The organism is Agrobacterium sp. Azo12 (assembly GCF_029193765.2).
GTDB lineage: Bacteria > Pseudomonadota > Alphaproteobacteria > Rhizobiales > Rhizobiaceae > Agrobacterium.
Genome location: NZ_JARFYO020000002.1, coordinates 516952 through 574622 on the forward strand (window position 1 = coordinate 516952; position 57671 = coordinate 574622).

Genomic DNA, 57671 nt, shown 5'->3' on the forward strand with positions numbered 1-57671 from the left:
CAATGCCACCTGCCCCCGCATTGCCTACATGCCGCAGGGACTGGGCAAAAACCTATACCCAACACTTTCTGTTTTCGAGAATGTCGATTTTTTTGGCCGCCTGTTCGGCCAGGACAAACAGGAGCGTGAAACCCGTATTCGCGAACTGCTTGATAGTACCGGTCTTGGCCCTTTTGCTGACCGGCCGGCAGCCAAGCTTTCCGGTGGTATGAAACAGAAACTCGGCCTTTGTTGCGCGCTGATCCACGATCCGGATTTGCTGATCCTCGATGAACCCACGACTGGTGTCGATCCGCTGTCACGGCGGCAGTTCTGGGAACTGATTGACGCGATCCGTGTCGGACGGCCGGGCATGAGCGTTATCGTCGCGACAGCCTATATGGAAGAAGCCGCAGGCTTCGATTGGCTTGTTGCCATGAATGCCGGCAAGGTTCTCGACACTGGCACACCTTCAGAACTGCTTGAACGCACAGGGGCCGCCAATCTTGATGCCGCCTTCATTGCCATGCTGCCAGAGACGGAACGCCGTAATCATGTCGATGTCGTTATTCCGCCTCGAGAAACCGGCGGCACGCAGGAATATGCCATCGAGGCCAGCCATCTGAGCATGCGCTTTGGCAGTTTTACCGCCGTGGACAATGTCAGTTTCCAGATTCCACGCGGCGAAATCTTCGGCTTTCTCGGCTCCAATGGCTGCGGCAAATCAACAACCATGAAAATGTTGACCGGCCTTCTGGCCGCCAGCGAAGGCGAGGCAAAGCTTTTCGGCAACAAGGTCGATGCGAGTGACATGGCGGTGCGCCGCCGTGTCGGTTACATGAGCCAGGCTTTTTCGCTCTACAGCGAATTGACCGTTCGCCAAAACCTTGATTTGCACGCTCGCCTGTTCAAACTGCCTGACGAAACCATTCCGACACGCATTGATGAAATGGCGCAACGGTTCACCTTGCAAGACGTGATGGATACGTTGCCGGACGGGCTGCCGCTTGGCATACGCCAGCGCCTGTCGCTGGCCGTTGCCATGATCCATTCACCAGATGTGCTGATCCTTGACGAACCCACCTCGGGTGTTGATCCAATCGCGCGTGATGCATTCTGGCAAATCCTTGCCGATCTCTCCCGCAAAGACAATGTAACGATCTTCATCTCCACGCATTTCATGAATGAAGCGGAGCGTTGCGACCGCATTTCATTAATGCATGCAGGCAAGGTGTTGATAAGCGACACGCCAGCCGCCATTGCCAAAAGCCGCAATTCTCCCACGCTGGAAGATGCATTCATCGCCTATCTGGAGGAAGCCTCGGGCATCACGGCTTCGGACAAGACCGATAAGGCAAAAACCTCTCAGACGGCTGATATAACCAAACTTGCCGCTGCCAGCCATCCGCAGGCGATGAGCAAGAAACGCTTCTTCGATATCAGGCGCATGTTCAGCTACACGCGGCGCGAAGCACTTGAACTTCAGCGCGATCCCATTCGTGCCACGCTTGCGGTGCTGGGCAGCGTCATCCTGATGTTTGTCATCGGTTACGGCATAAATATGGATGTCGAAGACCTGACATTCGCTGTACTAGACCGGGACGATACCACCATAAGCAGGGATTATGTCCTCGACATTGCCGGATCCCGCTACTTCATCGAAAAAGAGCCCATTCGCGATTATGCCGACATGGACAAGCGGATGCGTGATGGCGAGATAAGTCTGGCCATTGAAATTCCGCCGGGTTTCGGGCGCAAGGTGCAGCGTGGCGATGACGTCGAAATCGGCGCCTGGATCGACGGCGCCATGCCGCAACGGGCGGAAACTGTGAGCGGCTACGTCCAAGGCATGCATGCTGATTGGCTCACCCGAAAGGCAAGACAACTTTACGGCACGGAGGCAACCCGCGGCACATTTTCCATCGAGACACGCTTTCGCTACAACCCTGATGTCAAAAGTCTGGTTGCTATGGTGCCAGCAGTCATTCCGCTTCTGTTGATGCTCATCCCGGCCATGTTGGCAGCCCTCAGCGTGGTGCGAGAAAAGGAACTCGGATCCATCATCAACCTCTATGTGACCCCCGTCACACGGCTGGAATTCCTGTTCGGCAAACAGATCCCCTACGTTGTTCTAGGCGTGATGAATTTCCTGCTGCTGGTTGCCTTTGCGACGCTAGTCTTGCGCGTTCCCTTCACAGGCAGCTTTATTGCCTACGCGGCAGCGGCCCTTCTTTATGTGATCATTGCGACCTCGATCGGCATTTTCATGTCGACATTCATGTCTAGTCAGATCGCAGCAATCTTCGGAACTGCACTGCTGACACTTATTCCAGCCACGCAATATTCCGGTATGACCGACCCGGTCTCATCCCTTCAGGGTGCGGGTGCCTTCATCGGCGAAATTTACCCCACCACCTATTTTATGACCATCTCACGCGGCGCCTTTTCCAAGGCGCTTGATTTTGCAGGCCTTGCCGGTTCCTTCATTCCCCTGCTGATCGCCATACCAATCCTTGCGACACTCGGTGCCGTGCTTCTTAAAAAGCAGGAGAGCTGAGCTTTGTTTTCATCCAACATCTTTCAGCTAGGTTTAAAGGAATTGCGTGGACTGGCACGCGATCCGATGCTGGTGCTGCTGATCCTCTACGCATTCAGTCTGCAAATCTATACCGGATCAAGCGCCCTGCCCGAAACGCTCAACAATGCCGCAATTGCAATTGTCGATGAGGACCAATCGCCTCTTTCCGGCCGCATCAGCACGGCATTCACGCCGCCCTATTTCGTGCCGCCGAAGCTGATCGACATCAGTGAGATGGATCGCAGAATGGATGCGGGGCTTGATACATTCGCCCTCAACATTCCCCCGGATTTCCAGCGCCATGTGCTGGCAAACCAGCATCCGGCAATCCAGCTGAATGTTGACGCAACACGTATGAGCCAGGCGTTCAGTGGCAGCAGCTACATCCAGTCGATCGTGACGAGTGAGGTCAATGAGTTTCTGGAGCGGTATCGCGGCCACACCAATGTTCCCGTGGACCTGACGCTGCGGGCACGTTTCAACCCGTCACTCGACAAATCGTGGTTCGGCTCCATCAACAACATCATTACTTCCATCACCATGTTGTCGATTATCCTGACGGGCGCTGCACTGATCCGTGAGCGTGAGCACGGCACCGTCGAACATCTACTGGTCATGCCGGTAACACCCACGGAAATCATGCTCAGCAAAATCTGGTCGATGGGCCTGGTGGTGCTGGTTGCTGCAGGTTTTGCCCTGTTCGGGGTGGTCAAAGGGTTGCTTGGCGTACCGATTGAGGGCTCTCCTTTCATCTTCCTGCTGGGAACGGCACTGTTTCTGTTTGCAACGACATCCATGGGGATATTCCTTGCGACCGTCGCGGGCTCGATGCCGCAATTCGGTCTGCTGCTTATTCTGGTACTGTTGCCGCTTCAGGTGCTTTCAGGTGCAATGACACCGCGTGAAAGCATGCCTGACATCATCCAGCACATCATGCTGCTTGCACCCAACACCCATTTCGTCATCCTCGCACAGGCGGTGCTGTTCAGGGGTGCCGGCCTTGATGTTGTGTGGCCGCAGTTGCTTGCCCTGCTGGTTATTGCCGTCATTCTCTTCACTTTGGCATTGCGCCGGTTCCGCAACTTCCTGCGATAAACCAGGCACGTTTTTGAGTGCTTTATCTGGCGTGAAACCCTTGTGAATCAGGGGATCGAGCAAAGCCGCCGCACGTTGACAGTTAAGACTTCATTAACCATGCTTGGTTACGAGTCGTTATCTGCCCGCCGATGGTTGTCGGCGCTCGTTAGCATCGGTCGCTAAATGACACATCAACTGCTTCCGGTATTGGCTCGACGTCTCGGGCTTTTCACAGCATTAGCCTCACTGGCCTTTGTCGTGCCGTCGTTTGCGCAGTCGGTGTGGACCGGTAATACGGACAATGAATTCAGCAACGGAACGAACTGGACACCTGCTCTGCCGGGCGCAAATGATGCAGCGGCTGTCAACACTGGTTCCCCGCAGGTCACCAATAACGTCACCGTCAATCAGCTTGGTGTAAATGGCGGCGATGTTACCATCACCAATACCGGGACACTTACGGTGACCAGTGGCAGCACGATCAACTCCGGCAGCCTCGGCATCAATGCTGGTGGCGTCGTGAATTCCGATATCGACCTGAATGGCGGCAACCTGTTTATTGATGGAACGCTCAACGGCAAACTGCAATTGAATGCAGGCAACGTTGCGGTAAATGGCAGCCTAGGTAGTGCTGTGGTGGAAGCGACCACTGCACTTTCCAACAGCGGAACTGTGGGCGATGTTTCTGTGTCCTCCGGCGGGACCTTTACCAATAACACAACTGGCACTGCAGGTGCACTCACCAATGCCGGTACGGCGTCGAATGCCGGCACGCTTGGCTCATTGACAAATACGGCAGGCAACTTCACCAACAACAACCTCGGCGTCATCACCGGAAAGACGATAATCTCCGGCGGAACGGTGACCAACAATTTCCAGATGACAGATGCAGATGTCGCCGCGGCAGCAGATTTCGTCAACAACAACGGCGCAACGGCTGGCAACATCAGAAACTCCGGCACAGTCTCCAATGCCGGTACCATCGCATCCCTGCAAAACGATGCGGGAAGTTTCACCAACAACTTCGGCGGTGCTGTCTCTGGCACAACAACCGTGGCCGGAGGCACTGTCACCAACAATGCAGAGATGAATGCCGTGAGTGTTGGGGCTGGTGGCATCTTTACCAACACAACGGATGGCACGGCCGGTGCCGTTACTAATGCCGGCAACAGTTCAAATGCCGGCGAAATCGCCTCGCTGACCAACACGGCCGGAGACTTCGTCAACAATGCCGGTGGCACAATCACTGGACAGACCACCATTACTGGCGGGACAGTCACCAACAATTTCGAGATAACCGACGCCGACGTTGCAGCCGCTGCAGCCTTCATCAACAACTCGGACGGCATCGCGGGTCATATCAGAAATTCCGGCACGGTGACCAATGCCGGAACCATCGCATCCCTTCAAAATGACGCTGGCTCTTTCACCAACAATAGTGGTGGCGAGGTTACGGGCGCAACTACAATCAATGGCGGCACGGTCGTCAACAATGCAACGCTTGCTTCCGTCGAGATCGGCAATCAGGGCACATTTACCAATAACAGCGGTGCAACGACTGGCGCGGTTACCAATTCCGGCACTGCGTCGAATGACGGTACAGTTGCGTCATTGACCAACAATGGTGGTTCCTTCTCAAACACCGGCATCATCAGTGGTGCGGCGAGCGTCAGCGGCGGTGAATTCATCAATCAAGGAACAGTCACCGGAACGATCGATGTTTTTGACGGCGGCTTGCTGTCCGGCAGCGGTGTCTCCGGCGGATTGGTGATCAATGCCGGTGGCATTCTCTCCCCTGGTCCTAGCCTGCAAACCGTTTCCGTGAATGGTGACCTGACCTTGCGCATTGGATCGACCTACCAGGTGGATATTACCTCAACCGGTTTGTCGGATCAGGTGAACGCCATCGGCACAATCGATATCGAAGGTGGTACGCTCGATATTCGTGCAGCAAGCAACACCTATGGCCCGTCCACGGCCTACACGATCCTGTCGGCTGGCAGCATTACCGGTAGTTTCGACACCATCGCCAGCGACTTTGCGTTTCTTTCCCCGACGCTGACCTACAATCCCACCACAGTGGATCTCAGACTTGATCGCAATACTGTGCGTTTTGCTGATGTTGCCCTGACACAAAATGAACGCGTAACCGCAGCAGCCGTTGAGAGTCTGGGATCGACAAATGCACTGTTCATGGCGGTGTTGCCTCTCAATATAGAAACCGCCGAGACCGCCTTTTCACAGCTTAACGGCGAGGTTCACGCATCTCTCAAAAGCGCATTCCTCTGGGAAAGCCAATTTCCCCGTGACGCGATCATGGATCAGATGAACCCGCTGATCGCCAGACCCTGGGCAGATCAGGAAGAGCTGTCGTTTTGGACAACCGGCATATTTGCCCAAGGTAATTTTTCTGAAAATGGTGTAGCCAGCGGCCTTGATACCCGTGTCGCGGGCTCACTCATCGGCGCTGATTTTTCCATTTCAGAACAATGGCGTCTCGGCGGCATTCTCGGATACAGCTCTCTTTCCGCAGGTTCTGAGGCCACTGCGGACAGTTATCATGCAGGCCTATATGCTGCCGGTGACTTCGGCCCTCTGGATATACTCGGCGGCGCCATCTACTCGCGCAACGATATCTCGACCAAACGTGATATCGCATTCGGCTCCTTTACCGACCGGCTGACGGCCGATTATGGCAGCGATACTCTTCAGGCCTTTGGCGACATTTCCTGGACGCTGCAACTGGATGATGTCAAGTTGCAGCCCTTCGCCAATCTTGCCTATATCAATCTCAATACGGATGATTTCCGTGAAGATGGCGGTGTCGCAGCCTTGTCTGTTGCCGGCGGCTCCAACAACCTGACCGTCTCCACCATAGGCATGCGCTGGGCTGCCAACCTGCCAACTGATATGCCGGTGATAGTATCCGGCATGCTGGGCTGGCGCCACGCAATCGGTGATCTTTCGCCCACCTCATTTTTCGCATTTGAGGGTGGCTCACCTTTCATTCTGGAAGGCGTGACCATGCCGCGGGATTCACTGTTGGTAAAAGCTGGCATTACCGCCAGACTTTCCAAATCCGCACGTTTGACACTGAGTTATGCGGGCGAGTTTGCCAGTGGTTTCCAGTCCAATGCGGCCCATGCCAACCTGCAGGTCAATTTCTAGCGTCGACAATAGTTGTCCGGCAAACATCCGCACAAAAGAACAGTGCCCCGAAGTTCTTCAACTTCAGGGCACTGTGCTTCTGGTCAAATCTTAGTAGTGGACCGACAGGCTATCGATCGGTGTGGTCTTTGGCGGCGCGAACTTGGTCAGGTCGATGCCGTCAACTGCACTGCGGTACTCTTCAATGCTTGGCGTGCGACCAAGAATTGCCGACAGCACCACAACCGGGGTCGACGCCAGAAGCGATTCACCCTTCTTCTCCGAGGTGTCTTCTACAACGCGGCCTTGGAACAGGCGGGTCGAGGTTGCGAGAACCGTGTCACCCTTTTCAGCCTTTTCCTGGTTACCCATGCAAAGGTTGCAGCCTGGACGCTCAAGATAGAGAATGTTCTCGTACTCGGTACGGTTGGCAGTCTTTGGCTTCAGGTCATCAAATTCGAAGCCGGAATACTTCTGCAGGATTTCCCAATCCCCTTCAGCCTTCAACTCGTCAATGATGTTGTAGGTCGGTGCTGCAACCACCAGAGGTGCCTTGAACTCAACCTTGCCTGCAGTTTTTTCGATGTTCTTCAACATCTGGGCAACAATCTTGATGTCGCCCTTATGCACCATGCATGAACCAACGAATCCAAGGTCAACCTTCTTGGTGCCGCCGTAGTAAGAAACCGGGCGGATCGTGTCGTGCGTATAGCGACGGGAAACGTCTGTATTGTTGACGTCAGGGTCAGCGATCATTGGCTCGTTGATGATGTCGAGATCCACGACGACTTCTGCGAAGTACTTTGCGTTGGCATCCGGGCTCAGAGCAGGCTTTTCACCCGAACGGATTTCGGCAATGCGCTGATCCGCCTTGGCAATCAGGCCCTTCAGCGTACCAACAGCATTGTCCATGCCCTTGTCGATCATGATCTGGATACGCGACTTTGCAATTTCCAGCGACTCGATCAGGGTCTCGTCCTGCGAGATACAGATCGACGCCTTGGCCTTCATTTCAGCCGTCCAGTCGGTGAATGTGAAGGCCTGGTCAGCGAGAAGCGTACCGAGGTGAACTTCAATGATGCGGCCCTGGAAGACGTTGTCGCCATGCTGCTTCAGCATCTGCGCCTGGGTCGCGTGAACCACGTCGCGGAAGTCCATGTACGGTTGCATCGTGCCCTTGAAGGTCACCTTGACCGACTGCGGGATTGGCATTGTTGCCTCACCGGTGGCCAGTGCCAGCGCCACGGTGCCAGAGTCTGCACCAAACGCAACGCCCTTGGACATGCGGGTGTGGCTGTCGCCGCCGATGATGATTGCCCAGTCATCCACGGTGATGTCGTTCAACACCTTGTGGATGACGTCGGTCATCGAGTGGTAAGCGCCCTTCGGGTCACGCGCAGTGATAACGCCGAAGTTGTTCATGAAGGACATCAGCTTTGGAATATTGGCCTGTGCCTTTTTGTCCCAAACGGAAGCCGTATGGCAACCGGACTGATAAGCACCGTCAACCAGCGGCGAAATGACGGTCGCCGCCATCGCCTCAAGTTCCTGCGCAGTCATCAGACCGGTGGTATCCTGCGAACCGACAATATTTACAATTACACGGACGTCGGAGCCCGCATGCAATACCTTGCCTGGCGTCACGCCAACCGCGTTGCGGTTGAAGATCTTTTCAACAGCTGTCAGTCCCTGGCCTTCGATTGAAATTTCCTTGTTTGGCGCAAAGACCGGAGTCGGCTCAACGCCGAGGGTCTGGGCGGCAAATGTCTGGAGCTTCTTGCCGAAAACGATAGCGTAGGAGCTACCAGCCTTCATGAACTCCATCTTCTGCGGTGTGAAGGCCGCAGCAACATCAACCAATTCGTTGCCATTTTCATCACGAAGTTTTTTACCCTTCGCGTCGATTTTCAAAACAGTGCCGGTTTCTACCGAAAACTGCTGTTCAAGGATCGGGTTGCCATCATTGTTGAGGATCGGCTTGCCATCGTCACCGGTCTTTTTGGTCCAATTCTTCAGGTTGATACCAATACCACCGGTCACGTCGACAGTGGTCGCGAAGATCGGCGAGATACCGTTGGTGCCCGCAACGATTGGCGCGAAGTTGACAAAAGGCACATAAGGGCTGGCCTGCTTGCCGGTCCACAGCGCAACGTTGTTTACGCCGGACATACGCGACGAACCCACGCCCATCGTACCCTTTTCGGCGATCATCATAACGCGCTTGTCAGGATGCTGCTTCTGCAGCGCAACGATCTCCGCCTGTGCTTCAGGCGTGATCATACACTGACCATGCAACTGGCGGTCGGAACGCGAATGCGCCTGGTTACCCGGCGAAAGAAGGTCAGTCGAAATGTCGCCTTCAGCTGCGATGAAGGTCACAACCTTGATTTCGTCTTCGACGTCAGGAAGCTTGGTGAAGAATTCAGCCTTGGCATAGCTTTCGAGAACGCTCTTCGCGACGGCATTGCCAGCCTTGTAGGCATCACGCAGACGGAACATGTCGGCATCGTAAAGGAAGACCTGGGTCTTCAACACATCACCGGCCTTGGTTGCGATTGCAGCATCGTCACCGAGCGCGATATCGAGCAGAACCTTGACCGAAGGACCACCCTTCATGTGCGACAGGAGTTCGAGAGCAAACGTCGGCGTAATCTCGGGCACGACCGCTTCGCCAAGGATGATTTCCTTCAGGAACGCGGCTTTGACACCTGCAGCACTGGTGGTGCCTGGCAGCGTGTTGTAGATGAAGAATTTGAGGGCATCGGCGCGGTGTTCGCTACCTGTATCCTTGATCAGCGCAATGATCTCACCGACGAGAGCTCCGTCATCAATCGGTTTGGGAGCGAGCCCTTGAGTTTCTCTGCTTTTGATCTCAGCCAGGTAATCCAAATAAAGGTTCATCGTAATCCCAACGTCATAATGTGTATGGCGCTGAAACGCAGCGCCACCAAACGGTATTGTTAATCGGCCCAAGGGTCGTGCAGGTTTCGAGTACGTCAACAAAGGCCGACTTGCAAGATACTGCATTTCAGTAAAAAAATATTACTTCGGTTTCAGCGAAAAGCTTTAAAAAACCGCGCTGCGCAGGGTGGTTAAGCCGCAAACCTCTAAATGCTTAAATTCGTGCCGTTTGATGCCAGCGATATAACGGAAACGGGCACTTATCGAGGCGGGGTCCGAGAACTGTCATCAAGGAAATCCAAACCTGATAACAGTGCCTCTTCAGTTGGCAAATTTGACGCCTGGTAAAGACATAATCGTAAGGGCCGCAAAAACGGTTGGCAGATGTGGCTGGCAGTTGCCGGGCGGCAAATTTCCGAAGAAGCTAATTAATGCATTGATAATAAACAATTTTACCCCGAAAAATCCGCCAAATTCTCGATAAGTAATTGTACTACATATTCAATTTCGCCCGGTAGTTATTCGGGTTCGAAAATTAAGAATTTGTTAACCCAATCTAAGCGAACATTAGCAAGTTCTTATTACTCGTTATTGGAGTATTCGTTCATTGCCAGGCGCCGGCCAAATTGCGGTGCAATGGCACAGGGAGAGAGCATGAAGTTCGCACCAATACGCTATTTTGTTCCGTTTGTTTCACTGATGTTTCTGCCAGCCGTCGCCTTTGCGCAGACGTCTACATCGACGAACTTCACGGTGCAGATCACCATTCAGGCAGCCTGCCAGATTAACTCTGCCGCCAATCTCAATTTTGGCACCAATGGTGTTCTCGCGGCCAATGTAGATGCAACCAGCCAGATTATCGTGCAATGCACGACGGGCACGCCATTTAGTCTAGGTCTAAGTGCGGGCGCTGGGACTGGCGCAACAGTTACGACCCGTTTAATGACCGGCCCCGCCTCGGCCACAATCGCTTACAGCCTCTACAGAGATGCCGCACACTCACTTGTTTGGGGCAACACGGTAGGCACGGACAGGTTAACCGGGACAGGAACCGGCGCGGCACAGCCTTTTACTGTCTATGGGCGTGTTGGGCCCCAAAACACCCCTGCTCCTGGCACTTACACGGATACCGTGACGGCCACACTCACTTATTGATCGCCAAAGGGAGGATCGCATATGCGTCTTTTTACTTTAGCGGCTGCGTTACTTGCCGGTTTGTATGTTTCACCTTCTCACGCAACCTCGTTACGGGTCTCACCCGTTATTTTGGATCTCAGAGCACCAGCAGCGACGTCCAATCTGCGCATCCGCAATGATGCCAAAACAGCCATCAATGTTCAGGTCCGGATTTTCCGCTGGACCCAGCAAAACGGCTCGGATGTCTTAACGGCGGTAGACGATGTTGTTGCAAGCCCACCGATCACACAACTCAAACCCGGAGCGGAAAATCTCGTCCGCATCGTGCGGCTCTCCAAGGCGCCTGTGAAGGCTGAAGAGAGCTACCGCGTCATGGTCGATGAATTGCCAACACAGGGTAAACTTCGATCCGGCACCATCAATCTCGTTGTCCGCCATTCCATCCCGGTCTTTTTCTCGAAAGACGATGCCAGCGAGGCGCAGCCAACATGGTCTGTGACACCCAAGGGCAATGGCTACCAGGTTACCGTCTCCAATAAAGGCTCCAAGCGCCTGCGCATCGCCAACATCAGGCTGCTCAATGGAAGTGGTCAAGCGGTGGCCCAGCAACAGGGACTTGTCGGTTATGTACTCGGAAAATCCGGTGCAACCTGGCTGGTGCCGGCAGCGGGCGGCAAGCGAGGCGGCGGCACACTGAAAATTTCTGCAGATAGCGAAAGCGGCCCTGTCAATGCGACGGCGCGCGTTAAGGGCGGTTAGCCTTGCCGTTTTGACGATTGCAGGTTTGACGATCATTTCATCGCGCAGTTTTTCCCAGGATCAGGATTTACCTCCTGATGCCTCACCCCCCTCTGTTTCCGCCGAGGACGTGAGAGAGTTACAACTTGAAGTCTATATCAACGATGTTTCAACAGAACTGATCGCCACCTTTCGTCAAAACAGCACCGGCTCGCTCCTGATTGAGCCGGTTCAATTGAGAAATGTCGGAATTATCCCGGTTGAAACTGCTGTCGGTGCCGATGGTTGGGTTGATATCGCCAAGCTGCCGGATGTCAGCTGGCGTTACGACGAAAGCAACCAGTCCATCTATTTTTTGCTTTCGACGGAAGCCCGCGCCAGCAAGGTCATCGACGCCTCCGGCCAAACCGATACGCAAGAGGACGAAGAAAAAAAAGAACGGGCCACGAGCGATCTGGGAGGTTTGGTGAATTACACGATCTACGGATCATCCGGCGGTAAAAGCTGGTCGGACATTGTCGAATATAACGGCGTCTCGGCCTTGCTGGAAAGCCGTGTTTTTGGCCCACTCGGTGTCTTGTCATCCTCCCAGGTCCTGAGCACCTCAAAGGTCGAGCAGTTTGACAGCACACGCCTCGACACCACTTGGAGCTATTCCGATGAAGATAATTTGACGACTTATAGAGCAGGCGACCTGATCACAGGCGGGCTGACATGGACACGCCCGATGCGGATGGGTGGAATACAGATACGTCGCAACTTCGATCTGCGTCCGGATATTGTCACGATGCCAATGCCTGATTTTTCCGGCTCTGCTGCGGTGCCTTCTACCGTTGATGTCTATGTCGACAATATCAGACGTATCTCACAGGAGGTGCCCGAAGGCCCATTTTCCATTACAAACCTTCCCGTGGTCAGCGGTGCCGGCAATGCACGGCTGGTGGTGCGCGATGCGCTGGGACGGGAGACCGTGTCGGAAACGCCGTTTTTTGCATCGGCAGATTTGCTGGCACCCGGCCTCATCGACTTTTCCGCCGAACTCGGTTTTGCCCGCAACAATTACGGCATCTCCTCATTTGACTATGACGAGAATTTTCTCGGCTCCGCGACCGTACGGTACGGCTTGACCAACAAGTTGACCGTAGAAGGCCATGCCGAAGGCGGCGAGGAATTTTATAATGTCGGGCTTGGTGGTGTTTTCACACTCGGCGCATTCGGATTGGGCACAGTTTCGGGTGCCACCAGCCACTTCCGGGAAGACAGTGGCTATCAGCTATCGGCAAGCGTCGAAGCAGAATTGTTGGGAATGCAGGTTTTTGCGCGCTCGCAGCGGGCGTTCGGCGATTTTCATGACATGGCATCCGTTGCGGCAACCAGATCAAAGAATGCAACGGCCTTAAACTTGGTCAACGCCCGCCCGGCGCGTTCGCTTGATCAGATTTCCCTCTCCACCCAACTCAGCTTCGATGAAGCAAGTCTCAATTTTTCCTACACGCAGCTGGAAACTTTCGATGAAAGAAAGTCCCGGCTGCTCGGCCTTACTGTCACACGGCCTATCGGCGAAAACGGCAACATCTTTGTCACCGCCTACAAGGATTTGGCGGATAAGAAATCCTACGGAATTTTTGCCGGTCTCTCCTGGACATTTGGCGGTGGCATTTCTACCTCTGCAGGATTCTCGTCCAGCGCCGATGGTTATTCCGTTACGGCAGATGCGGTCAAATCCGAGCAACAAACCGAGGGCAGTTATGGGTGGCGGTTGCGCGGCTCACGCGGCAACAATGATATCATTTCAGGCTCGGCCAGTTATCGCGGCAGCGCTGCACGCGTCGCGGCCGGTGTCGATCAATTCAACGGCAGCACACAAGGTTACGTACAACTGGATGGCTCAGTTGCCTTGGCCGGTGGTGACGTATTCTTTGGCAACCGCATCGATGATGCTTTTGCTGTCGTTGATGCCGGCGCGCCGGGTGTCGAGATTTCGCTGGAAAACCGCCCCATCGGCCAAACCAACCGCCGCGGCAAGATCTTGCTTCCGAACTTGCGGTCTTATGATGCCAACATGATCACGCTCGACCCGGCCAACCTGCCAATCGATGCGCGAATTGACCGAACCAAACAGACGGTGATTCCGACGGAAGGCGGAGGCGCCGTCGTTGATTTCAAAGTAGAGACCGGCGGTCACGTCGCGCTGGTGACATTGAAATCAGAAAGCGGAGATGTCATCGAAACAGGGTCTTCTGGCACCATTGATGGCAATGACGACAGTAGTTTTGTGGTCGGCTACGACGGACAGGCCTATCTCGAAAACGTCTCGAACAAGCACCGACTTCTCATTCATCAACCGACCAAAGGCGACTGCGAGGCGCAGATCGTTATTGGATCGACCACGGAGACCCGTGCAACCCTTGAAGCGACATGCAGGAGCGTTCAATGATGATGCTGACCCGTGCAGGCCTTGCCATCGCAGCTTTTCTTTGCGCCGCACCGGTGCTGGCGCAAACATGCAGCTTCAGTATGACGGATATGAATTTCGGTTTCGTCAATCTGGCAAGCGGTGCGGCCGTGGATACAACGGCCACATTAAATGTGACCTGCACCAACCCGCTGGCACTGGGCCTGTCGGTGCGTATCTGCCCCAATATCAACGCTGGTAGTGGTGGGCAATCCGGCGGCATTCGCCGCATGCTTCAAGGCAGCAACATACTCAATTATCAGCTGTATCAAAATGCCGGAAGAACAACACCTTGGGGTTCCGCCACTCAAACGGCACTGGGTTCGCCACCGCCTATCGACCTGTTGCTACCCATTCTGCCGCCACTGCTTGGCAGCACCAGCCGCACCGTCTACGGCAGAATTTTAGCCAGTCAGGCATCTGCTGCGCGCGGCATCTATCTCTCGAGTTTCGCTGGCGCGCAAACCAGCTTCACCTATACCACCTATACGTTGCTGGCACCGAATTGCTCTGACGTTACTCAGAACCCGACACTGGTCCCTTTTAACGTAACGGCGGCTGTGGAACCGGCATGTCGTGTGTCGGCGCAGTCGATCAACTTCGGCAACCATGGCGTTCTCAATAGTGCAGTCGATGCAAACGGAGCGATCACACTGACCTGTACTGCGAACCTTGCCTACAGCATTGCCCTCAATGGCGGATTGAGCAATAGCCCGCCTGCTGCGCGGCAGATGGTCTTGGGAAGCTCATCGGTTATTTACGGGCTCTACAGGGATGCCGCCCGCTCCAATGTCTGGGGCAGTGCCGCTGGACAGGTGGTCACCGGCACAGGAACCGGGACATCACAGAGCGTAACCGTCTACGGTCGCGTTCCGGCACAAAACACGCCCGCGCCGGGGCAATATAATGACACGGTTGTTGTGACGGTCAGCTATTAGCCGATGGCCACCGCATCAAAGGCATCCTGCCACGCATCAGCGGCAAGAGGCTTCAACTCAACCAGCATCAGACAATCTTGCCACGCGCGGCAACAGGCCATTTCTCAACGCCGGACACACCAGCGCCGGTTACGAAAACAGCATCCACCATGTTCGTTACCACGCAAACGTGGTTCGGCACGATTTGCAGGCGATCACCGACATTCAGGCCGATGGAACCGGTACTGACCAGACGACCATGTTCCTCAGACAACTGATCAATTGTGATGTCATCACGACCGAGCACATGACCATAGCCTGTCAGCCCGAGAAGGTCAGATGTCAGCGTCTTGGAACCAGCATCGATAATCGCACGGTTTGGTGCTGGCACAGAAACAACCGTCGCAAGCACCGTCAGGGCGCAATTGTCCCACGTCGTCACGCCGCGTGATACGAGCGAACGGTCATTATAGATATAGGTTCCCGGACGATACTCTGTCGTGACCGGCGCCTCGGCAGCATGCATCATCGACGGCGTGCCGCCCGATGTGATCACCGGAACAGCGATGCCCTGCGCCTCGATAAGCGACTTCGCTTCGCCCATAAAGCGCTCCACCGATGCCTCCCCACCAGCGGGCGGATAGGTCATCAGACCGCCAAACACGAGCCCCGGTGCCGCATCAATATAGGCTGCAAGCTTCAGAGCCGCATCAGGCGACGGAACACCACAACGGTTGGCACCGGTGTCGCATTCCACCAGAACGGCAATCGGCTGCGCCTCACCAGCGAACGTCGCAGACAGTCCATCCACAATCTCGGCGCTATCAGCAACAACCGATAGTTTTACCTTTCTGGCAAGTGCCTTCAGGTGCTCCAGCTTTTCGCTGCCGATGATGTTGTAGGTGATCAGCACATCGGTGATTGCGTCGCTGCCTGCAACCATCGCCTCTGCTTCCGAGACTTTCTGGCAGGTGATGCCAGTTGCTCCGGCAGCAAGTTGCATCTCTGCCAATGCAGGCAATTTATGCGTCTTGATATGCGGTCTTACCCGCAATCCATTTTTATCAGCATAGCTCTGAAAACGCTCGACATTCGCCTTTGCGATATCAAGGTCAACGAGGATTGCAGGCGTGTTGGCTACGTCAATGTCGCTGGGCGAAAAGGGCATAAATTCCTCTGTCTTGGCAAGTACGGGGCTGCCACAAAATACATCACTTTACGGCGCCGCACCAATTATCACCTATACCTATTGACAATACATCCCCCATGATACTTGATATGTCAATCCAATAAAACAGACACATGTCCAATATATTGGAATACAAGGAAACGTTCAGTTCATAGGGGAACGCCATGACCATTTCTTTCCGTACCGGCATCATGTCTCTGGTCGCCGCCACATTCCTTTCCACCACTCCGGTTCTTGCCGACGGCAGCAAACTCGATGAAGTTCTTGCGCGTGGCCATCTCGTCCTCGGCACAGGCAGCACCAACGCGCCATGGCACTTCAAGAGCGCCGACGACAAGCTGCAGGGTTTTGACGTTGATATGGGCCGCATCGTTGCCAAGGCGCTGTTTGGCGATCCAGACAAGATTGAATACGTCAACCAGTCGTCTGACGCCCGTATTCCAAACATCACCACCAACAAGGTTGACCTGACCTGCCAGTTCATGACGGTAACAGGCGAACGCGCGCAGCAGATCGCCTTCACCATTCCTTATTACCGTGAAGGCGTCGGCCTAATGCTCAAGGCAGACGGCAAATATGCTGATTATGAAGCTCTGAAGGCCGCTGGCTCGTCCGTGACCATCTCGGTTCTGCAGAATGTGTACGCTGAAGCCATGGTTCATGCCGCTCTGCCGGATGCGAAAGTTGACCAGTACGAATCCGTTGACCTGATCTATCAGGCTCTGGAATCCGGCCGTTCCGACGCTGCTGCAACCGACCAGTCGTCGCTTGCCTGGTACATGACCCAGAACCAGGGCCGCTACAAGGATGCCGGTTACGGTTGGAACCCACAGACCTATGCTTGCGGCGTCAAGCGTGGCGACCAGGATTGGCTGAACTTCGTCAACACCGCCCTGCATGAAGCGATGACCGGCGTCGAGTTCGATTTCTATGCGAACTCCTACAAGACATGGTTCGGCAAGGAACTGGCGCCGCCACAGATCGGCTTCCCGGTCGAATACAAATAAGCTCACCGGCTTGTCTCATATGGACGGAGGGCACCACCCTTCGTCCCGCTCACTCTACTATGGCAGGATGACGCCATGGGCTACACGCTCAATTTTGCCGCCGTCTGGCGCAGTTTCGACCAGCTTCTTGAAGGTCTGTTACTCAGTCTTGGCCTTGCTTTTGTTGCCATTCTGATCGGTGCGCTGATCGGTCTTCTTGTCGCTTTCGCGCTGATCTCAAAGAATGTCTGGATCAAGGCTCCGGCTGCGACCTATGTCACAATCATTCGCAACCTGCCGATCCTCGTGCTGGTGTTGTTTGCCTATTTCGCATTGCCGCAGCTTGGCGTGCGGCTTGGCAAAATCGAAAGTTTTGTCGCCGTTCTGGCGATCTATTCCGGTGCCTACCTGGCCGAAGTGTTTCGGGCCGGCCTGTTGTCGATCCCGCGCGGTTTGACGGAAGCAGGTCTCGCCATCGGCCTGACGCCGATGCAGATCCGCACTTCGATCATCGCACCGCTGATGTTCCGCAATGTGTTGCCATCACTGTCCTCTACGATCATTTCGCTGTTCAAGGACACATCACTTGCTGCGGCTATCGCCGTGCCGGAACTGACCTTCGAAGCACGCAAGATCAATGTCGAGACGTTTCGTATCGTCGAAACCTGGATCGTCGCATCGGGTCTCTACGTCACCACCTGTTTTGTGCTCGCCGCGCTGATGCGTTTTGTCGAGCGCCGTCTGGCCGTCCCGAGGTGATGTCATGATGGATTTTTCCGCTTTTTTTGATCAGGTGTGGCTGGCGCGTTACGTCATCCTCAAAGGCCTCGGCGTCACGGTATCGATCTCGCTTCTGTCGATCCTCGCAGGCTCAGTACTCGGTGTGTTCGTTGGCCTGTCGCTGGTCTACGGTAATCGTGTGCTTCGCTTCTTTGTCCGCGCCTACACTGACTTCATCCGCGGCACGCCGGTTCTCGTACTGGTTCTCGCCAGCTATTACGTGCTGTCAGCTGTCGGCATCGAGCTTGGACCTTTTCAAGCGGGCGTGTTTGCCCTCGCCATCTTTTGTTCCTCGCATGTCGGCGAAATCGTCCGTGGTGGCCTGCAGGCCATTCCCAAGGGACAGACCGAAGCTGCCAAGGCAATCGGCCTGACCTTCAGCCAGACCTTCGCCTATGTGCTGTGGCCACAGGCATTGCGGCAGTTCCTGCCGGCCTGGGTCAATACGGCAGCGGAGATGGTCAAGGCATCGACCCTGCTTTCAGTGATTGGCGTTGCCGAGCTTTTGCTGCGCACGCAAGAGATCATCTCCCGCAATTTCATGAGCCTGCAGTTCTATTTCTTCGCCGGGCTTCTCTACTTCGTCATCAACTACAGCATCGAGCGTTTTGGCAAATACGTCGAACGCAAGACGGCTGTCCCGTCCTGAGGCCGCATGTCATGAGCAAGGTACTTCTCGAAATTCAGGGGCTGCGCAAGCAATATGGCCCGCTCGAAGTCTTAAAAGGCGTCGATACCACCATGCACGAAGGCGAGGTTATCTCGATCATCGGCTCTTCCGGCTCCGGCAAGACAACAATGCTTCGTTGCATCAACATGCTGGAAGAGTTCCAGGGCGGACATATCCGCCTAGGCGGTGAAGAGATCGGTTACGAATATTCCGGCAACACTCGCAAACGTAAAAGCGAAAAGGAAATTGCCCGACAGCGCGCCATGACCGGCATGGCCTTCCAGCAATTCAACCTCTTTCCGCACATGACGGCGTTGCAAAACGTCATGCTCGGTCTGGTCAAGGTCAAGAAAATGAGCCGTGACGAAGCCCGCGCCATTGGGGAAAAGTGGCTTGAGCGCGTCGGCCTCGGTTCGCGTGGCGGCCATTTCCCCGGCCAGCTCTCGGGCGGCCAGCAGCAACGTGTTGCCATTGCCCGTGCCATTGCCATGTCACCGCAACTGATGCTGTTCGACGAAGTCACCTCGGCCCTTGACCCCGAACTGGTTGGTGAAGTGCTGCAGGTTATCAAGGGCCTGGCCGCAGACGGCATGAGCATGTTGCTCGTCACCCACGAAATGCGCTTCGCATATGAGGTGTCCAGCCGTGTGATCTTCATGAACCAAGGCGTCATCTGTGAAGAAGGTGATCCCAAGGAAATTTTCATCAAGCCGAAAACCGAGCGGCTTGCCGAATTCCTCAAGACATCCAGTTTCAACTAAAAGAAAAGAGAGAATGCAATGACTATCAAGCGTTACGGTGCGGGTGAAACCGGTGCAGGCGGACAGCCCCTTCCCTTCGCCAGAGCAGTTGAAGCCAATGGATGGCTGCATGTTTCCGGTCAGGTGCCTATGGAAAATGGCGAAATCGTTCGCGGCGGAATTGTCGCCGAGACCCGCAAGGCAATCGAAAATCTGATTGCCATCCTGCATGAGGCCGGTTACGGCGTGGAAGACGTGGTCCGTGTTGGCGTCTGGTTGGACGATCCGCGCGACTTCTGGAGCTTCAACGGCGTTTACGCAGAATACTTCGGCGCCAACCCACCAGCCCGCGCTTGTGTTCAGTCGAGTATGATGGTCGATTGCAAGGTAGAAGTCGACTGCATTGCTTACCGCGCCGACCGCGGCTGACAAGATTTGGAGAACAGCATGACCGAGGCGCCAGCCGATACGGTATCGCGACGCACAAGGGGACTGGATCGCGCATTCGAGATCCTCGAGTTTCTGCGCGTGAAGCGACAACCCATGCGGCCAAACGAGATCGCCTCGGAAATCGGGGCGCCCCGATCGTCAGTCTATGAACTGATCAATCTTTTGTTGCGCCACGGCATGCTCGACTACGAAGGAGGAGACGGCCGCGTTTATCTCGGCCGCCGCCTCTACTTCCTCGGCACAGCCTATGCCGAACAATTCGATCTGATGCGCGAATGCGACCGCATGCTCATCCGGCTTGCGGAAGAGACCCGAGAAACCGCACAGATGTGCTTGCTTGAAGGCCGCAAATATACCGTTGCCATGATGCGCGAAGGCATTCGCCCGTTTCGCATTTCATCCAATATTGGTGAACTGGTTTCCATCGCCTGGACGGCGTCTGGCCGTCTGCTTGTTTCGCATTTAAGCGACCAGCAAATCCTTGATCTTATCCCGGCGGAAGATTTCGTTCTGCCAAACGGCAGACGTATGGAACCGGCTGAATTCATCGCACAGGTGCGTCAGGCCAGCCGCGACGGCTTTTTTACCTTCAACAGTGAAGTCGAGAACTTCACCCATTGTTTTGCCGTGCCGATCTATCAGGCGGATGGCGCGTGCATCGCCACCCTTTGTCTCGTTGCGCCACGAGAAGACGGTTTGCGTAATCGCACCGCCTATCTCGAGAGCTTGATCAAGGCAGCAGACGAGATATCCGAGAAGCTTGGTTTCCATAAAGTGAGAAACCAGGCCACTATCGCCGGATAACCCTCCGCTACACGTTACTTCGCTGCAATCGCAGTCATTTCCACCAGCAGGTCCGGGCGGGCAAGACGTGCCTCTACCGTTGCACGGGTTGGTGCGTGGCCCTTCGACACCCAGGCGTCCCAGGCTTCATTCATTTCATCGAAACCGGACATGTCAGCCAGATAGATATTGACGCTGACCAGATTGTCCTTGGTCACGCCAGCCTTTGAAAGCGTGTCCTCCATATCGAGAAGCACCTCTTCAGTCTGGATTTTGACCGACTGGCCACGGGTCTTTTCAGCGATATGACCGGACAGGAAAATCAGGTTTCCGACAACGACTGCGTCACTCCAGCGATCAGTCAGTCCAATTCTCTCAATCATAACAATCTCCTTTTCGCAGTGACACGTCACTCGCAGAGGGTGACGGCATGAGGCCGGTTTATTCGACTGTCGCCAGTGAAGCCTGCTCCGTTGCAAGGGCTTGCCTGACCGCGATCTCGGCCATGGCCAACGCGGCCTCACGGGTACGGGCGGCGGCAACAAAACGGCCATTGTGGCAGAAGCTTGCGCCTTCCACACCACTTGCGGCTTCCAGATCGCCATTGGTCAGGCCCGCCCATGCGGCAGGCAAATCAGCGCGCACTTCGAAGCCTTCATCGGCGCGACGAATGGTCGTCAGACACCAGTCCTTGTCGCGTGGATGCACCACGAACAGCAAATGATCGGCACCGGCCTTAATGATCGTTGGGCGGAATGGCATGCCCATTGGCAATTCCAGAACGCGCCCTTCCCCTGCGTTGTTGATTGCCTGAAGAACAACCGCCTCCGCACGCATTTTGGAGGCGCTTTGGGCAATTCTAGCTTCGACAAAGCTGCGCGCTACGCCAAGTGCTGCGTGGAAAGCGCGATCGCTTGCATCAGGATCAGTGTCGTCAAACACAGGCTTGAGTGTCTCAAGCAATACAGGGAGTGTTAGCCCGCCCAAAACGCCTGAGGGGCTGAGTGCGCCATTATCGACCAGATCAATCGGCAGCACGAAGTTTTCGTCAAATGATGCGTGAACCTTTTCAACATGTTCCACCGGCAGACCGGAAGCAACCAAGTAGTCGCGACCGTAATGCTTCCACACCAGACCAAAAGAGCTGTAAGGCTGGCCATCCTCGCGCAATGGCGCGCCGCGTTGGTGATGATCGAAAATGTTCTTGTCGGCATCATACGCACCGCCGACATCGTAGATGATGCGATCTTCGCCCGACGCGATCCACTCAGGCGCCCTGCTGCGGACAATACGTGCCTTCGGAAACAGCCGAGTCAGGATCACGCTGGACAGAAGTTCATCGGCATGGAAGCCACCGGAATGGGTGACGAGAAAGTCCGGGATCATACGGGAGACGTACCTTGTATTGTGGAAGATCAGCTTCGGGTGTGCACCAGATAGCCTGTGTTGAGTTTGATCTCAACCCGCCAATCATCTGTCATGCCGTCGCGTGAACGTTTATGCAATTTCGATGATCTCGATTTCCTGATTTCCCGACTGCACCACATCACCGACAGTCTTGCCGATAAGAAGCCGGGCCACAGGAGAGACAAAGGAGATAGAGCCTTTTGTCGGATCAGCCTCATCTTCGCCGACAATCCGATAGGTTTGCACACGTCCGTCATCCCGACTGAAGGTAACGGTGTTGCCGAAGGCAACCTTGTCGGTTGATGACGGCACCTGCATCAACTGAGCCGTATGAACTCTGGCCGAGTAGTAACGCAAATCCCGCAAGGGATTGCCCGCCTGACGTCGGCGTTCGTTGACATCCTCGATGGCATTGGCGACAGCATAGGCTTCACGCGCCTGTTGCAACTGCAATTCAAGCGCCTTCAATCCCGCCTCTGTTACGAGATTGGGATGATGTGAAATAGGGCGATCAGGAAGCAGGGTTTCCGAAGCTGCTTCGGCACTTTCTTCCTTGACAAAGGCAACACTCAATTTCCAACTCCGTCTGACATCAGGCTTATCTTTATCTGTAAGCCATTCTACGCCTTTTAGGTTCCGTAACCACAGCTGTCATTCCCCTTACGGTTTAAGCGCAAGCGCCGCTCAACAACCAAGCCACCGGATAGACAAAATACAAAATTCCATTCATGATTTTGTCGGAGAGACATTTTACACGGAAAATGACGGGACGTAACTCCAGCCGCAGCCTTTCCCATAGTCTGCGCGGGCAGCGTTCACGCAGACAGTTGACACAGCCGCAAAATCTATCGCGCATTTCTATTTTTTATATTGAACACCAAAAAGTGCAGCTCAATCCGTTCGCATTAGGGCCAATTGCTGAGGTTTCGCAGTGGAAGAAGAACTGCGTTTTGCATCCTTTTCGATCGTACCTGCCAGGCGCAGCCTGAAGCGGGATGGAGCGAATGTTGCGTTGGGAAGCCGCGCGATAGACATTTTGCTTTTTCTTATCTCAACCCCCGGCGCACTCAAGACCAACGACGAAATCGTCAAACACGTATGGCCGGACACATATGTTGATGAAGCCAATTTGCGGGTGCATTTGTCTGCACTTCGGAAAGCCCTTGGTGACACCAAATCAGAACCACAGTTCATCGCCAACATTCCCGGCAGAGGTTACACATTTGTTGGCGAGGTGCTCCGGGGTAGGAAGGATACCCAGCGCGAACCGATACGACCACCCACGCCTGACGAGGGTGGTCAAAAGGTCTTTGGTCGTAACCAGATCATCGAGGGAATTCTTGAACAGCTTCCCAAGAGTCGCCTGTTCACAATTACGGGGCCTGGTGGAATTGGAAAATCAACCGTGGCCAAAGCCGTCGTCAGCCAGTTGGCAGGCGAACTTGAAATCATCAAAGTCGAACTTTCGGATATCGTATCCGGCGATTTGGTGCCTGCAGCCGTCGCCTCCAGCCTTGGCATCACATACCGTTCTGACAATGTGTTGGCGACCATCTGTGCCACGCTGGAAACAAGGCCTGTCACAATCTTTCTGGACGGATGTGAGCATCTGATCGACGATGTGACGGACTTCGTAGAGGCTGTGCTACAACGAACGCCAAACACACGTTTTTTGGCAACGAGCCGTGAGCCTCTTCGTGCCAGCGGTGAGAGGGTTCATCGTCTTCTGCCGCTTGATGTCCCAGTATCAACAGTCAAACTCGAAGAAGCACTCGCCTCTCCCGCGGTCCAGCTTTTTGTACAGCGCGCAGATGCCTGTCTCGGTGGATATCAACTGACAGAAATGGACGTGCCTATTGTCATCGACATCTGTGCACGGCTTGACGGAATAGCTTTGGCGATTGAGTTGGCGGCCGGCAGGCTGGAATCGATGAGTATTTTGTCGCTTGCAGCATCGCTCCATGATTGTTTCAGGGTCTTGAGCCGTGGTCGACGCACTGCTTTGCCACGGCACCAAACACTGCGCGCAACACTCGATTGGAGTTACCAGCTGTTAGCCGTGGACGAACAACGGGGTCTGAACGAGCTTTCCATCTTCAGAGGACGTTTTTCCATATCTGCCGCAGCTGCGGTACTGAGTGATGACACTTACGATCTCGTGGCCGCCCTTGTCGCAAAGTCACTCGTGGTGGCGGAAACCTCGGCTTCCACCCAGCTGTACCGTTTGCTTGATACCACGCGCATCTATGCTGCGGAAAAACTGGCTCAAACCCACGGCGTTAGCCCTGCCATGGAAAAGTTCGGCACATATCTCCTGCAATTGTTCGATACATCTTCAGCCAGAATTTACAGCCAAACCACCGAAGAGGCCGTCGAGGAATTTGGCCATATTGTTCTGGGTCTGCGCGCATGTCTCGACTGGGCACTGTCGACGGGTGGCAACAAGCTGTTGGGTGCAAGACTGACCGTTGCGGCATTACCGCTATTTTTCAAGCTTTCGCTTTACGACGAATGCATCTCGGCCGTTACGGCGTCGATCGATTACCTGAACGCAAATCCCGGTATTGACGAGGCGAGCAGGATGAAACTTTATACTGCGATGGGGTGGCCGCAGATCATCACGGCAGCTTCACCCGGCCGGGGTGTGAAAGCGTGGAATGAGTCTGCCGATATCGCAGAAAGACTCGGCGACGTGGACCATCAACTGCGCGCAATATGGGGATTGTGGGTCGATGCCATCAATCGGGCGGAACCCAAGACTGGCCTTCATCTGGCAACGCGGTTTGCCGAACTTGCAATTTCATCGCCCGATCCTGCCGATATAGTCATCGGCAATCGGATCAGAGGTGCGACATTACACTGGCTCGGGCGCCATGCCGAAAGTGAAACATACCTCGAGACCATGTTGCGTGATTATCAGGGTCTGCCATCGACGGGGCACGCTATCCGTTTTCAGTTCGATCAGCGGGTAACTGCTCAGATCATATTGTCGCGCTGCAAATGGTTTTTAGGACGACAACAGGAGGCCATGGCAGATGTTGTATCAACCCTGGAATACGCCCAATCCGTTGGCCACTACGCATCGCTGACCAATGCCCTTGCAGAATCCGCATGCCCACTTGCTCTGATGTCCGGGCAAGACCGTCTGGCCGCTGAGTACATTGCTCTTCTCAAAGAGCACACCAAAGCCACGATGCTTGATGTCTGGCGAACATATGCGGTGTGTTTCGAAGCTGAACTTTTGCGGCGGCAGGGAGACGACAGAACTGCCCTGTCACAAATACAATCCGGTCTGCAATCGCTTCGCAATGCCGGTTTCAACCTGTTTGAAACAATGTTCATCACAACAGAAGCAAGAGCATTGTCCGGGCTTGGTCGCCAGGTCGAGGCCATAAATGTACTCGATACCGCAATGGAAAAATGCGCCGCCGCCGGCGTGGCATGGTGGCAGCCTGAAATGTTGCGGACCAAGGCAGAAATCCAGCTCAAAACATCAGACCTGGGCGAAGCGCGCTCGACCCTGGCACTTGCATATGAGTTTGCTCAGTCGGCTGGTGCCATTCCTCTGCTAAAATCGGTGGAAGATAGCGTGTTTGCGTGTGGTCTCTATGAAAAGCAGCTATCGACTACTCAAAACGCCTCCTAACTGGCCTCGTTACCGACAAGCAGTATCCCGTCCTTCCTTTACACCAATTTACAACTCTCAACTCGTCAACGCCGGTCAGTCGAGCCATCATCTTCTTCCAGGTTGAGGAGATCGCAATGGAAGGCATTCAGCCGACCCGTTTTCTGGTTATCCTTGTAGCGAGCGACAGTGACCAAGCAGCAAATTCCAAGATCACATTGAGCGATTTTGCACCGGTCTATTATCTTTTCAAGGATTTTGGCGCTGACATTGTCCTCACCACGCTGACAGGTGAATACCCAGAATTGTCAGATGTCAGGGAGAAGACATCGCAACACCAAGCAGTGCGTCGATTTATGGATGACAGAGTGGCACGCGAAGAACTTGCGGACACACTTAGTCTCGAGCAGATCGACCTTGAGGATTTCGATGCGATCTTCTGTCTTGGAATGTCGCGACACCTTTGGGATTTTGAAAACAGCAAACCACGGTCTTTCCTTGCGTCGTTCCTCGACAGTGGAAAACCAGTCGCCGTATTCCCAGCCCATCTTGTAACACGTAGCCTTCAAGACGACAGGCATAACAGGCTCATTACTGAGGGTTCCGACGGGTCACCTTTGACGACGGCACTGGCACTCCTCAAGGCCGCATGCGGGCGCTCCCTTGATATTAACACAGATAGAACACCGACATAAAATGACCGTGTCGGGCGTTTGCATCATTTTACGACGCTTTACTCGCCACAGCCCCGTCTTCGGCTCAATCTGTTTTCCGTGAACGATCAATCATCAGGGAGGGCGTTATGAGTGAAATCACTGCCGTAAACGTTGCGCCGAGGCCAACCCGCCGTGAGGTCATTATGGCGAGCGGCATCGCCGTAGCCGCCATGGCTCTGCCCAACCAATCCCACGCCACAACACACTTTTCCACACATCCATCGGAGAACCATGCCATGTCATTTGTAAAAGTAAGCGACGGAACCGAGATTTATTACAAGGATTGGGGTCCAAAAGACGCGCAACCAATTGTCTTCCATCATGGCTGGCCGCTCAGCGCGGATGATTGGGATGCCCAGATGATGTATTTCCTCGACAAGGGCTACCGCGTCATTGCGCATGACAGGCGTGGCCATGGTCGCTCAACACAGACTTGGACCGGAAACGAGATGGACACCTACGCCGCCGACGTTGCAGCGCTGACGGATGCCCTTGATCTCAGGAACGCCATCCACATAGGCCATTCAACCGGCGGCGGTGAAGTTGCCCATTACGTTGCCCGCGCAAAACCTGGCAGAGTGGCAAAGGTGGTGCTGATCGGCGCCGTGCCACCAATCATGGTCAAGTCGGACAAGAACCCGGCCGGACTACCGATTGAGGTGTTTGACAGTTTCCGGGCGGCATTGGTTGCCAACCGTGCTCAATTCTTTCTCGATGTCCCTGCCGGCCCCTTTTACGGTTATAACCGGCCGGGCGCCAAAGTCAGCCAAGGCGTCATCGAAAATTGGTGGCGGCAAGGCATGGCTGGCGGCGCAAAAGCGCACTACGATTGCATCAAGGCTTTTTCCGAAACCGATTTCACGGAAGATCTGAAAGCCATTACCGTCCCAACACTGGTGATGCATGGCGATGATGACCAGATCGTGCCTTATGCGGATTCTGCGCCACTTTCCGTCAAGCTGCTCAAGAACGGTACTCTCAAGACCTATGCTGGTCTGCCTCACGGCCTGTGCACCACCCATCCTGAAATCGTCAATCCCGATCTGCTTGCCTTCATCAAGGGCTGATCTGCGTGGTCGGGAGCAATGTATGTGCGTTGCTTCCGGCACCAAAACGAACGGATCATTTACGTTTTATCGTCTCAGGGAAGGACAGAACATGACAAGGAAAACTGCTCTTGTTACCGGTGCGTCATCGGGCATTGGCGCCGTATATGCCGAAAAGCTCGCTGAGCGAGGTTTTAATCTCGTCGTCGTCGCCAGAGATATCGACCGGCTTAATCAATTGGCCGACACACTCTCAGAAAAACATGGTGTCTCGATTACGCCACTTCCCGCAGACCTTTCCAAATCCAATGACATCAAGCGCGTGTTGTCAGCCATATCTGATAACACCTCGTTGGAGTTGCTGGTTAATTGTGCAGGGATAGGGCCGAAAGGCTCGGTCCTTTCATCTGATGCCGAGGATCTCTTTGGCATGGTCTATCTCAATGTTGACATTTTGCACACGCTGACGGTGACCGCTGCCAAGACATTCGCAGATCGTGGCAAGGGTGGTATCATCAACATCGCTTCCGTAGTGGCTTTGATGCCGGAACGCTTCAACCCGACCTACGTTGCCAGCAAGGCATTTGTTCTTGCACTGACGCAAGCCCTCGCCGTTGAACTTGAACCTCGCGGGGTTCAGATCCAGGCTGTCCTTCCCGGCTTCACCCGCACGGAAATCTTTGATCGTGCAGGTATCGATATCAACGTCATCCCACCAGACATGATGATGGATGCCGACGAAATGGTAACGGCAGCACTTGCAGGGTTTGACCGTGGTGAGACGGTCACGATCCCCTCCCTGGAGGACGCCAGCCTCTGGCAAAAAATGGAAGAGGCGCGACTTGGCCTGGCGCCATTTTTATCACGGAAACATTCAGCCACACGTTACGGGGTAGGACAGAAAACCTGAGATCAGGTTTGAAGGGGGGCATGACCATGGTATGGACATTGGGAAGAGGTGCCATTTTCACGGGCGCGCTGCTGTTTGCCAGCACATCTGCACAGGCGCATGTCAAATGGTTCGCACCCTATATCGTGGGTGCCCCACCACAATCATTGTCCATTGTTCTCAAGGATACATGGTTCTGGATCGGCATTGCACTTGTCGTCGTGTTTTTTGTGCTGACGCGCCTTGTTGAAATCAGTCCGCTCGGCAACAGGGTTCATGACGCGCTGGACCGCAGTACTGATGTTTTGTGGAAAAGGCTCGACGACTATGTACGCGTTACGGTCGGGGCATTTTTTGTCGCTATATTTTCGGTGGGCGGCGTATATTTGACACCCGACCTGCGGACGCCGGCGGAGTGGGTTTCATGGCTGCAACTGGCCATCGCCGCCTGTATTTTTTTTCGAAAAACAATGCCGTTGGCGGGTATCGGAATTCTGGCCTTATGGCTTTTGGCTATCCGCGACTACGACCTATTCCATCTCTTCGATTATCTGGCGCTTGGCGCTGGCGTTGCCGCCTATCTCATCTTGGAGCCATCAAAAAACGAAAACCTCCGCTCACATCGGTTCGAGGCATTGCGATGGGGGCTCGCGATCGCTCTGATGTGGTCCAGCCTTGAGAAATTCGCCTATCCCGACTGGTTTTATCCCCTCATCATGGAAAGCCGTTCCTGACGTTCGGACTGCCGCGCGACGTCTTTATTCCGATGGCTGGCGTTGCGGAATTCACTATGGGTTTTGGTCTTTTGTGGACCCCTCTGATCCGACGTCTTTCGGCCATTGCCCTCATCATCATCTTCACTGCTGCCGTCTGGCCATTCGGACGCGTTGACTTGATTGGACACGGTCTCATCATGGCCATTCTGGTTGCCGTGGCCTGTGATCAATGCCGGGTGACCCGCTTTCTGCCATCGTTGAAAATCCATTTGCCTGCCATACCCGGCGGTATTGCTGCGGTACTTGTGGTGTTTGCCACGGGTTATTGGGGGCTTCATTTCGCCTTCTATGGTGCGAGCGGCTTCACAGCACCGGCAATGATTGAGAGGGCCACGCATTCCCATAATCCCGAACAGCCACATGGCCCGATCTCCGACACCGGTATCGGTGCGCCGCCAACGAAGTAAATAAAAATGGCTCTTGAATAAAATAGGAGTCCTATATATATTCGCTTCATGGAAACAACGAAGAACCCAGGATCAGTCAATCATCGCATTCGGGAAGGCCTTGCCCGTATCGCTTCTGTCATGCGCAACGAAGACTGGAGCCGAGCGAAAATATCAGGACTGAACCCGACCCAACTCGCAATTCTTGAATTGCTGGAAGGGCGCACGGATGGGCTGTCTGTGAAGGATATTGCCGCCAATCTCGGTGTATCACAACCGACGGCGACGGATTCCATCGCCGCACTTGAACGTAAAGACCTGGTCGCGAAAAACAGTGACGGCATCGACAAGCGCTCGGTAAAGGTCGACATCACAACGACCGGGCGTTCGGTTCTTGACTTAGCAAAACCTGATTCAGGGGCAGCCAGGGATGCGGTTGATGCCCTGGCATCTCATGAACAGGAAGACCTGCTGATCACGCTTGTTAAAATGATCAGCCATTTACAACAGAATGATGCGATCCCCATCCAGCGCATGTGTGTCAGCTGTCGATATTTCGCACCATTCGTACATTCCGATGCGGCTCGCCCGCATCACTGTCATTTCGTAGACGCAGCATTCGGCCAACGGGAAATCCGTGTCGATTGCCGCGAACATGAGATCGCCGATCCGGCGGTCCGGGCTGCCACCTGGACCGCTTTTAACAAAGGATAGGTGAAAACCCTCCAGGCAACGGAAAAAAGGAGACTATCGATGTTTGGTAAAATCGCAGCCGGCGCACTCATCGCCGGAACGGCATCGCTATGGCTGGCAACAGCATCCGCCCATTCGGTCACGGCAAAGCCAACCGAGGCGGTGCAGGCATCTTTCGACATTATTGAAACAACGATCACAGCCAAGGGCGACACTGCACTCTTTTCAACCCGCGTGCGCGGAGAGGCAGGCAAGGACAAACCCGATACGACAGGCAAGTTCGAAGGGTCAAGCGTCTACGCCTATGTCTGGCCAACCAGCCTCGATAGTGGCGAAATCGGCTTTGAGAGCAAGCAGGGAATTGTCGCACTCGCGGTAACCTTCCATCCCGACTTCGACGACGCAGCCAATGGCGGCAAGAACCGTCATATCTGGCATCCGCACTGGGTGGTTCTGGCGCAGGACAAAGCCTGTGGCGGTGGCTTGAAAGTGATCGACATCCCCGAAGGTACGAAACCAAAGGTTCCTGCAACCTGGCCCGGCGTGCCATTGCTGATTGACAGCCCGGAGTATCCTACAAATTTCAAGGGCGATCGGGTCGACGTCGAAATCCCGCTATCCCTGATCAATGGCATTGTCGGCGCGTCTTTTGATGGTGTGACAGCCGGCCTGAAGGTGAACGGCAATCTGCACGCCCCACTCTTATGCGTCAGCAACGTCTTCAAGGTTGCATCTGGCGATCTCAGTCTGCCCGGCAAGGTCATGCCTGCCGAATAAAACAAGCGCCGGTTCAGTGACTGCCATCACCAAACCGGCAATCCCTCCCCTCCAGGCATTGAAAGGAAAGAACATGACAAGAATTACTCTCATTGAACCATCCAGCGCAACAGGCACGACGGCTGAAAAGCTCTCCGAGATAAAGGCGGCCTTCGGCATAGTGCCAAATATGTTCAAAGCGGCGGCAAATTCGCCGGCAGCGCTTTCCAGCATGTGGGGCTCGTTTGCCGCACTCGGCGGCGGGCGACTGGGTGCCAAGCTCGGTGAACAGATTGCGGTTGCTATAGCCGATCGCAACAACTGCAACTATTGCCTTGCCGCACATACAGGTCTCGGCCGTAAAGCTGGTGCAACCACGATTGAGATGTCTGAAGCACAGGCAGGTAGATCGCCAGATCCCAGAACGCAGGCCGCGCTCGATTTCTCGATCAAGGTTGTCGAGAACCGGGCGGACATCACCGGGGACGATGTCGCAAGCCTTCGCAATGCTGGTTTCGATGATGAAGAAATCGTCGAAATCCTTGCACACATCGCACTCAACCTCTTCACCAACTACCTCAATGTGGCGCTGGATGTTCCGGTCGATTTCCCGGGTGTGAAGCTTACGCGAGCCGCCGCGTAATACCCATCCGGCGGGCGGGTCGTTCCCTCACGGCCCGCCTTCCCTGAAAGGATCAAACTTATGGCTACTCCCAATCTGATTTACGCCCCGGAACTGGCAATCAGCGAATGGTTCAACGTTTCCCATCCTCTGACATTGTCCGAATTGCGTGGGCGCCCGGTGCTGTTGCACAGCTTTCAGCTTCTTTGCCCTGGCTGCGTCAGCCAATCGATACCGCAGGTTCAGAAGATAGAACGTATCTTTGCCGATACCGATCTCCAGGTCATTGGTATCCACACCGTGTTCGAACACCATGCCGCAATGTCCCCGGTTACCCTGAAAGCATTTCTTCACGAATACCGCATCAAACACCCGGTCGGGGTAGACTTGCCCGACGAACGAACCGGTACGCCCATCACCATGCAGCGCTTTGGCCTGCGTGGCACGCCCTCCTCAATCCTGATCGGAAGAGATGGCGCGATCAAGCATCATATCTTTGGGGTTGAGGACGATATGGCTGCAGGCGCCCGAATTGCCATGGCGCTCGCGGAAAAAGTGCCTGCCCTGTCGCCAGTCTTTAAAGCAGATGACACTGTTGGCTGCGCCGAGGGGCGCTGTGAAACTCCCACGCAAATCGCATCCTGAAAGAGAGCCCTCTCAGGCTTTGTAAAGCTTTCGGCGGTAACGCCGAAAGCCGCTGCTTCAGCCCTCAGAAGACGCCCGGATAACCGGCACCATCGCTCAAGATGTGTTGGCCAGTCAGGAAGCCCGAATGCGCCGAACACAGGAACACGCAAAGGGACGCAAATTCCTCAGGCGTAGCAAACCGATTGGCTGAATTGGTTGAAGAACGCTCCGCCCATATCTGATCAAAACTCTTGCCCGCCGCTTCCGCCAGATCACGGCCGTGCTGAAACTGCGTTTCCGTGGCAATGATGCCCGGCAGGGCAGTGTTGAGGGTTACGTTGTGAGCCGCATACTTCCGTGCAACCCCGGTGATAAACCCCGACAAGCCAAGACGCGGGCTGGTCGATAGAGCCAACTCCGCACTGGGTTCTTTCACGAAGCGTGAGGTCACAGCAACAATCCGCCCAAACTTGCGCTCTGCCATGCCATCAATCACGCCGGTGATAAGTTCAATCGGCGACAGCATCATCAGGTCGAGTGCGCGCAGCCAGTCGTCATTGCTCCACTTGCGGAAGTCGCGCTCGGTGCGCGGCCAGCCGCCATTGTGGATGAGAATATCAGGATCGCTGCAATAGGAGAGCACTTTGGCGCGCTCTTCCTTATGACCGAGATCTGCCGCCACATAATCAACATTGACGGCATGAAGGTCTTTCAATGCCGCCGCTGCCCCTTCCAGCTTTTCTTCATTGCGCGCTACGAGAACCAAATTAACGCCTTCCGACGCGAGGAGTTTTGCAGCGGCATAGCCGATACCTTCACTTGCCCCACACACCAAAGCCTTCCGGCCGTTCAAACCAAGATCCATAGTCGCAATTCCCAAATGCTGTTTCGCTGTTGTCAGGCGGACTGTCTCAGTCTGCCGAGAGTGCCTCGTCGAGGAAGCTCAGGCGGTCCTGCCCCCAGTAAGGCACATCCTTGTAGAACCAGGTCGGCGTGCCGAATACACCACGCTCCTTGGCTTCGTTTTCACTTTCTTCCCACGCGGCAATGATCTCCGGGCTTTCTTCCATTGACTGTAGCAGCTTGCCATCAAGGCCGAGACTATTGGCCTTGGCGATACGCACTTCTGGATCCTTGACGTCGAGCTCTTCCGCCCAGACTGCGCTTAAAAGCGCGTGGCTAAGGTCAAGCGCCGGCAGGCCAAGGCTGTCAGCGGCCAGAACCATACGTGCGGAAAAATGCGGAATGGTCGGGTAATGTTTGGGTTTCAGCACCAGCGGCATGTTGAGACGTTTGCGCCAGCGGTCCAGCTCAATGGCGTGATAATCCTGACGGGCGACAGGGCGCGTACGAAGTGGAACGCCACCATTTTCCGGCACAACAGTCGTGGTGCGAACAACAACGTTCAGATCGTGTTTTTCGATCAATGCCTTGAACTGCGGCCAACCAAGATAGGCCCATGGGGAACTTAGCGAATGAAAATAATAAATGGTCTTCTTGGTCATGATAACTCCTGATGGATCTGTTGATTATTTGATGGCGCGACGGTGTTCGTTCGCGGTCTCGTCCGCATCTGTCCATTCATCGCCAGTCAGTTCGCTTTTGTCGTAGCTGTGGAATTGCGCCAGAAGCTGCTCGCGATCCTCCACGAACAGCGACCGCGCAATACCGTTGGACAATGTGGTTGCACCCTCGTTGATCGACGGTATGCCGCTGTTGATCTTGCCGTGCGACAACAGAGACGGGAACGAGAAACAATAGGCGTGGCTGATCCAGCGGTCCTGCTCAGCATCGGATTTCGGCATGAACTGAAAAGCAGCGCCGAGATAAGGTGACGCAGCAAGGCCAGCATTTCCAAGTGCTTTCGGTGGCGTGTAAGCCTCTCCCCACAAAAGGGCATTGCTGGTAATGGCCTCAAATTCTGGCCGCTTGGCGTAATCGATACCAAAGCCGGTGGCAAAGATGATGAAATCCACACCATAAAGGCCTTTCGGCGTGGTGATCTTAACCCCGGCAGCCGTTTCGACAATGTCGTCTATCGGGCTAGAAAGATGGAAATGCGCATTTGGCCATTTTGACACGCGCAAAACGCTGTGTTTGGGCGGCGGCGTTCCCACCTTGCTGGCCTCGTGCATGATCAGCCACTTGTCCGCATCAGGCAGGTCGAAATAGCCGTAGCGCGTACCCATGCCGGAAATTCCGGCGAGACGATCGACCTTGGCGAGACTGCTCTGGCGGACAAACACATCAACCCGCGCTGCCCCTGCTTCGAGAGCGGCAGCTGCGTTGTCCATTGCGGAGGAACCGGACCCGATGACGGCAACGGACTTGCCTTTCAGCGTCGCCATATTGATTATCGCGGCACCATGAGCCCGATATTTTTCCGGAACACGGTGCGCAACGGCGGGCAGGAAAGGTTCTCCCAAACCATCCAACCCGGTTGCGATGATCACCCGGCGGGCATATTCCACATGGTCGCCTTGTGGGTCGGCGTAGGCAATTTCGAACAGTCCGTCCGCACGCGGCGTGATTCCCTGCACACTCGCTTCATTGACGACATCCAGTTCAAGAACCCGGCGATACCAGATGAGATAATCCATCCACTGCGCCGTCGGGATCAATGACATTGCCTCGAATGCTTCGCGGCCAAATTGCGCCTCGTACCAAGCCCGGAAAGTCAACGCAGGCAGCCCCAGCGCCAGACCCGGAAGGACCTTTGACGTGCGCAAAGTTTCCATGCGGGCATAGGTGATCCAGGGACCTTCCTGTCCGGCCGGTGCGCGGTCGAAGGCGCGCACATTCTCGATGCTATGGCCTTTCAGTGCCGCCATTGCGATGAGGCCACACAGACCGGCGCCAATCACCGCTACATCGAGAACTTTTTGACCCTGATGCTCGCGCGGCTTGACCCAGGAAGACGCGGGACGGTTCAGCCAGAGAAGGTCTTCGGCAAGCCTCTCTTCAAGTTCTTCCAAGGTTTGGGGGCTAAGGCGAGTCATGAACATCTCTTGGAAAGGCGAGGACTGCTGCGAAAATGCGCTTGTATCAACATTGCTCAGGCCGACTGGCGAAGCGTTGGGATACTTGCCACCAGTTCCTGCGTGTAAGCGTGCTGGGGATTGCCGAATACGGTCTCGACTGGCCCGTGTTCGACGTCCTGCCCGTTGCGCATCACCGACACCGTGTCGGCAATCTGACGGACAACCGCGAGATCATGCGAGACGAAAATATACGTCAGGCCAAACTCTCGCTGAAGTTCAGATAACAGTGCAAGAATTCTGGCCTGTACGGTCACATCCAATGCCGAAACGGCTTCATCCAGCACCACGACCTCGGGCTGCAGGATCAGCGCGCGGGCAATGGCCACACGTTGCCGCTGGCCACCGGACAAGGTTGCGGGATGACGATCAAGTACATCCGCCGGCAAGCCAACGCGCGAGATCATATTCTGCACCCGTTTGGCACGCTCGTCGGGAGAAAGCCGTTCGAAATTTCGAAGCGGTTCATCCACGATCTGGAAGATCGTCTGGCGCGGATCCAGCGAACTGAACGGGTTTTGATAGACCAGCTGGATCTTGCGTCGAAACTGGCGAAGTTTCTCGCCAGAGAGCTCAGCAAGGTTTTCACCACCAATCACGATGCGGCCATTCGTCGGCTTCTCAAAGCCGGTGACCATGCGGATCGTCGTGGTTTTTCCACTGCCGGATTCACCAACAATCGCATGCGTGGTACCACGGGCAACACGAAATGACAGATCGGCCACGGCAAGCAATCCGTCCGACTTGCCCGGCAAAGAAAAGCGCTTGCTCAGACTTTCAACCACCACAACATCATCCGTCTGGATGCTGGTACTATCCAGATTGCGGATGCGGTTATTGCCCGCAAAGGCCGGCGCATCGGAAAGCAGCCTTTGCGTGTAGGCCTCTTTGGGAGATGCAATGATCTCGGCAGTGGGTCCACTTTCAACAATACGCCCTTGATGCATGACCACGATCGCATCGGCACGAGACGCAACGCCCAGATCATGAGTAATCAGCAGGATCGAGGCGTTGGTTTCCCGTTTGAGAGTCTCGATCAGATCAAGGATACGTTTCTGGACGGTGACATCCAGGGCGCTTGTCGGCTCATCGGCTATGATCAAGTCGGGTTCAAGCATGATCGCCATGGCAATCAGCACGCGCTGCCGCATACCGCCCGACAGCTGATGGGGGTATTGGTCATAACGCAGTTCAGGAGACGATAAACCGACCTTGGCCAACAACTCCAAGACCTTGGCCTTGCGGGAAGCCTTGCTTAGCCGATGTCCATGGATCTGGAACATCTCAGCCAATTGTGAGCCAATGGTGCGGATCGGGTTCAGAGAGCTACCGGGATCTTGCGGAATGAGACCAATGCGCGAACCGCGCAGACCGTCCAATCGCCGGTCAGACCATCCGGCAATATCGGTGCCATTTAGCAGAACCTGACCGCCGTCAATACGTCCTCCGGACAACAGACCAATAATCGATTGCGCGGTGGTGGTTTTGCCAGAACCGGACTCGCCGACGATTGCCAGGGTTTCACCACGATTGATCTTGAACGATATGCCGTGCACAGCCGTGTTTGCGGTGCGCCCCGCCCCGTAAGAGACAGACAGATCGCGCACCTCGAGGATGGGCAGCGAGGCATCCACGCCATTAGGAGACGTTGTTAGAACCGTCATCGTTGGCTCCTCATCGATTTACTGATCTGATTGGCGGCAAGCACCACGATAACCACAACAAGGCCGGGCGCGGCGGTCAGCCACCAAGCCGTTGCGACATAGTTGCGGCCTTCCGCGACCAGCAATCCCCACTCCGGCGTGGGTGGTGGTGCGCCATATCCCAGGAAGCTCAGCGTCGACAATTGCAGGATGGCCGAGCCAAACTGCAGCGCGGAAAAGGCGACAACAGAAGTCAATGCGTTGGGCAGGACATGCCGCCACAAAACCTTCGCCAAGGTGCCGCCACTGCCGATGGCTGCCTCGACATAATCGCTGGCACGAACGCGGATCACCTCGGAACGCATCAAGCGCGCGAAGGCTGCGATCGCCGAAACACCAACTGCGATCGATGCATTCAGCGTGCCAAAACCGAGCAGGATGATAATGGTCAGCGCCAGAAGCAGCGCCGGGATGGACAGCAGAACATCGACAATGCGCATGATGATTTCGTCGACAATACCACCCGCCGAACCGGACAGTAGACCGAGAGCGGTACCGACAACAAACCCGACAGCGGTTGCGATGAACGCACCGCTTAACGAATGCACGGAACCATGCACAACACGTGAAAACAAATCACGGCCCAAGGCATCGGTACCGAAGAAATGCGTCAAGTTTGGTGCACGAAGCTGCTGGCCGGGAACGCTGGCAATAGGATCATAGCTGCTGAACAGGCCGGGGACGACTGCCCAAAGCACAGCCAGGAGCAGAACCAGATAGGCGAGAGCCGTTGCAATACGGATCGAGCCGAGCTTTTCTCGCAGTCCGGCAAATCTTTCCCGACTGTGCAGACCCGTGACCGGTTCTTCTACAGGAGACATCTCAGGCAGCCCTCATGCTCTTGCGCAGCCGTGGATCGAACACTGGATAGAACAGGTCCACGACAAGATTGATCGTAACGAAACATGCTGCTGACAGCAGGACGACGACCTGCAGAACAGCCACATCGAGAGTGGCGACAGCGGCTTCGGTCAGTCGACCGATACCGTTCAGTCCAAAGACCGTTTCTGTGACAACCGCGCCGGCGAGCAGTTCACCGAACAACATGCCGCATATGGTCAATACCGGCAGCAGCGCATTGCCCAGCACATGACGCCAGAACGCAAAGCGCAGCGAAGCGCCCTTGGCACGGGCAACGGCAACGAACGGCCGTGTCATCACGTCATCAATATTGCGGATCAAAATCTGCGCAATCGGCGCACTGATCGGTACCGCAAGCGTTGCCACTGGCAAGATAAGTCCAACCCAAGGGCCGGGATTGATGACAGGAACAAGCCCAAGCCTGAACGAAAAGATCTGGATCAGCATCATGCCCAGCCAGAAGGCAGGAATGGCGACAAACAGTGACGGCAGCGCGGTGATGAAACGTCGCAACCACCAGAAAGGCGAGAAATAAGAGAGGAAGGCCAAGACGAAACTCAGCAGAACCGCACCAACAAAACCGAGGCCAGCCAGTCTGAAGGTTGGCAACACATTATCGGCAAGCAAAGCGCTGACGGGAACACCGGCATCAATCGAATACCCGAAATCGCCGGACAGCGTATTGACCAACGAACTGAAATAACGTTCGAGCGGTGGGTTGTCGGCGCCATAGCTTTCACGAATATGCGCAAGCTGCTCCGGCGTCAGCACGAAGTCTGCCCCCATGAACTTGATGAAGACCGCATCACCCGGCATCATCTGCAACAGCAGGAATGACAGGGTGAAGGCGGCCCACAACACGATCACAGCTTGGCCAATGCGCGAGACGAGGTATCGGGAAAGAGACAATGCTTCAGACCACACTTGTTTCGATGTTAATGGCCTGATCTATCGATCAAGCCACACGCTATAAAAGACAGGCCGACCGACAGCCTCAAAAGCGACGTCCTTGACATAGGGCGCGCCCGCAAAGGACTGGGGTTCTTCAAACAGCGGAATGACGTAAGCCTGTTCGATCAAACGCTTCTGCGCTTCACCGGTATATTCAAGACGCGTGCTGGTATCCGGCTCCGACGCGATCTTGTCGAGAATGTCGTTCAAGTCGACGTCGACAAACGTCGTGCCCTCGCCCTTGCCACCCTTCTGGCGCAACTGGTCGCGCGTTGTCGGATAATATTGGCTCTTGAGAACTTCCGGATCAGCACGTTCGACTTTTGTCGGCACCAGCGGTGTCTTCAACGGATCGAGATCATCCTTGGTGCGGGTACCGGCTTCACCAGCCAGCAGTTTCAGTTCGACGCCAACGGCTTTCCATTGCTGGGCGAGCAGCTGTAACGTTTCCTTGCTACGGGCATAATTGAGCGATTCATAAACACCCAACGACAACCGCTGACCATCCTTTTCACGAATCCCGTCAGCACCCGGCTTCCAGCCCGCTTCATCCAGTAACGCGTTGGCGCGTGCAGCATCAAAGGTCAGGTCACTGCTGAGATCAACAAAACCGGCAGAAACCGACGACAGTGGTGAGCGAGCCTTGGGATAGTTGTCGGAGAACAGCGTATCGATGATTTCCTGGCTGTTCGTGGCATGCAGAAGGGCCTGACGGACCTTCAGATCTGCAACCAACGGATTGCTTGGACGGAAGGCAACAGCGTGGGTCGTGCCACGGGTTTGTGCACCATAAACGGTATATCCAGCTGCTTTCACCTGCGCCTCATCATAGGCGTGAACCTGGCGGATGAAATCGCCCTGACCGGAGATCAGTGCACCGATGCGCACGCCATCTTCCGGCACCGTCAAAATGGTGATGCCATCAAGATTGGCACGACCCTGATGCTTCAGTTTCGCGGGACCCCAGGCGTAGTCGGTACGCGCCGTCAGCTGAATTTCAGTACCAAGCTTTTCACTGGCGACAACAAACGGGCCGGAACCGATGATGTTGGGCGCCTGACCGAGTTCATCCGACGACAATTTCAGCGTCGACAGGGCAACGAGGCCGGATGTCGGGGTGGCTGTTGCCTGAAGGAAACCAGGTGCTGGCGCCTTGAAGTGGAACTTTACGGTTTTGGCATCAACCACTTCCGAGCGCTCATAGTTGCTGATTGCTTCCGAAACCGTCTGCTTCAGCGCCTTGTTGCCAAGTCCAAATGCGTCATAGTTGGCAGCAACAGCAGCGGCATCAAGCGGTGTGCCATCAGAGAAGGTTACGCCGTCACGCAGGTGGAATGTGTACTCTGTTGCATCAGCATTGACGTCCCAGCTCTCGGCAATCCACGGCTCGATCTCAAGCGTCTGCGGGTTCTGATAGGTCAGCTTGTCGGTGATCTGGTTGAGGAGGCCCCCGTTCGGATAAAAGCCAGCAGCTGGCGGATAAAGGCTCGTATGCGCCTGTTTTTCGAGATAAATCAGCGTGCCACCCGGCTTGCCTTCAGCCCATGAAGGTACTGCGAATGTTGTCGCAGCGACCAGCGCACCAACTGCGCACATGCTCTTTAAAATCCGGCGACGCGCAACAGAATAAAGCATCATAATTCCCTTCGTATAACCCTAAAATATACCGCTGCACGCGATGTCTGCGTGATCCGACCGATGTGCCCCAACTACGCCAGCGCATATGCAAGCCCTGCGCTTTAGAAAGTCGGTTAATCTATCTAAATGGTAGATATTCTATGCGTCCGACGTAAGGTCGATTTGTTTCAATTAAATTCTGAATATAGAAATATAAGCTATCAATTATGCGAAATTAGCAAGATGATACTCGCAAAACTTCGCGTGCTCAAGAGCGTTCCAATGAGACGCCGAATTCCAGAAAATAGTTTCGGATAAGGGGTGCACGTTGGAATCAGCCACAGCTGATCGCTCACACGCTTTATTGCAGAAGTAATTTGTCCGAGTGTTTGACAAACCCCGGAAGCGCCTTGGAACTCACCTCTATCGCTTCAATCAACGCGGTGATCGTCTGCCCCATCGGTCGGCCAGAGGCGGTAATGACACCCCAGTGGAACGGGATGCTGAAGGACAAGGGAATGGCTGTAACGTCAGTGACGGGAAGCCCGAAAATCGTTGCCGATTCCACCACGGCAATCCCGAGGCCGGAGCGTGCCATGGCAAGCGAAACATAGGTCGCGTTGCTGTCAATGATGCCGCCCGGTTGCACGCCATGCTTTTCAAGGGTCTGGTTGATACGCATCCGTAACCGGTACGGGTTGGCTGATACGATCAACCGCCGTCCCTGCAGGTCCTCAGGCGTTACGACGCTGTGTTTTGCCAATTCGTCATCATTGCTGACGACCGCCACGCAGGGGGACTCGCCAATCCAGTGCACATCAAGCCCCGAATTATCGAGCGGCAGGCTGGCGATACCAATATCTGACGTACGCGCCAACACAGCTTGCACGACATTTTCAGACGCGGTGCTTTTGACATGGATATGCGAGGGCAATGATGCACTCTCCAGCAACGCCAAAGCCGAAGGCAAAATGCTGGCGGCGAGAGCTGGGACGGAAGCAACTTCAATGGGCCGAGCGGCATCAACGGCAATCTTGCGCGCACCTTCGCTGATGGTACGCAAACCACTGAGAAACAGCTCCGCCTGGGCAAAAAAAGCCAGTCCCTGTTCGGTTGGTATGATACGCGGGCCATTGCGGTGAAGAACCGGAAAACCCAGTTCTTTTTCAAGATCCTGGATCAGCCGTGTCATCACCGATTGGGATTTTCCGAGCGCTTTTGCAGCACCGGTCATGCTTCCAATAGATACCACTGCGACAAACGCTTCCAGCTGTCTGGTGTCGAGGTAATCGGGTATCATACTGTGTTCAAAGCCAAGTTTTGCCTTTTAAAATAAGCAGTTGCTACGCATTTGGTAATTTTTCGGTCAGCCCGACCACCGTTGCATAATCAGAATTCAGCAATTGGCGTCAAGAGGTAGCGAAAACAATGGCCCAGCCCTTACCGGTAAATCGCCTGCCGTTCGCGAAGAACGGCAGGCGATTTGACGCGCAAGCTAAGTGTCAATCGACCACAAATCCTGTTTTCTTCAGGAGTTGCAAGAACAGCAACGGCAACAGTGTCGTCAGAATGATCGTAACAAAGGCCATGGCCATACCGATCCCGACTGAACCTTGCTCGAACTGACGCCAGATAAAGGTGGCAATCGTCTGCATGCCAACTGGGGCCACCACAACTGAGGCAACCAGTTCGCGAGAAGCAAGAGCAAAGACCAGCAGCATTGCCGAGGCAACACTGGGGAACACCAGCGGCAGCAGAATACGGCGGAAAGCGACGGGTCCACTAGCGCCAAACACGCGCGCCGCTGCCTCAAGATTGTCACCGAGCTGCACAAATGCAGCGGTTGCGTAACGCGCCGTCTGTGGCAGCAAAATACAGCAATAGGCCAGAAGAAGGATCAAGGCGGTATTATAGGGCGTGAATGGCAGGCCGGGCATGTTCCAGGCCATGATCAAACCAACGGCAACCACAATACCCGGAAGGGCATTGGGAATGACGGTCATGATATCGATCAGGACACGTCCGCGCATTCTGGTCTTTACAACTGTATAAGCCGAGACAACGCCGATGATACCGGTAATGATAGCAGTACCGACGCCAAGCGTCAGGCTGTTCACCAAGGCACCCAGCGCACCGGCGCTGTTGCTGAAAACGGCGGCAAAATTTGCTAGCGTTACATTGTCTACGGCAAGACCGCCCGAGATGGTACGCGATAGCGACGTAACGAGAATGGCAAGCATCGGCACGCCGGTTGCCAGAAATGCCACAACAGCAAATGCCGCCATGACAGGCACTGTGAAGGCACCAAGCGCGCGCTTGTCACTGTTTTGCGGTTTGCCCACCACGGTCTGATAGGAACGACGCGCGAGGATCCAGCGCTGGACGAGGAAAGCCAGCAGCGACAAAGTTACCAGCACCAATGACAGGATGGCAGCACCGGGCAAATCAATCGGCCAGTCGCTGACCCGTGTATCAATGCCGGTTACAAGAACCGGGAAACCGGCACGGCTGCCCAAGGCTGCTGGCGTGCCGTATTCCTCGATGGCGGCGGCAAATACCAGAAGAAGACTTGCGGCAAGACCGGGCGCCGACAGAGGCAGCGTAATTCGCCAGAATGCCCGCGTTGGCGTCGCACCGAATACACGGCCGACATCCGCATAACGGGCACCAACCGCCTCGACCGTGCGCGACACAGCAAAATAAACGACCGGAAATGTGTTGAAGGTCATGACCAGTGTCATGCCGAACAGCGAAAACAGGAATTGCGAAAGATTGAAACCAAGAAGCTGTTGCAGATAACCGCGCGGCTGCAATGTCATGATCCAGCCCAGTGTGGCGATGTAGGGAGGGATCATGAAGGGCACGAGCAACAGGATATCCCACACTCTTGCAAACGGAATGCGGTACAGTGCACGCGCAACACCAAGCGGCACCGCTAGAACGGCCGACGCCATCACCACACATAGCCCAAGAAGCAGCGTGTTGCGGGTCATGCCCAAAAGCTTGCTATCCCCAAGGGTTTGAGCAAGCCGCGAGAAGGGCTCCGAAAAGGAGCCCTGCCCGAGTTGAGGAAAGATCGCCTGGAGTACGATTGCGGCAAAAGGCACGACAACGACGATTACGAGGCCACAGGCAGCAAGCCAGGCAGCAGGCGCGGCACCACCAATATCCTTTGCACGCATTCTTTTATACTCAGTTTGTTCCGAAGATATCGGAAACCTTCTTCAGGGTCTCTTCGCGCTTGCCGTAGATGGCGGACGCATCGTAGTCGAGCAGCTTCAGGTCGCTGATCAGCGGACGGTCAGCCGGGATGTCAGTACGTGCTGGCATCAGGTAGGTTGCGGCAACCATCTTCTGGCCTTCGTCCGACAGCATGTAGTCGATGAACTTCTTCGCCTCATCCTGGTTCTTGGACCAGTTCAGGATCATGGCAGGACGCGGTGCGATAACCGTGCCGGAAGCAGGGAAGATAACGTCAATGCTTTCGCCCTTGGCCTTGTTGCCATAGGTGATGTAGTCAACAGCGCCAAAAACAGCAGCCTTTGCACCCTGCAAAACTGGGTTAAGCGCTTCAGCATTGGCGCCGGCAATGATCGCGCCATTTGCCTGCAGGTCCTTGAAGACCTTGAAGTCGTCATGAGCGCCGAGAACGCCGGTCAGTTCGAAAGCAGAACCAGACTGGGCAGGATCTGGAATGTTCACAAGGTCCTTGAACTCGGGCTTTGCCAGGTCAGCCCACTCTGCAGGCTTCGGTGTGCCGCTCTTGGTGTTCCACGCAATACCGAGCGCAGAAACGCCCTGTGCAACAGCGGTGTCGGACTTCAGGAAATCAGGAACCTTTTCAGCGTTAGGGCTTGTGTAGGACACCAGCCAGCCACGCTTTGCGAAGTCGGTTGCCGTATCCCAGGACGCGGAAATGACGATGTCAACGACAGGGTTAGCAGCTTCTGCCTCAATACGGGCCATGACCTTGCCGGTTGTTGCCTGGAAGACATTGACCTTGATGCCGGACTGCGCGGTAAACCCGGCAGCCATCTTGTCGATGAGGTTCTGCGGGCCAGCGGTGTAGACGGTGATATCGGCATGGGCAGTACCGGCCATCAGCATCGCAGCCAATACGCCAAAAGCGGTGTGCTTGAGGGATTTCAACATGTTGCAACTCTCTCCTTTTGAGTGATCTGGTCATCGGCACCGAACCAGTGGATCTGATCGACATCGACGGAAATCGGAATTGTTTCGCCCGGTCTGAAACGGACCTGGCTGAGAAGCTGAAGCTCGACGGACGGCAGGCCGGGCGGCGAGACAACCGCCAGATGGCCATCACCACGGAACTGCGAACGCAGCACCACGCCCTGGAAACTGGCACGACCTTCGTCGGCCGACACGGCACGTGTCGGAATGAGGATACGAGCGCGGTTACGGGACGGGTTTTGCATGTCGGCAATTTGATAGGTGCTGCCAGCCAGGAACCAGTTGCCGTTTTTCCACTCGATATCGGCCAGACCGCCAAGTCTGAGGAAGTCCGCGACTTCAGGTGTTGCCGGGCTACCGATCAGGGAATCCGGCGAGGCCAGCTGCGCGATATGGCCGCTGCGCATAACCGCAACTTCATCGGCCAGCGTCAGCGCTTCGGCATGATCATGCGTGACATAAACGGCCGTCAGTTGCAGCGAGGCAATCAGTTCTGCCAGTTCACCAACCATGTTTTCGCGCAGTTCGCGATCAAGATTGGACAGAGGCTCGTCGAACAGGATCAACTGCGGTTCCGCTACAATGGCGCGGGCAATCGCCACGCGCTGCTGCTGGCCACCGGACAGATCGCTTGGGCGTCGATCCGCGAAAGCAGCCAGACCGACACGTTCAAGGGCGCGAATAGTGCGCTGGTGTCGTCCACTCTTGCCAATGCCGCGCATTTCCAGCGGGAAGGATACATTGCCTCCCACGGTCAAATGCGGCCACAGTGCATAATCCTGAAACACCATGCCGAGATTGCGTTTTTCAGGCGGTGCGAAAATCGAATTGCCCGCATCAGCCACGACCTTGCCCGCAATCGACACAGAACCAGCTGTCGGCTGCAACAGACCTGCAATCAGTCGCAACAATGTTGTCTTGCCGCAGCCGGAAGGCCCCAGAAGCGCCAAAGTGCGACCACGGACCAAGGAAAGGTCGATGCCCTTGAGGATTGCCGTCTGGGAATACTGGAAACTCAGGCCAGCAGTAGAAACCGCAGCCTGGGCTGCCTCGGAGGTGAAGGTCATATGATCGCAGGGGTTGATTAAGATGCGACCTCACTATTCTCACGACATAACAGATATGTGACAAACTCTGTCACAGACCAAAAACCAGCGGTTTTCTTTTCAAGGTCAATTCTCCCTCAGCCGATCATTTGGGTTGGCGAGCGATGTAATTCGATGCTGGTATTTTACCCGCAGGCAGCAGACACGCGTAATTGAACCGCCGCATGGCATCACGAAGAAGCTGCGTGTAAGCTCCGCAAGCACACGCAACCATAGCAAGAAATATTTTTACGCATGCATTGAAAGCACAAATGAAGTGCTTTATATATTTAAGCATGATCACAAGGCTTCTTTCTCGCATCATTCTGGTGCTCGGACCGACAAAGCAGGATCTGTCTTCCCTGCGGGAGACCCTGTCTGCCTACCGGCATGCGATGAGTATTCTCGACCAGACAGAAGGCGCAAATCTGGTTGCGTTGCATACCGCAGCATATGAAAACATCCGCGCCCGGACCGGCCTGCCCTCACGCATGGCGACACTGGCTTTGCGCGACCACAGCCATCACGACCCTGAGCAACCCGTCGAGAGCATTCCTCTCGATGCCAAACTGTTTTCCGTCAAAGGACCAGACACGGTCAGCATCGCCACGATCAAAGGCCGTATCGTCGTGCCTTACGCGGTGCGGGGTTATCAGGAGGGCTGGACTGATTTTACTGAAGCACGCCTCATATTTGAGGAAGACACAGTGACCATCCACGCCGGAATAAGGTCCGGCTTTCAACCGAACAAGGAGACTTCCATGAATAATGAAGGCATTCTTGCCCGGCTCGGGCGCGTCATCGCTGGTGTTGTCAACAACGCCGTAGACACAGCTGAGTCAAACAATCCGGTTGCCGTTGCTCAGCAGGCCGTCCGCGAAATTGGGAAAATCGCCGAGGAAGCCCGTGCAGCACTGGGCGTCGCGGTTGCAGCCGGTCATCGGTTGAAGGCCAAGGCCAAGGATCTGGATGACGAAATTCAGGACCTCGATGAAAAGATAAAGGTCGGGTTGGAAAATAATCGCGAAGATCTGGCGCGTGCCGCAACCGGCCTGCAGATCGATCTGGAGGCCCAGCGCGAAGCACTTGGTAGAGCGATCATGGAAAATGCTGCCGAGATCACCGAAGCAGAGGCCACATTGCGCAGTATCGCCTCAGCCAAGGCAGACGCCCATAAACGGGTTGAAGACGCACAGAAAGCAGCCAAAACTGCAGCGCACGTGGATTCGACACCATCGCAGCGCAATGACCAGCGCCTTGCAGACGCACTGGATGCCATAGAGCGGGTTACCGGCACGCCAGCAAAACCCACGAACGGCGCCGCCGAAATTGAAGAGCTTGGCCGCTTACAGCGACAAAACGCCATTGATGCGCGTCTCAAGGCATTCCGTGAAGGGCAACGCTAATGGGAACAATCGTCCAACCAGGTACCGCTGCATTCTGGCTGGCATTGCTGGTCATTGCCGGGCTTGGCATTGTGGAACTTGTTTCAATGTTGCTCGGCGCATCCGTCTCCTCGCTTCTTGATGATGGTTTTAGCCATCACACACCCGGAGAGTCGCATTCCGGCCTGCTTGGCAGCTGGATGTCCTGGCTCAATGCCGGCGGGGTGCCTGTCCTGGTGCTCGCCGTCATTCTTCTGGCGGCTTTTGCGGTGGCCGGCTTCGTCATACAGGCAATATCGTCGGCGACCATTATTGACCCGATGCCGGATTATGCGGCGATAACCGGAGCACTGGCAGCAGCCATTCCAGTAACCCGCTGGGCCAGTCGTGGCCTGGCCAAGATCATCCCGCGTGATGAAACAAGTGTGCTGCACCAGTCTGACTTCATTGGACTGGTCGGAACAGTCACCCTCGGTCCGCTCGATCAGGGAAATCCTGGCACCGTCAGGGTCAAGGACCGATACGATAACATCCACTCCTTGCGCGCCAAAGCGGCAGTGGGATACACCATTGCAACCGGTGAGCCCATTTTAATTGTCGACGGTTCCGAGGGGCTTTTTGAAGCCATCCCGGCACCGGCGGAACTTAACTTGTCCAACAATGGGCAAAATGGGGGTTAACACACGATGGATTTCTTTTCTCTAAGCCTTATTGCAGGGGTGATTATCGCCGCGATTGTCGTCATCGGCATTATCATGACATCGCTCTACACCCGTTCGACGCGCGATAAAGCCTATGTCCGAACCGGTCTTGGCGGCAAAAAAGTCGTGCTAGACGGTGGCTCGATCATCCTGCCAATCTTCCATTCCTATTCGTGGGTATCGCTCAGCACGCTTCGACTTGAAGTGAAGAGATCCGAGCACGAATCTCTCATCACAAAAGACCGTATGCGTGCGGACATCACCGCGGAGTTTTACGTCCGTGTAAAACCAGATGCTGAAAACATCGCGCTGGCGGCCCAGACGCTCGGTGATCGCACCAATGACGCAGACGCATTGAAGTCACTTGTCGAAGCAAAATTCGTGGATGGCCTGCGCTCGGTTGCGGCGACCATGTCGCTGCGCGACCTTCAGGAACAGCGTGCCGAATTCGTCAAATCCGTTCAGGCGGCTGTTGCCCATGACTTGCAATCCAACGGTCTGGAACTCGAATCCGTATCGCTGACGCGTCTCGACCAGACCGACATCAAACACTTCAACCCGAACAACACCTTCGACGCCGAAGGTTTGACGGCGCTGACCAAGATCACCGAAGAGCGCAAGCGCGAGCGTAACCAGATTGTTCGTGACAATGAGGTTGAAATCGCCACCAAAGACCGTGAAGCCTCTCTGCGCAGATTGACCATTGAGCGCGAACAGCGTGACGCAGAATTGAACCAGGAACGCGACATCGCCAATAAGACGGCGGAAACACGCGCCGAAGCCGCGAAGATCGAACAGGCTGCCCGCCTCAGCGAAGAAACCGCCAAGCTGGATACTGAACGCGGTATCGCAGAACGTGACGCACAGGCCCGTCAGGCCCGTGAAACAGCACGTATCGAAGCTGAACGCGGCATTGCAGAACGTGAAGCCGAAGCCCGCAAGATTACCGAAACGGCCCGCATCGAAGCGGCGATTGCCGTTGCCGAAAAGGTAGAGGAAGAACAGGCAGCTCGTGCCAAGGCCGATGAAGCCAAGGCTGCCGCTATTACCGCCGAAGAACAGGTTGTGACCGCGCGTGAAGTGGAAATTGCCGAACGTGCCAAGCGCATTGCGGTTATCGATGCCCGCAAGGCCGCAGAAAGGGATGCAACAGCCATAACGGTCAAGGCAGAAGCGGAACGTGCCGCAGCGGAAAACCTGGCTGCCGCAGCAAAGATCGCAGCAGAGGCTGAGGCTCAGGCCGCCAAGATCCGCGCAGAAGGTGTGATCGCACTCGGCGACGCTGAAGCCCAGGCCGAACGTGCCCGTAACGATGCCCGTAACGCCCTGTCCGGTGATATCATCGAGTACGAACTTGCCCGCGCGCGCATCGAAATCATCCCAGAGGCACTGGCAGAAGCCATGAAGCCAATTGAGAAGATTTCCGACATCCGCATTTTCAGCGCCGGTAATCTGGCAGGTGCGCTTGGCGGCAAGGGCGGTGAAGGTAACGGCGGTGGCAGTGCCTTGAATGATCTCTCGGGCCAGTTACTCAGCTTCACTGCGCAGAAGCCGATCCTTGATGAAATCCTGTCTCAGGCTGGTTTCAAGGGTGAAGACCCGACCCAGGCACTGCTTGCCGGAAGCCTTGCTGGCGCTTCAAGGTGCCGCAACCAAGAAACTTGACAAGAGCGACGACGCCTGACAACAACCCTTAGACCAAAAACAATGCGCGGCTTTCACAGGAAGCCGCGCATTATCATTTTGTCGTCGAACGTTAAGCAAGCACCCGAACCTGCCCATCCTCTACAATGACCTCGGTAGGACGGTCATGCGATAGGAAGTTGATTGGGCTTGCCGTGATGCCATAGGCGCCTGATTGCAGGACGGCCACGAGGTCACCGGCCTTCAGGTCCGGCATCTGGATATCACGCGCTAAAATATCGAGTGGCGTGCAAAGTGGGCCGGCGATCATCACCGGCGCCCAATTTGTTTCATTCATACGGGCTGGCGCAACCACGGGGTAACTGCGCTTGATAACCTGTCCCAGATTACCCGATGCCGCCAGATGGTGGTGCATGCCACCGTCAGTCACCACAAAACAAGTACCGCGTGAGTGTTTCACCGAGTTGACTTCGGCAACGTAAACGCCCGCAGGTCCAACAAGGAAACGACCCGGCTCTACAATTGCCTTGGCGGATGACAGGAGTGGATCATCCTTCATCAACGCAATCAGCGACGGAACCGCAGCCGCGATGACATTCAGATCAAGGGACTTGTCGCCGACGTGATAGGGAATGCCGAGCCCACCACCGAGATCGACCGTTTCAAGCGGTTTGTTCAACTGCGCAGCAATCCGTGACGCAATGCCAATCGCATGACGCCATTGTTCCAGAAGTGCTGCTTCGTCCAGAATTTGCGTGCCGCCATAAACATGCACACCGACCAGGTCGATAGTCTCAACGTTGGACACGGCATCCAAGGCAGCTTGTAGATTTTCTTCATCAAATCCGAATGCTGTCGGCTTGCCACCCATACGCATGGCACCGGCCTGCACGGTCGGCACCGGGTTGATCCGCAGAGAACACCGCACCGGCTTACCGATCACCTTAAGGCGTTCGATCTCTTCAAAACTCTCAATATGAATTTCGCCGATACCGCCGACTAGGACCTCTTCCAGCTCCCGAACGCGTTTGCCTGGGCCGGCAAACAGAATTTTTTCTGGCGCCACACCTGCCGCCAGCGCAGCACGATATTCCCCGACTGACGCGATCTCGACGCCAGCGCCCTCTTCAACAAAAACCTTGATGACCTGCGGATTGGGGTTGGCCTTCACCGAATAGTGGATAGTGGCAAACCCGTCCAATGCGGCTGCTAGCTGCCGGTAGGTCCGGCGCATGAGAGCAGCATCATAAATATAGGCAGGAGTTGCGGTTTTTGCGGTTATCTCACGAACCGTCACGCCGCCAATCAGGAGATCAGGGCCGTCCGTCTGGAAAAGGGAAGCAGCAAGATTATAGCCATGCGACGGTCTGGGGCGCTCGGTTTCACTCACGACGCCACCCGCTCTTTCACCAGCCTCTGGTAATCAATCTTGCCATTGGGCGTGACCGGCAGTTCATCAACGACCTCGATCACGCGCGGCACCATGTAGGATGCGAGGCTCGCAGCCACAGACCGCAAGACGGTGGTCACATCGACATCATCGGCCCCGGCAACTGCTAGCGCATGAACCTTCTGGCCGGCCAGTTCATCCGGCAATCCAATCACCGCGACCTGCCTGAAATGGCCGGTTGCCATCACAGCCTCCTCCACCTCAGAGGGACTGATACGGTAGCCCGATGACTTGATCATCGCGTCATTGCGGCCGATGAAGCTGAAAAAGCCCTCGTCATCCTGCACTGCCAGATCGCCGGAATAACAGACAATCTCGCCGCCGATCTCGGCATCGTGGAACGGATGCGGTTTTAGAACCTTGGCCGTGTCCTCGGGCCTGTTCCAATAACCAAGTGACACGGTTGGGCCACGATGGACGAGAATGCCCGGCTCGCCCGGTGCAGCCCGTTGTCCAGATGTTGTTACGATAAAGACCTCACACTCTGGAATAGCCTTGCCAATCGACGTCGGACGGCGGTCGAGTTCCTCCGGCGGCAGAAAGGTCGAACGGAAGGCTTCCGTCAAACCGTACATCAGGAAAACTTGTGTTTGCGGCAGCAACTTGCGAAGTGCTGTAACCGTGCTGGTTGGCACCGAGCCGCCGGAATTGGTGATATAACGCAAATGCGGAAGTTCCGTCTTCGAAAGCAGCGGCGACGTTTTGGTCAGGATCGCCCATACGGTCGGCACACCCGCCAATCCGGTGATCTGGTGATCACGCAGCGCACGGGTGATGTCGTCACCAAATCGGAAGCTGAGAATGACGATGGTGGCGGCCTGTTCCACCGATGTCAGAAGCTGGTTGAGACCATAATCGAAGCTGAAGGGGAGAATCGACAGAATACGGTCGTCTGCGGTGATGCCGAGATAGGTGCGAACGATCCGGCTCCCGGCCAGCAAATTGCGATGCGACAGCATCACGCCTTTGGGTTTGCCGGTGGAGCCAGATGTATACAGGATGGCGGCGAGATCTTCGCCAATATTGTTTGAAGGTACTGTCAGACGGTCGGCATCGGAAATATCTTCAACATACAGAACGGTAACATCGTCAATATCAGCGAGACATTCAGCGATGATATCGCCTGACGCTTTGCTGGTGATGACAAATCGAGCACCGCAATCGCTGACGATATGGGAGATCTGCTGACCGCGCAGCAACGGGTTCACTGGGACGAACACACCTGATGCCCGGCTGACCGCGAATATAGCGACACTTTCCTCGATGCCGCGTGGCAAAAAGATTGCAACCCTGTCTCGCCGCTGCAGACCTTCCGCGACGAGCGCGCCAGCATATCTGGCAACCAGATCGCCCGTCTCCCGGTAAGTGATGCGGCGATCACCATTGATGATCGCAATCTTGTCACTAGAAATGTGAGGAGCAAGAAGGTCGTGCAGGAGTACAGGCTGCGAAATCACCGGGTCGTTCGCTCCACGAAAGCTGTAATGCCGGCAGGTGTCGCCAACTCCATAAAGTCAAAATTCTCGTCATCGATCGATATGCCGAAACGTTCCGACAGGAACATGATCAGCTCCAGAAAGCCGAGAGAATCTATGGCGCCTTCCAGCAACGGCGTTGTTGCGCTCAACGGAACCAGATTGGGGAAGCGACCTTCCAGGTAACCGAAGACCGCCTCTGAAACGTCCGGGTCGGCCTTCCTCTCACTTAACATTTGTACTCTCCTAAATTGATCGCTTGTCGTCAGGCGTTGAGAAACACGCGCTCCGAAAACATCTCGTTAATAACGTCGTCCTGCCACACGCCTTTTATCTGGTAGGCATGCGCCGGCCACGGATTGATGGCGTGTCTAACCTGAACATCTGCTGGAGTAACCATACTCAAGAGCGGAACGCCGCGCTTGAGAAGGAAGCGTGAAAGCGGACGCAGATTATCAACGACAGTCTGGGCACTGGTTGCATAAAGCACCCTTGCCATCGGTATCCTGCGTTTGGAAATCACATCGAGAATAACCGGATGACAGGTGTCGTGCAGCTTGATTGACAGCGCCATACAGCCTAGTTTCATATGCAGGTTGATGCCGTCCACCTGGCGCGCCGATAGCCCCCCTTCGGGAACCTGATCAATCGGAAGAACTGTGCCAGCATTCCGGCCAAACAGCGCAGTAAACGGCAGCGCAAACAACAGGTTTCTGGAGGCAAAGGTCCGAAAACCCAGTTGCTGGTTAAGCTTGATAGCATTTTCAGACGGAGAAAAGTCCGTGTAAACAAACGTGTCGTCCGCCATCGCTTCCTGCAGCATGCGTGGCGCAAACCAGCGATACCTGGCGTCGACATACCAGCTTGAAAGATTGAGAAGTTTTTGGCCCGTCGTCATATGATAGCCGGGTATTTTCAGCAACACGCCAACCGGCTCGTCTTTGGCAAGCAGTATGCTGCCGACCGATGCGAAATCATGGTCTCGGGCATAGGCATGCAGGCGGGAGACACCGCGAGCCCAAAAGCCTGCATCCCTTTCGGGAAAGCCTTTGGCAAGCAAGTCAGCGGCTGTCGTCAGCCTTTGCTCATCGATGGACACGATCCTAAGCATTTTCTCCCCGACTAAGGACGGTCACAACCTTTCCCCCGATACCAGCATCTGCGTTTTTTGCCTGTCAGTCGGCAATCATATCTCGGGTTTCAAACCTAGGACACGACAACCACCGATTTATTCACATATCTCATTTTCGAGGGATTTGCGCCCTCTAGGTTGAGTATGAATATCCTGATACAGCAAAATCATTACCGCCCTCTTTCAATCGGCGGAGGTAACTTCACAAAAAGGTGAATTCTGCTGAGCTTTTACGCGTTTGACTAGAATATCTCAGACATTTCGGAAAGTAGAAAATGATTTCTACTGTTAACAATCTCTACCGAGAAAAAAATAGAGTTGCGCATTAGTCCCGGTTTGCCACAATCGCACGCAGACAGAGATTTTTTACTGATTTGAAAAGCCTGTCGCGGTCCGTTTTTGCGGGATCTGCGACCGCGCCGTGGGTGGCACTGAACAACATCACTGCCATCATTTTTGGGTCATCGACATCGAACATGCCATCCGTCGGCCGACCGACGATTGCCACCATGGATGGTTCCAACCACCATTAGACGGATACGCCCTGCAATGCGAGGGCGCAGTTTGTCGAGATCACCGACCTTCCGCACCACGCTGTGAATATCGCGACCATGGCCAATGACCGTCAATTTCGGCTTCAAGCGAAAAGCTCAGGAATGTACGAATGAGCACGATCAGCCCAAGAAGACCGACACTTTCGAAGGTCAACGGCGATATAATCGTTGCAATGATGTCGGCACCGATCAGAATTTCGAGACCCAGCAGGATACCGCGCCCCAGATTGGCGCGGTAACGATCATAGGCATCCTGTTTGGCCGCCGATGTCAGGTCCCGAAGATAGATGCCCGTTGCAACCGCAACGCCAACCAAAATCACACCAACCCCGAAAAATTCCAGGCCCAGTGCAAGCGGCTTGAGGATCGGCGCAATCAGACTTGTCAGGCCGTCGGCCTCACTACCAATGTCCATTTTCATAATCCTTTTTTGAAAAGAGATGGGGATTTGGCCCTGCGCCAGAAGCGTCACTTACTGAAAGAGGGGCGCGCAGCGCCCCTCTCATCATTATCGATCATAATCAGGCTTGGCCGGGCCGGTTGATCGTCAGGAAGTGCCTGACCACGGGTTTTTCCGGTCCTGTGTGGTAGGCCAGCACCTTGCTCTGCAGGTCGGCATCGGCGTGGGAAACCCGCTTATGTTGGCGCAGGTGTTCAGCCCAGGATTCAACCATGAACCATTCGACCATCTTCTCCGGATCGGCAGAGTCTTCCGTTACACCCCAGCCATAGGCACCATCGCGGCGGCGTTCCTGGGACAGCGTGTCGAGTGCCTTGAGGAAAGCCCGGCGGTGCTGCTTTTCAACATGGTATTCGATCAGGATCAGAACAGGGCCACGGTCATGAGCAACAGGTTCTGCAACGAGTGGTTCTGGCCAGTGGTTCGAAGGCACCATGTCAGCATCGCCAGCAGGCAGTTTCAGGCGGTGCATGATCAACCCGACAATCAGCAATCCGGCTGCGCCAATCAACAAGGTGGCTTGAATACCAACAGCCGAACCAACCGCACCCCATCCAAGGCTACCCGCCGTCATTGCACCGTTAAACACGGTCAGGTAAACGGCAAGACCACGACCACGAACCCAGTTTGGCAACACTGACTGTGCAGCACCGTTCAGCGTCGTCAAGGCAGTGATCCATGCAGCACCAAGGAACAGCAGAACGATAATCGCGACAAACTTCGGTGGGGCGAGTGACAGCACAGCCATGACAATTGCCGTAATGATGGCCGCACCAAGCAGCAATCCATCGGCACTCAAGCGGTCACGCAGTTTTGGCATAACCAAGGCACCACCGATCGCACCGGCACCAACTGCACCCAGCAGGATACCGTAGAAGCTTGCGTCGCCGCCCAGCAACTGACGGGCAACCAGTGGAAGCAAAGCCCAGACCGCACTGGCAAAAGCAAAGAAGATAGCAGCACGCGCCAGGACGATATGCAATGGGCGGCTTGCCCTTGTGTAACGAAGACCAGCCCGGAACGCGCCGAAGAAGTTCTCCTGCAAGGCGTCGTTGGCATTCTTCGCACGCGGCCACCAGACCAGTGCGGCGATCACGAATATGTAACTCGCAACGTCGGCTCCGTAGGTTATCCCGGCTCCAAACCCTGCCAGAAGCAGGCCGCCGGCAGCCGGACCAATCGAACGAGCGATATTGATGCCGAGCGAGTTGAGGGCAACGGCGCTTTTGACATCCTCGCGCTTTACCAGCTCCGGTACGATGGCTTGCCATGTCGGCCCCATTAACGCGGCACCGATACCACCAAGGAATGTCAGACCGATCAAAGCACTGACCGACAACATCCCGGTCTGCGCCAGAACCATCAGGCTGAGACTGACAGAGGCCAGCAAAAGCTGAATGGCGATTAGAAACTTTCGGCGATCCAGAATGTCGGTGAGCACACCGGCAGGAATGGCGAGAAGAAAGATCGGCAGAGTACCTGCCGCCTGCACCATGGCGACAGCAGCAGGAGATGCCGAGAGATCAGTCATCAGCCAGGAGCTGGCGACATCGCGCATGAAGCTGCCGGTATTGCCAAGAACCGTGGCAGCCCAGAGAACCGCGAAAACCGGTTGCGCGAGTGGGGCAAAGCTGCCGCCGGAGGATTTTGTGCTGCTCATTTGCCTTCTCCCTTTGTCAGATCCAGCGCCGCAACGATCACGAATGCGCCAGCAAGGCCGAGATGTTCAAAGAAGGCATTGCTCGCCATCATGCGATCCATGCCGGGCGCCATTTCCCAGAAACGCAGGGCAATGGCTGTTGCAAGAAGTGTGAAGCCTGACAGCGCCAATGCGCCAGCCCAACGAAGGCGACCGGACACCACCATGGCAGATGCCACCAGTTCAAAAATAATGACGGCAACTGCAAAGGCCGACGCAGGATGAAGACCGAAATGCTCCATCTCGGCAATCGCGCCGGAGAAGTCGAAAATCTTGGTCAGAGGTCCCTGAATATAAGCGGCACAAAGGGCAAGCAGTGCCACCGTTCGTGTAGCCGGAGCAGTTATCACGTCGACAAGACGTCCCTGCCGCCGGAGTGAAGAGGAGGTAAGAAGGTTCATGGCTTGCTCCAGCTGTTGTCACCGCGTTGCGGCGCTTTGTTCCTTTGATGGAGCGATAATGATCTCGAAATTCGCCAACAACAATTGCATCAATAATTCAGATTTAATTGTCAAATATGCAATAATAGAAATCGGGCGACCAACAGGTCACCCGATCAATTTTAAAAGCTTATACAGCCCAGCAAGAGCATCCAAGCGCGCCGAAGAAGCCCTTGAGATCAGCAATCGGCAGTTTCGAGGTCCATGCGCCGGCATGGTCATGACCATGAACGCCGCAATCGCTGGCGCAGCCGCAGGTCGAAATAGCCGTACGGCGTAGCGAGCGGGCGCCCGCGCCTTCCGGTTCACCCCAAGCGGCATAACCACCAAACTTGCGCACAGGTGACCAGTCGGGCATCGCAGGCGGAACATCGTTCTCATCAAGTGTTTTGAAGTCACCAGTCCCATAAACAATCTTGCCACCGACCATCGTCAGTTCCGAGGTGAGGAACGAGATCTCGTCCTCGGCGCAAGCAAAGAAGTCCTTGTCCGGCACGATCAGGTCGGCAAACTGCCCCTTCTCGATGCGGCCCTTCTTGCCCTCTTCATTGGAGAACCATGTGACCTTCTCGGTCCACATGCGCAGCGCCGTCTCGCGGTCCAGGCAATTGGCACGCGGGTAAAGTTGCATGCCCCCCACCGTCTTGCCGGTCACCATCCATGACAGCGATACCCATGGATTATAGGAGGCAACACGCGTGGCATCGGTACCGGCCGAGACATTCACACCTTTGTCGAGCATCTTCCTGATCGGTGGTGTGGCTTCGGCAACACCATGACCGTAGCGTTCAACGAAGTATTCGCCCTGATAGGCCATGCGATGCTGGGTGGCGATACCACCGCCAAGCGCTGCAATCCGGTCGATCGAACGGTCCGAGATGGTTTCGGCGTGGTCGAAGAACCAGTTGAGACCTTCGAGCGGAATGTCCTTGTTGACCTTCTCGAACACATCCAGTGCCCGGCTGATGGTCTCATCATAGGTAGCGTGCAGACGCCATGGCCAGCGGTTCTCGGCGAGGATCCGCACCACTTCTTCCAGTTCACCTTCCATCTCCGGGGCCATCTCCGGACGCGGTTGGCGGAAATCTTCGAAGTCGGCAGCGGAGAAGACCAGCATCTCACCTGCCCCATTATGGCGGAAATAGTCGTTACCCTGTTTATATTTGACCGAGCTCGTCCAGTTGAGAAAGTCCTCTTTTTCCTGCTTCGGCTTTT

Annotated in this window: 51 protein-coding genes and 1 pseudogene (2 of these 52 only partly in view); 26 read left to right on the forward strand and 26 right to left on the reverse strand. The window is 55.2% G+C overall.

Annotated features, from left to right (window positions below):
- The 3 genes from rbbA to PYL13_RS18915 all read left to right on the forward strand — a co-directional run.
- Positions 1 to 2536 carry the 3' portion of a ribosome-associated ATPase/putative transporter RbbA gene (gene rbbA, locus PYL13_RS18905; protein WP_275643224.1) on the forward strand. The gene continues 275 nt to the left of window position 1, outside the view, so 2536 of the gene's 2811 nt are visible here — the last part of the coding sequence; its start codon lies beyond the left edge, outside the window; the stop codon is at positions 2534 to 2536.
- Between the two features lie 3 nt (positions 2537 to 2539).
- Complete coding sequence (locus tag PYL13_RS18910; RefSeq protein ID WP_250984509.1) at positions 2540 to 3652, forward strand: ABC transporter permease; 1113 nt, start codon at positions 2540 to 2542, stop codon at positions 3650 to 3652.
- Positions 3653 to 3817: 165 nt separating this feature from the next.
- Positions 3818 to 6802: an autotransporter outer membrane beta-barrel domain-containing protein gene (locus PYL13_RS18915; RefSeq protein ID WP_275643225.1), complete on the forward strand. Its 2985-nt coding sequence runs from the start codon at positions 3818 to 3820 to the stop codon at positions 6800 to 6802.
- A 90-nt stretch (positions 6803 to 6892) separates the two neighbouring features.
- On the opposite strand, the gene PYL13_RS18920 is transcribed toward PYL13_RS18915, so the two are convergent.
- On the reverse strand, positions 6893 to 9682 hold the full coding sequence (locus PYL13_RS18920; RefSeq protein WP_275643226.1) for a bifunctional aconitate hydratase 2/2-methylisocitrate dehydratase: 2790 nt from the start codon (positions 9680 to 9682) through the stop codon (positions 6893 to 6895).
- A gap of 699 nt (positions 9683 to 10381) precedes the next feature.
- Here PYL13_RS18920 and PYL13_RS18925 point away from each other — a divergent pair.
- From PYL13_RS18925 to PYL13_RS18940, 4 genes are read left to right on the forward strand one after another with little or no spacing between them, the layout of a single operon-like run.
- Positions 10382 to 10837, forward strand: coding sequence for a Csu type fimbrial protein (locus PYL13_RS18925; RefSeq protein WP_441296684.1), 456 nt, complete (start codon positions 10382 to 10384; stop codon positions 10835 to 10837).
- A 21-nt stretch (positions 10838 to 10858) separates the two neighbouring features.
- Positions 10859 to 11578 carry a fimbrial biogenesis chaperone gene (locus PYL13_RS18930; RefSeq protein WP_259148788.1) on the forward strand — a complete coding sequence of 240 codons (720 nt, stop codon included), beginning with the start codon at positions 10859 to 10861 and terminating at the stop codon, positions 11576 to 11578.
- On the forward strand, positions 11550 to 13994 hold the full coding sequence (locus PYL13_RS18935; protein ID WP_275643227.1) for a fimbria/pilus outer membrane usher protein: 2445 nt from the start codon (positions 11550 to 11552) through the stop codon (positions 13992 to 13994). Before PYL13_RS18930 ends, PYL13_RS18935 begins: the two co-directional genes overlap by 29 nt.
- Positions 13991 to 14950: a Csu type fimbrial protein gene (locus PYL13_RS18940; RefSeq protein ID WP_275643228.1), complete on the forward strand. Its 960-nt coding sequence runs from the start codon at positions 13991 to 13993 to the stop codon at positions 14948 to 14950. Before PYL13_RS18935 ends, PYL13_RS18940 begins: the two co-directional genes overlap by 4 nt.
- Before the next feature lie 67 nt (positions 14951 to 15017).
- On the opposite strand, the gene PYL13_RS18945 is transcribed toward PYL13_RS18940, so the two are convergent.
- On the reverse strand, positions 15018 to 16097 hold the full coding sequence (locus PYL13_RS18945; RefSeq protein WP_275643229.1) for a D-TA family PLP-dependent enzyme: 1080 nt from the start codon (positions 16095 to 16097) through the stop codon (positions 15018 to 15020).
- 185 nt (positions 16098 to 16282) lie between these two features.
- Between PYL13_RS18945 and PYL13_RS18950 the strand changes: the two genes are divergently transcribed.
- From PYL13_RS18950 to PYL13_RS18975, 6 genes are all read left to right on the forward strand, one after another.
- Positions 16283 to 17125: a transporter substrate-binding domain-containing protein gene (locus PYL13_RS18950; protein ID WP_192489739.1), complete on the forward strand. Its 843-nt coding sequence runs from the start codon at positions 16283 to 16285 to the stop codon at positions 17123 to 17125.
- Positions 17126 to 17200: 75 nt separating this feature from the next.
- On the forward strand, positions 17201 to 17863 hold the full coding sequence (locus PYL13_RS18955) for an amino acid ABC transporter permease (protein WP_192489740.1): 663 nt from the start codon (positions 17201 to 17203) through the stop codon (positions 17861 to 17863).
- Positions 17864 to 17867: 4 nt separating this feature from the next.
- On the forward strand, positions 17868 to 18533 hold the full coding sequence (locus PYL13_RS18960; RefSeq protein WP_192489741.1) for an amino acid ABC transporter permease: 666 nt from the start codon (positions 17868 to 17870) through the stop codon (positions 18531 to 18533).
- Positions 18534 to 18544: 11 nt separating this feature from the next.
- Positions 18545 to 19315, forward strand: coding sequence for an amino acid ABC transporter ATP-binding protein (locus tag PYL13_RS18965; RefSeq protein WP_275643230.1), 771 nt, complete (start codon positions 18545 to 18547; stop codon positions 19313 to 19315).
- An 18-nt stretch (positions 19316 to 19333) separates the two neighbouring features.
- Positions 19334 to 19723, forward strand: a complete 390-nt coding sequence (locus PYL13_RS18970; RefSeq protein WP_192489743.1) for a RidA family protein — start codon at positions 19334 to 19336, stop codon at positions 19721 to 19723.
- Between the two features lie 18 nt (positions 19724 to 19741).
- A complete protein-coding gene (locus tag PYL13_RS18975; protein ID WP_250984499.1) occupies positions 19742 to 20548 on the forward strand; it encodes an IclR family transcriptional regulator in 807 nt (268 codons plus the stop codon).
- A 14-nt stretch (positions 20549 to 20562) separates the two neighbouring features.
- Here the strand turns inward: PYL13_RS18975 and PYL13_RS18980 are convergent, their stop codons facing one another.
- From PYL13_RS18980 to greA, 3 genes are all read right to left on the reverse strand, one after another.
- Complete coding sequence (locus tag PYL13_RS18980; protein WP_192489745.1) at positions 20563 to 20910, reverse strand: RidA family protein; 348 nt, start codon at positions 20908 to 20910, stop codon at positions 20563 to 20565.
- Between the two features lie 58 nt (positions 20911 to 20968).
- The gene (locus tag PYL13_RS18985) at positions 20969 to 21913 is read right to left on the reverse strand and encodes an MYG1 family protein (RefSeq protein WP_275643231.1); all 945 of its coding nucleotides are present in this window, start codon (positions 21911 to 21913) and stop codon (positions 20969 to 20971) included.
- Positions 21914 to 22024: 111 nt separating this feature from the next.
- Positions 22025 to 22507, reverse strand: coding sequence for a transcription elongation factor GreA (gene greA, locus PYL13_RS18990; protein ID WP_275643232.1), 483 nt, complete (start codon positions 22505 to 22507; stop codon positions 22025 to 22027).
- 358 nt (positions 22508 to 22865) lie between these two features.
- Between greA and PYL13_RS18995 the strand changes: the two genes are divergently transcribed.
- The 10 genes from PYL13_RS18995 (at position 22866) to PYL13_RS19040 (ending at position 32088) form a co-directional block, all read left to right on the forward strand.
- Positions 22866 to 25580, forward strand: coding sequence for an ATP-binding protein (locus tag PYL13_RS18995; protein WP_275643233.1), 2715 nt, complete (start codon positions 22866 to 22868; stop codon positions 25578 to 25580).
- A gap of 116 nt (positions 25581 to 25696) precedes the next feature.
- Complete coding sequence (locus tag PYL13_RS19000; protein WP_275643234.1) at positions 25697 to 26254, forward strand: transporter; 558 nt, start codon at positions 25697 to 25699, stop codon at positions 26252 to 26254.
- 257 nt (positions 26255 to 26511) lie between these two features.
- The gene (locus PYL13_RS19005; RefSeq protein ID WP_275643348.1) at positions 26512 to 27342 is read left to right on the forward strand and encodes an alpha/beta fold hydrolase; all 831 of its coding nucleotides are present in this window, start codon (positions 26512 to 26514) and stop codon (positions 27340 to 27342) included.
- Between the two features lie 91 nt (positions 27343 to 27433).
- On the forward strand, positions 27434 to 28231 hold the full coding sequence (locus tag PYL13_RS19010) for an SDR family NAD(P)-dependent oxidoreductase (RefSeq protein WP_275643235.1): 798 nt from the start codon (positions 27434 to 27436) through the stop codon (positions 28229 to 28231).
- A 20-nt stretch (positions 28232 to 28251) separates the two neighbouring features.
- Positions 28252 to 28944, forward strand: a complete 693-nt coding sequence (locus tag PYL13_RS19015; protein WP_275643236.1) for a hypothetical protein — start codon at positions 28252 to 28254, stop codon at positions 28942 to 28944.
- A 56-nt stretch (positions 28945 to 29000) separates the two neighbouring features.
- The gene (locus PYL13_RS19020; RefSeq protein WP_275643237.1) at positions 29001 to 29393 is read left to right on the forward strand and encodes a hypothetical protein; all 393 of its coding nucleotides are present in this window, start codon (positions 29001 to 29003) and stop codon (positions 29391 to 29393) included.
- A gap of 120 nt (positions 29394 to 29513) precedes the next feature.
- Positions 29514 to 30086, forward strand: a complete 573-nt coding sequence (locus tag PYL13_RS19025; RefSeq protein WP_275643238.1) for a MarR family winged helix-turn-helix transcriptional regulator — start codon at positions 29514 to 29516, stop codon at positions 30084 to 30086.
- A 39-nt stretch (positions 30087 to 30125) separates the two neighbouring features.
- Positions 30126 to 30842: a hypothetical protein gene (locus PYL13_RS19030; protein ID WP_275643239.1), complete on the forward strand. Its 717-nt coding sequence runs from the start codon at positions 30126 to 30128 to the stop codon at positions 30840 to 30842.
- Between the two features lie 73 nt (positions 30843 to 30915).
- Positions 30916 to 31464, forward strand: a complete 549-nt coding sequence (locus tag PYL13_RS19035; protein ID WP_275643240.1) for a carboxymuconolactone decarboxylase family protein — start codon at positions 30916 to 30918, stop codon at positions 31462 to 31464.
- 60 nt (positions 31465 to 31524) lie between these two features.
- Positions 31525 to 32088, forward strand: coding sequence for a redoxin family protein (locus tag PYL13_RS19040; RefSeq protein ID WP_275643241.1), 564 nt, complete (start codon positions 31525 to 31527; stop codon positions 32086 to 32088).
- A gap of 64 nt (positions 32089 to 32152) precedes the next feature.
- Here the strand turns inward: PYL13_RS19040 and PYL13_RS19045 are convergent, their stop codons facing one another.
- From PYL13_RS19045 to PYL13_RS27075, 12 genes and pseudogenes are all read right to left on the reverse strand, one after another.
- Positions 32153 to 32935, reverse strand: coding sequence for an SDR family NAD(P)-dependent oxidoreductase (locus tag PYL13_RS19045; protein WP_192489755.1), 783 nt, complete (start codon positions 32933 to 32935; stop codon positions 32153 to 32155).
- 46 nt (positions 32936 to 32981) lie between these two features.
- Positions 32982 to 33575: a 2-hydroxychromene-2-carboxylate isomerase gene (locus PYL13_RS19050; RefSeq protein WP_259148770.1), complete on the reverse strand. Its 594-nt coding sequence runs from the start codon at positions 33573 to 33575 to the stop codon at positions 32982 to 32984.
- A 24-nt stretch (positions 33576 to 33599) separates the two neighbouring features.
- Positions 33600 to 35069, reverse strand: coding sequence for an NAD(P)-binding domain-containing protein (locus PYL13_RS19055; RefSeq protein ID WP_275643242.1), 1470 nt, complete (start codon positions 35067 to 35069; stop codon positions 33600 to 33602).
- Between the two features lie 56 nt (positions 35070 to 35125).
- On the reverse strand, positions 35126 to 36772 hold the full coding sequence (locus PYL13_RS19060) for a dipeptide ABC transporter ATP-binding protein (RefSeq protein ID WP_259148768.1): 1647 nt from the start codon (positions 36770 to 36772) through the stop codon (positions 35126 to 35128).
- Positions 36769 to 37632, reverse strand: coding sequence for an ABC transporter permease (locus PYL13_RS19065; protein ID WP_275643243.1), 864 nt, complete (start codon positions 37630 to 37632; stop codon positions 36769 to 36771). The genes PYL13_RS19060 and PYL13_RS19065 overlap by 4 nt, the downstream gene beginning before the upstream one ends.
- Before the next feature lies 1 nt (position 37633).
- Positions 37634 to 38581, reverse strand: coding sequence for an ABC transporter permease (locus PYL13_RS19070; protein ID WP_275643244.1), 948 nt, complete (start codon positions 38579 to 38581; stop codon positions 37634 to 37636).
- Between the two features lie 39 nt (positions 38582 to 38620).
- On the reverse strand, positions 38621 to 40258 hold the full coding sequence (locus tag PYL13_RS19075; RefSeq protein ID WP_259148902.1) for a TIGR04028 family ABC transporter substrate-binding protein: 1638 nt from the start codon (positions 40256 to 40258) through the stop codon (positions 38621 to 38623).
- A gap of 343 nt (positions 40259 to 40601) precedes the next feature.
- Positions 40602 to 41540 (reverse strand): LysR family transcriptional regulator, encoded by a 939-nt coding sequence (locus PYL13_RS19080; RefSeq protein ID WP_192489760.1) that lies wholly within the window; start codon positions 41538 to 41540, stop codon positions 40602 to 40604.
- A gap of 202 nt (positions 41541 to 41742) precedes the next feature.
- The gene (locus tag PYL13_RS19085) at positions 41743 to 43422 is read right to left on the reverse strand and encodes an ABC transporter permease (protein ID WP_259148765.1); all 1680 of its coding nucleotides are present in this window, start codon (positions 43420 to 43422) and stop codon (positions 41743 to 41745) included.
- Between the two features lie 10 nt (positions 43423 to 43432).
- The gene (locus tag PYL13_RS19090) at positions 43433 to 44392 is read right to left on the reverse strand and encodes an ABC transporter substrate-binding protein (protein WP_275643245.1); all 960 of its coding nucleotides are present in this window, start codon (positions 44390 to 44392) and stop codon (positions 43433 to 43435) included.
- Positions 44386 to 44943: a TOBE domain-containing protein gene (locus PYL13_RS27070; protein ID WP_441296685.1), complete on the reverse strand. Its 558-nt coding sequence runs from the start codon at positions 44941 to 44943 to the stop codon at positions 44386 to 44388. Before PYL13_RS27070 ends, PYL13_RS19090 begins: the two co-directional genes overlap by 7 nt.
- 90 nt (positions 44944 to 45033) lie before the next feature.
- A pseudogene (locus tag PYL13_RS27075) lies at positions 45034 to 45390 on the reverse strand (ABC transporter ATP-binding protein); the annotation flags it as partial.
- Positions 45391 to 45812: 422 nt separating this feature from the next.
- Between PYL13_RS27075 and PYL13_RS19100 the strand changes: the two are divergent.
- From PYL13_RS19100 to PYL13_RS19110, 3 genes are read left to right on the forward strand one after another with little or no spacing between them, the layout of a single operon-like run.
- Positions 45813 to 46922: a PspA/IM30 family protein gene (locus tag PYL13_RS19100; RefSeq protein WP_275643247.1), complete on the forward strand. Its 1110-nt coding sequence runs from the start codon at positions 45813 to 45815 to the stop codon at positions 46920 to 46922.
- Positions 46922 to 47581, forward strand: a complete 660-nt coding sequence (locus PYL13_RS19105; RefSeq protein ID WP_275643248.1) for an OB-fold-containig protein — start codon at positions 46922 to 46924, stop codon at positions 47579 to 47581. Before PYL13_RS19100 ends, PYL13_RS19105 begins: the two co-directional genes overlap by 1 nt.
- A gap of 6 nt (positions 47582 to 47587) precedes the next feature.
- A complete protein-coding gene (locus tag PYL13_RS19110; RefSeq protein ID WP_275643249.1) occupies positions 47588 to 49267 on the forward strand; it encodes a flotillin family protein in 1680 nt (559 codons plus the stop codon).
- A 91-nt stretch (positions 49268 to 49358) separates the two neighbouring features.
- On the opposite strand, the gene PYL13_RS19115 is transcribed toward PYL13_RS19110, so the two are convergent.
- From PYL13_RS19115 to PYL13_RS19155, 9 genes are all read right to left on the reverse strand, one after another.
- Positions 49359 to 50636 carry a type III PLP-dependent enzyme gene (locus tag PYL13_RS19115; RefSeq protein WP_275643250.1) on the reverse strand — a complete coding sequence of 426 codons (1278 nt, stop codon included), beginning with the start codon at positions 50634 to 50636 and terminating at the stop codon, positions 49359 to 49361.
- Complete coding sequence (locus PYL13_RS19120) at positions 50633 to 52150, reverse strand: AMP-binding protein (protein ID WP_275643349.1); 1518 nt, start codon at positions 52148 to 52150, stop codon at positions 50633 to 50635. Before PYL13_RS19120 ends, PYL13_RS19115 begins: the two co-directional genes overlap by 4 nt.
- The gene (locus PYL13_RS19125) at positions 52150 to 52407 is read right to left on the reverse strand and encodes an acyl carrier protein (RefSeq protein ID WP_275643251.1); all 258 of its coding nucleotides are present in this window, start codon (positions 52405 to 52407) and stop codon (positions 52150 to 52152) included. Before PYL13_RS19125 ends, PYL13_RS19120 begins: the two co-directional genes overlap by 1 nt.
- Before the next feature lie 29 nt (positions 52408 to 52436).
- On the reverse strand, positions 52437 to 53282 hold the full coding sequence (locus PYL13_RS19130; protein WP_275643252.1) for a hypothetical protein: 846 nt from the start codon (positions 53280 to 53282) through the stop codon (positions 52437 to 52439).
- 346 nt (positions 53283 to 53628) lie between these two features.
- Positions 53629 to 53814, reverse strand: coding sequence for a hypothetical protein (locus tag PYL13_RS19135; protein WP_275643253.1), 186 nt, complete (start codon positions 53812 to 53814; stop codon positions 53629 to 53631).
- Positions 53815 to 53876: 62 nt separating this feature from the next.
- Positions 53877 to 54272, reverse strand: a complete 396-nt coding sequence (locus PYL13_RS19140) for a DUF1622 domain-containing protein (RefSeq protein ID WP_192489771.1) — start codon at positions 54270 to 54272, stop codon at positions 53877 to 53879.
- Between the two features lie 106 nt (positions 54273 to 54378).
- Complete coding sequence (locus PYL13_RS19145; protein ID WP_250984473.1) at positions 54379 to 55977, reverse strand: MFS transporter; 1599 nt, start codon at positions 55975 to 55977, stop codon at positions 54379 to 54381.
- Complete coding sequence (locus tag PYL13_RS19150) at positions 55974 to 56417, reverse strand: DoxX family protein (RefSeq protein ID WP_275643254.1); 444 nt, start codon at positions 56415 to 56417, stop codon at positions 55974 to 55976. Before PYL13_RS19150 ends, PYL13_RS19145 begins: the two co-directional genes overlap by 4 nt.
- Positions 56418 to 56586: 169 nt before the next feature.
- Positions 56587 to 57671, reverse strand: partial view of an amidohydrolase gene (locus PYL13_RS19155; RefSeq protein WP_275643255.1) — the 3' portion only. 793 nt of this gene lie beyond the right edge of the window; 1085 of the gene's 1878 nt are visible here — the last part of the coding sequence; its start codon lies beyond the right edge, outside the window; the stop codon is at positions 56587 to 56589.

What these genes read in the sequence shown, in the direction of transcription:
- PYL13_RS27070 (WP_441296685.1), bottom strand. Translation starts at nt 44,943, where the DNA reads ATGGTTGGTGAACTGGCAGAACTGATTGCCTCGCTGCAACTGACGGCC.
- PYL13_RS18920 (WP_275643226.1), bottom strand. Translation starts at nt 9,682, where the DNA reads ATGAACCTTTATTTGGATTACCTGGCTGAGATCAAAAGCAGAGAAACT.
- PYL13_RS18980 (WP_192489745.1), bottom strand. Translation starts at nt 20,910, where the DNA reads ATGATTGAGAGAATTGGACTGACTGATCGCTGGAGTGACGCAGTCGTT.
- PYL13_RS19100 (WP_275643247.1), top strand. Translation starts at nt 45,813, where the DNA reads ATGATCACAAGGCTTCTTTCTCGCATCATTCTGGTGCTCGGACCGACA.
- PYL13_RS18915 (WP_275643225.1), top strand. Translation starts at nt 3,818, where the DNA reads ATGACACATCAACTGCTTCCGGTATTGGCTCGACGTCTCGGGCTTTTC.
- PYL13_RS18930 (WP_259148788.1), top strand. Translation starts at nt 10,859, where the DNA reads ATGCGTCTTTTTACTTTAGCGGCTGCGTTACTTGCCGGTTTGTATGTT.
- PYL13_RS18940 (WP_275643228.1), top strand. Translation starts at nt 13,991, where the DNA reads ATGATGATGCTGACCCGTGCAGGCCTTGCCATCGCAGCTTTTCTTTGC.
- PYL13_RS19030 (WP_275643239.1), top strand. Translation starts at nt 30,126, where the DNA reads ATGTTTGGTAAAATCGCAGCCGGCGCACTCATCGCCGGAACGGCATCG.
- PYL13_RS19050 (WP_259148770.1), bottom strand. Translation starts at nt 33,575, where the DNA reads ATGACCAAGAAGACCATTTATTATTTTCATTCGCTAAGTTCCCCATGG.
- PYL13_RS19105 (WP_275643248.1), top strand. Translation starts at nt 46,922, where the DNA reads ATGGGAACAATCGTCCAACCAGGTACCGCTGCATTCTGGCTGGCATTG.
- PYL13_RS19000 (WP_275643234.1), top strand. Translation starts at nt 25,697, where the DNA reads ATGGAAGGCATTCAGCCGACCCGTTTTCTGGTTATCCTTGTAGCGAGC.
- PYL13_RS19065 (WP_275643243.1), bottom strand. Translation starts at nt 37,632, where the DNA reads ATGTCTCCTGTAGAAGAACCGGTCACGGGTCTGCACAGTCGGGAAAGA.
- PYL13_RS19045 (WP_192489755.1), bottom strand. Translation starts at nt 32,935, where the DNA reads ATGGATCTTGGTTTGAACGGCCGGAAGGCTTTGGTGTGTGGGGCAAGT.
- PYL13_RS19145 (WP_250984473.1), bottom strand. Translation starts at nt 55,977, where the DNA reads ATGAGCAGCACAAAATCCTCCGGCGGCAGCTTTGCCCCACTCGCGCAA.
- PYL13_RS19010 (WP_275643235.1), top strand. Translation starts at nt 27,434, where the DNA reads ATGACAAGGAAAACTGCTCTTGTTACCGGTGCGTCATCGGGCATTGGC.
- PYL13_RS18955 (WP_192489740.1), top strand. Translation starts at nt 17,201, where the DNA reads ATGGGCTACACGCTCAATTTTGCCGCCGTCTGGCGCAGTTTCGACCAG.
- PYL13_RS19140 (WP_192489771.1), bottom strand. Translation starts at nt 54,272, where the DNA reads ATGGACATTGGTAGTGAGGCCGACGGCCTGACAAGTCTGATTGCGCCG.
- PYL13_RS18965 (WP_275643230.1), top strand. Translation starts at nt 18,545, where the DNA reads ATGAGCAAGGTACTTCTCGAAATTCAGGGGCTGCGCAAGCAATATGGC.
- PYL13_RS19025 (WP_275643238.1), top strand. Translation starts at nt 29,514, where the DNA reads ATGCGCAACGAAGACTGGAGCCGAGCGAAAATATCAGGACTGAACCCG.
- PYL13_RS18945 (WP_275643229.1), bottom strand. Translation starts at nt 16,097, where the DNA reads ATGCCCTTTTCGCCCAGCGACATTGACGTAGCCAACACGCCTGCAATC.
- PYL13_RS19110 (WP_275643249.1), top strand. Translation starts at nt 47,588, where the DNA reads ATGGATTTCTTTTCTCTAAGCCTTATTGCAGGGGTGATTATCGCCGCG.
- PYL13_RS19055 (WP_275643242.1), bottom strand. Translation starts at nt 35,069, where the DNA reads ATGACTCGCCTTAGCCCCCAAACCTTGGAAGAACTTGAAGAGAGGCTT.
- PYL13_RS18960 (WP_192489741.1), top strand. Translation starts at nt 17,868, where the DNA reads ATGATGGATTTTTCCGCTTTTTTTGATCAGGTGTGGCTGGCGCGTTAC.
- PYL13_RS18925 (WP_441296684.1), top strand. Translation starts at nt 10,382, where the DNA reads ATGTTTCTGCCAGCCGTCGCCTTTGCGCAGACGTCTACATCGACGAAC.
- PYL13_RS19015 (WP_275643236.1), top strand. Translation starts at nt 28,252, where the DNA reads ATGACCATGGTATGGACATTGGGAAGAGGTGCCATTTTCACGGGCGCG.
- PYL13_RS19040 (WP_275643241.1), top strand. Translation starts at nt 31,525, where the DNA reads ATGGCTACTCCCAATCTGATTTACGCCCCGGAACTGGCAATCAGCGAA.
- PYL13_RS18935 (WP_275643227.1), top strand. Translation starts at nt 11,550, where the DNA reads ATGCGACGGCGCGCGTTAAGGGCGGTTAGCCTTGCCGTTTTGACGATT.
- PYL13_RS19005 (WP_275643348.1), top strand. Translation starts at nt 26,512, where the DNA reads ATGTCATTTGTAAAAGTAAGCGACGGAACCGAGATTTATTACAAGGAT.
- PYL13_RS19020 (WP_275643237.1), top strand. Translation starts at nt 29,001, where the DNA reads ATGGGTTTTGGTCTTTTGTGGACCCCTCTGATCCGACGTCTTTCGGCC.
- PYL13_RS19060 (WP_259148768.1), bottom strand. Translation starts at nt 36,772, where the DNA reads ATGACGGTTCTAACAACGTCTCCTAATGGCGTGGATGCCTCGCTGCCC.
- PYL13_RS19035 (WP_275643240.1), top strand. Translation starts at nt 30,916, where the DNA reads ATGACAAGAATTACTCTCATTGAACCATCCAGCGCAACAGGCACGACG.
- PYL13_RS19090 (WP_275643245.1), bottom strand. Translation starts at nt 44,392, where the DNA reads ATGTTGAAATCCCTCAAGCACACCGCTTTTGGCGTATTGGCTGCGATG.
- PYL13_RS19085 (WP_259148765.1), bottom strand. Translation starts at nt 43,422, where the DNA reads ATGCGTGCAAAGGATATTGGTGGTGCCGCGCCTGCTGCCTGGCTTGCT.
- PYL13_RS18975 (WP_250984499.1), top strand. Translation starts at nt 19,742, where the DNA reads ATGACCGAGGCGCCAGCCGATACGGTATCGCGACGCACAAGGGGACTG.
- PYL13_RS19075 (WP_259148902.1), bottom strand. Translation starts at nt 40,258, where the DNA reads ATGCTTTATTCTGTTGCGCGTCGCCGGATTTTAAAGAGCATGTGCGCA.
- PYL13_RS19150 (WP_275643254.1), bottom strand. Translation starts at nt 56,417, where the DNA reads ATGAACCTTCTTACCTCCTCTTCACTCCGGCGGCAGGGACGTCTTGTC.
- PYL13_RS19125 (WP_275643251.1), bottom strand. Translation starts at nt 52,407, where the DNA reads ATGTTAAGTGAGAGGAAGGCCGACCCGGACGTTTCAGAGGCGGTCTTC.
- PYL13_RS19080 (WP_192489760.1), bottom strand. Translation starts at nt 41,540, where the DNA reads ATGATACCCGATTACCTCGACACCAGACAGCTGGAAGCGTTTGTCGCA.
- PYL13_RS18985 (WP_275643231.1), bottom strand. Translation starts at nt 21,913, where the DNA reads ATGATCCCGGACTTTCTCGTCACCCATTCCGGTGGCTTCCATGCCGAT.
- PYL13_RS18950 (WP_192489739.1), top strand. Translation starts at nt 16,283, where the DNA reads ATGACCATTTCTTTCCGTACCGGCATCATGTCTCTGGTCGCCGCCACA.
- PYL13_RS19130 (WP_275643252.1), bottom strand. Translation starts at nt 53,282, where the DNA reads ATGCTTAGGATCGTGTCCATCGATGAGCAAAGGCTGACGACAGCCGCT.
- PYL13_RS18970 (WP_192489743.1), top strand. Translation starts at nt 19,334, where the DNA reads ATGACTATCAAGCGTTACGGTGCGGGTGAAACCGGTGCAGGCGGACAG.
- PYL13_RS19135 (WP_275643253.1), bottom strand. Translation starts at nt 53,814, where the DNA reads ATGGTGGCAATCGTCGGTCGGCCGACGGATGGCATGTTCGATGTCGAT.